This window comes from Kineococcus sp. G2, from assembly GCF_037154035.1.
GTDB lineage: Bacteria > Actinomycetota > Actinomycetes > Actinomycetales > Kineococcaceae > Kineococcus.
The window spans coordinates 1-57,671 of record NZ_JBBBEM010000068.1; the positions used below are offsets into that span (position 1 = coordinate 1).

Genomic DNA, 57,671 nt, shown 5'->3' on the forward strand with positions numbered 1-57,671 from the left:
GGCGTCGCGGACCTCCCCGACGAGCTCCTCGATGACGTCCTCGAGGAAGACCACGCCGGTGACCGTCCCGCTCGCGTCGACGACGCGGGCCAGGTGCGCTCCGGTGCGGCGCATGGACGCCAGGGCGTCCTCGACCTCCTCCTGCGTGCCGAGCGTGCCGAGCTGGCGGATGCGCTTGTCCGGCACCGGCTGGTGGTAGCGCTCGTCGTCGGCGTAGAGCAGGTCCTTCAGGTGCAGGTAGCCGTGCAGGTCCCCGGCGGCGTCCAGCACGGGGAACCGGCTGAACCCGGTGCGCGCCACCAGCGCCTCCACGTCGGCGGGCGTGGCGCCCACGGTGACGGTGCGCAGGTCCGCCAGCGGCACCGCGATCTCCCCGACGCTGCGGTCGGAGAACTCCAGCACCCCGGTGACGAGGCCGTTGGGGTCGCCCAGGGTCCCCTCCCGCTGGCTCTCGGCGACGATCGACTGCACCTCCTCGACGGTGAAGGCGCTGGCGACCTCGTCCTTGGGTTCGACGCCCGCCAGGCGCAGCACCGCGTTGGTCAGGCCGTTCAGGGCCCGGATGACGGGACCGATCGCCCGGCCGATCGCCACCAGCGGCGGCGCCAGCAGCAGCACCGCGCGGTCCGGGCCGGCGATGCTGAGGTTCTTGGGGATCATCTCGCCCGCCACGACGTGCAGGTACACCACGACGGTCAGGGCGATGACCACCGCGACCGGGTGCACGAGGCCGTGCGGGACGTGCAGGGCCTCGAAGAGGGGTTCCAGCAGGTGCGCCAGGGCCGGTTCGGCGACGGCGCCCAGCCCCAGGGAGCACAGCGTCACCCCGAGCTGGCAGGTGGCGAGCATGAGGGAGACGTGCTCCATGGCGGCCAGCGCGGACCGGGCGCGGGCGCTGGTGGCGGCCAGCGGCTCGATCTGGCTGCGCCGCGCCGAGAGGACCGCGAACTCGGCGCCGACGAAGAAGGCGTTGCCGAACAGCAGCAGCACGCCGACCAGCAGGGACAGACCGGTGCTCACGGGCGGCCCCCCGTCGCAGCGCGAGCGACGTGGGCGCCGGAACCCGCGGGGCTCTCGTCGGTCGCGGGGGCGGAGACGGAGGCGGCGTGCGCGCCGGACTGCGCGGCGGCGGCGACCGCCGCGGCGGCCTCCACCGTCGACAGGCGCGGGCGCAGGCGCAGGCGGTCCACGCGGCGGCCCTCCATGCGGGTCACGCGCAGCACGGCGCCGTCCACCTGCACCTCGTCGCCCACGAGCGGGATGCGGGCCAGGCGGCTCATGACGAAGCCGCCGAGGGTCTCGTACTCCGGGGCTTCGGGGACCTCCACGCCGGTGCGGTCGTGCACCTCGTCGGGGCGGGCCAGGCCCGGCACGGTCCAGGAGCCGTCGCGGTGCTGGCGCAGCCCGCCGCGGTCGCGGTCGTGCTCGTCGGAGACGTCGCCGACGATCTCCTCGACGAGGTCCTCCAGGGTGACGACGCCGGCGGTGCCGCCGTACTCGTCGAGGACGAGGGCGAACTGCAGGCCCTTCTGCCGCAGCTGCAGCATCAGCGGCTCCAGGCGCAGGGAGTCCGGCACGCGGCGCACGTCCTGCATGAGGGCCGCGGCGGGCACCTCGTGGCGGCGGTCGAGGGGCACGGCGACGGCGGCCTTGACGTGCACGACGCCGCGCACGTCGTCGTCGTCGTCACCGGTGACGGGGAAGCGGGAGTGCCCGGTGCTGCGCGCCAGGGCGATCACGTCGGCGGCGGTGTCGTCCAGGCGCACGGCCTCCATCCGCACCCGCGGGGTCATCACGTCGGCGGCGGTCTGGTCGCCGAAGACGAGGGTGCGGCTGAGCAGGTTGGCGGTGCCCTGGTCCAGGGTGCCCATGTCGGCGGAGCGGCGCACCAGCGAGGCCAGCTCGCGCGCGGAGCGGGCTCCGGACAGCTCCTCCTGCGGCTCGACCCCGATGGCGCGCAGGAACCGGTTGGCGCTGCCGTTCAGGACGGCGACCAGCGGGCCGGTGACCCAGGTGAAGCCGCGCTGCAGGGGCGCGGCCACGCCGGCGGTGGGCAGCGGCAGGCTCAGCGCGAGGTTCTTGGGGATCAGCTCGCCGACGACCATCGAGAAGGCCCCGGCGATGACGACGCTGGCGATGGCGGAGGTGGTCGCGGCCGCGCCCTCGGACAGTCCCGCGGCCGTCAGCGGCACGTCCAGCAGGGTCGCCAGCGAGGGCTCCATGAGGTAGCCCAGCAGCAGCGTGGTGAGGGTGATGCCGACCTGGGCGCCGGACAGCTGGGTGGACAGGGTCCGCAGCGCCGGCAGCACGGCGGCGGCGCGGCGGTCACCGCCCTCGGCGGCCCGCTCGACCGTCGAGCGGTCCAGGGTGACGAGGGAGAACTCGGCGGCGACGAACACGGCCGTGCCGAGGGTGAGCAGGACCCCGACGAGCAGGAGGAGCCACTCGGTCAGCACGGGGGCTCCCCGGGCGAGACCGGGCGGGGGTGGGGAGGGGGGCCGCTGCGCGGCCCGGGAGATGAGTCCATGGCGCTCGGATTCTAGGAGCACCGGCCCCCGGCGCGCCCGTCCGCACGGGGCGCCGGGGGCAGCGGTGCCGCCGCCGGTCAGCGGCGGCCGAAGTCGCCCTTGCGCAGCGTGGCGTGCACGCCGACGGTGCGGTCCACGACCTGCGAGACGTGGAAGTCGCCGGCGGCGCTGAGGTAGGCGTAGGCGACCGGGCCGGGCAGGCCGAGGTCCTCGGTGAGGAAGGACATCGCGTTGCGCACCGCGGTGCGCATCGCCACGTCGAGGTCGGTGCCGTTGCCGCCGCCGTCGGGACCGTCCGGGTCGGACAGGCCGACGGGGATCCAGTGCTCGGGGGTCTCGGCGAACGGGTACTCGCCCGCGATGCGCGGGGCGCCGTCGCCGGGGCGCACCACCGACAGGCGCACCGTGGCGCGCAGCGAGCCCTCCATCGCCGTCAGCGCCACCTCGCCGTGCCCCTGCGCCATGTGCGGGTCGCCGACGAAGAACATCGCCCCCGCCACCTGCACCGGCAGGTAGAGGGTCGAGCCGACGACGAGGTCCTTGACGTCCATGTTGCCGCCCGCGACGGTCGGCGGCACGGAGTCGACCAGCGCGGAGGTGTCGCGGGCCACGCCCATCATCCCGAGGAACGGCGCCAGCGGGAAGCGCGGCCCCGCGGTCCCCGGCATCACCCCGACGAGGTCGCCGCCGGAGGCGGCCACGGGGGTGAAGACGCTGACGTTGCCGCCGGCGTTGAAGTACTCCGCCAGGGCGGGGTCGTCCTGCCAGGCGCCGGGCAGCTCGTCGGGCAGCGCGCCCTTGCCGTGCCGGTTGGAGATCACGCCGTAGGGCACGCGCAGCGCGAGGTCGAGGACCTCGACCTTGAGGACGTCGCCCGGCTCCGCGCCGGCGACCGCGACGGGGCGGCTGACGACGTGCGGCCCGGGGCCGTCGTGCGGGACGCGGGCCGCGATCTGCACGGCGTCGTCGAGGACGTCTCGCTCGTCGACCCCGAAGGAGGTGAAGTAGCCCAGGGGGTCCTGGCCCTGGTCCTCCAGGACGCCCTCGTGGGAGACGGTGTCGAGGGTGACGACGGCCCCGGATCGCACCACGGCGACCGGCTCGGTGTCCCGGTTGGGCAGCCGCCCCCACAGGACGTTCCCGGCGGTGGAGGGCACGTACGCGCCGCGGCGGGGACCGCGGCCGGACTGCAGGGTGCGCAGCGCGGCGGTGCCGGGGTTCGCTGCGGCGGGGACGGCCGACAGGGCCGCGGGGACGGCGGACAGGCCGGCCGCGGCGGCCAGGAGGGAGCGGCGGCGGGGGTGCTGGGTGGTCACGGGCGCACTGCACCAGCGGCGTGTTCCGCGCGGGTTTCCCGCCCGTTTCGCGCCTGTGACGAGCCGTTTCGTCCCTGTGACGGTCCGTGCGGCCGGCAGGCGGCTCAGAAGAGGGTGTCCCCCGCGAGGAAGGTGACCAGCGGGTCGACGCACCGGCGCGCCGCCCGCAGCAGCGAGTCGTGCCCGCACCCGGCGGCCACGAGGGCCGTCGCCGACGGCACGGCGGCGGCGAACTCGGTCGCGGCCACGCGGAAGTACCCGGGGCTGCGCTCGCCCGCGAGCAGCAGGGCACGCGCGGGCAGGCCGGCGTAGGCGTCGACCGGGGAGTCCAGCTGCAGCCCCGCGCGGGTCTCCCGCAGCACCTGCGGCAGCCGCGCGGCGGTCGACCGCCCCCACCCGGTGCGGGCCAGCACCCCGCCGACGAGCCGCTGCACCCGCTCGGAGCGGCCGGCGGCGGTCAGGCCCAGGGAGCTGCTGCGCAGGTGCCGGTCCAGGTGGGCCAGCGCCAGGTCCGGCGAGCCCGTGGCCAGCGCCCGAGCGGCCTGCTCCAGCGCCTCCTCCGGCACCGCGCCGTCCAGCGGCAGCACCGCGTCGTAGACGGCCACCCGGTCGATGCGGCGCTCCAGCAGCCCACCGGTGGCGAGCAGCGCGACCAGGCCGCCGAGGCCGTGCCCGAGCACCCGGCGCGCGCCGGTGGCCGCCAGCACCGCCCCGAGCAGGGCGACGTCGTCGGCCACGGCGTAGCGCGCGCCGGGGCGCCCGACCGACTCCCGGTCGTAGCGGTGCACCGTGAAGCGGGTGCCGAGCCGCTCGGCCAGCCGGGCGTGGTCGGCCGCCGGGCGGGCGCCGTGCACGAGGACCAGCCCGGGCCCGGCGCCGCCGGTGAGGACCTCGACGGGCGAGCCGTCCGCGCGGCGGACCCCCTCGAGGATCACCGCACCACCCCCCGCCGGTCCCGCGCCGGGCCGCTCACCGGCCCGTCACCAGCCCGCGGGCAGCGGGCGGCCCTCCTCGTACCCCGCGGGGGACTGCAGGCCGACCACGGCGCGCTCGGCGAACTCCGCGACCGTGCGCGCGCCGACGTAGGTGAACGACGAGCGCACCCCGGAGGTGATCTGGTCGATGAGGTCCTCCACGCCGGGCCGGGCGGGGTCCAGGTGCATGCGCGAGGAGGAGATGCCCTCCTCGAACAGGCCCTTGCGGGCGCGCTGGAACGGGGAGTCGGCGCGGGTGCGGGCGGCCACCGCGCGGGCGGAGGCCATGCCGAAGCTCTCCTTGTAGGGGCGACCGTCGGCGTCCACGGCGAGGTCGCCCGGGCTCTCGTGGGTGCCGGCGAACCAGGAACCCACCATCACCTGGCTGGCGCCGGCGGCCAGGGCGAGCGCGACGTCGCGCGGGTGGCGCACCCCGCCGTCGGCCCACACGTGCGCGCCGAGCTCGCGGGCGGCGGCCGCGCACTCCAGCACCGCGGAGAACTGCGGGCGGCCCACGCCGGTCATCATCCGGGTGGTGCACATCGCGCCCGGGCCCACGCCGACCTTGACGATGTCGGCGCCGGCCGCCACGAGGTCGCGCACGCCCTCGGCGGTGACGACGTTGCCGGCCACGACGGGCACCTGCGGGTCCAGGCCGCGCACGGCGGCCAGCGCCTCCAGCGTCTTCTCCTGGTGGCCGTGGGCGGTGTCGACGACGAGGGTGTCCACGCCCGCGGCCAGCAGGGCCTTCGCGGTGCCGGCGACGTCGCCGTTGATGCCCACCGCGGCGGCGATCCGCAGCCGGCCCGCGTCGTCCAGCGCGGGGGCGTAGACGGTGGAGCGCAGCGCGCCCGTGCGGGTCAGCGCGCCGGCGAGCACCGGGCCGTCGCCGTGGTCGCGCACCACGGGGGCGAAGCGGCGCCGGGCGGTGTGCAGGGCGTCGAAGGCGGCCTGCAGCCCGTCGCGCTCGACGACGTCGGCGTCCAGCGTCACCGGCGAGGGGCTCATGACGGACCCCACCTGCGTGAAGCGGTCGACGTCGGCGCAGTCGGCGGGCGTGACCACGCCGAGCACGCGCCGCTCGTCGTCGACGACGACCGCGGCGCCGTGGGAGCGCTTGGGCAGCAGGTTCAGGGCGTCGTGCACGGTGTCCGAGGGGTGCAGCACCACGGGCGTCTCGAAGACCCGGTGGCGCGCCTTGACCCAGGAGACGACCTCGGCGACGACGTCCAGCGGGACGTCCTGCGGCAGGACGGCCATGCCGCCGCGGCGCGCGACCGTCTCGGCCATGCGGCGGCCGGAGACGGCCGTCATGTTCGCCACCACGAGGGGGACGGTGGTGCCGGTGCCGTCGGTGGTGGCGAGGTCCACGTCGAGGCGGGAGACGACCGAGGACCGGCCCGGCGCCAGGAAGACGTCGTTGTAGGTCAGGTCGTGGGCGGGCACCTGCCCGGTGGTGAAGCGCACCCCCCCAGGGTAGGTGCGCGACGGCCCCGGTCGGATCGGGTGGAGGGCTCGTGCACGCCGCCCGCACCCGGGCCGCGCCCCGGCGCCAGCGCCTACCCTCGGGGACCATGAGCACGGGCCCCTCCCCCGCCGGCGGCGCCGCGGGCGCACCCACCCCCTCCCGCACGGCCGTCGTCGTCGAGGACGAGCCGACCATCGCCGACGCCGTGGCCCGGCGCCTGCGCGCGGAGGGCTACACCGTGGAGACGGCCGGCGACGGCCCCGGCGGCGTGGAGCTGTGCGAGCGCCTGGACCCGGACGTGGTGGTGCTGGACGTCATGCTGCCCGGCTTCGACGGCCTGGAGGTGTGCCGGCGGGTGCAGGCCTCGCGCCCCGTGCCGGTCCTGATGCTCACCGCGCGCGACGACGAGACCGACAAGCTCGTCGGCCTGGGCGTCGGCGCCGACGACTACATGACCAAGCCGTTCTCCATGCGCGAGCTCGTGGCCCGCGTGAACGCCCTGGTGCGCCGGGTGGAGCGGGCCCGTCAGCTCGTGGGCACCCCCGCCGCGGCGGGCACGCTCACCTTCCCCGTCGACGGCGGCGAGCTGGTGGTGGACCGCGACCAGCGGCGGGTGCGCCGCTCGGGGGCGGAGGTGCACCTGACGCCCACCGAGTTCGACCTGCTGGTGTGCCTGGCGGCCTCCCCGCGCACCGTCCTGACGCGCGAGAAGCTGCTGGAGGAGGTGTGGGACTGGGCCGACGCCTCCGGCACCCGCACCGTGGACAGCCACGTGAAGGCGCTGCGGCGCAAGCTCGGCGCGGACCTGGTGCGCACCGTGCACGGCGTCGGCTACGCCTTCGAGCCGTCCGCGCCGGAGGGCTCGCCGTGAGCGGCGGCCGGGGGGCCGGGCCCCGCGAGCACGAGGAGCTGCCCGGGGCCACCGGCACGGGTCTGACCGGGCCGATCCCGCTGACCGGGGCGGCCCGCGACGCGCGGGTGCAGGCGCGGGCGAGCGTGCACGGCGAGCCGGTGCGGGCGGGCACGGCCGGCACGGGGGCCCGCACGGTCCGGCGCGGCTGGCCGGACGTGCGGCCGCTGGACCCGGTGCACTCGCTGAAGACGAAGCTGGCGCTGCTGGTGGCGGCGTCGGTGACGGTGGCCACGCTGCTGGTGTGGGCCGGGCTGCGGCTGGAGGCGCTGCGGCTGGGGCCCCGGTACACGCTGCCGGTCGCGATCGTGATCACCCTGGTGTTCACGCAGCTGCTGGCGCGCGGCATGACGTCCCCGCTGCGCGAGATGACCGCGGCGGCGCGCGCCATGGCCACCGGCGACTACTCCCGGCGGGTGCGCTCCACCAGCAGCGACGAGGTCGGCGAGCTCGCCGAGGCGTTCAACCGGATGGCGCAGGACCTGGAGGCCGTGGACCGCGAGCGCCGCGAGCTCGTCGCGAACGTCAGCCACGAGCTGCGCACGCCGGTCTCGGCGCTGCACGCGGTGATGGAGAACCTCGTCGACGGCGTCACCGAGCCGGACCACGAGACGCTGAGCACCGCGCTGGCGCAGACGGAGCGGCTGGGCCGGCTGGTCGAGCAGCTGCTGGACCTCTCGCGCCTGGACGCGGGTGCGGTGTCGCTGGACCGCGAGGAGCTGGCGCTGGAGCCGTTCCTGGCGCAGGCCACCCGGGCGATGTCGATGACGGGGCGCGACGTGCGGTTCGCTGTGGACGTGGACCCGGCCGGGCTCTCGCTGGAGGCGGACTCCGCGCGGCTGCACCAGGTGGTGGCGAACCTGCTGGACAACGCCTCCCGGCACTCCCCGCCGGGCGGCACGGTGCGGATCTCGGCGCACGCGGCCGGGGCGGTGGTGCGCATCAGCGTGCAGGACGAGGGGCCGGGCATCGCCGACGCGGACCGCGAGCGGGTGTTCGAGCGCTTCCAGCGCGGCAGCGCGCGCACCGACGGCGGCACGGGGCTGGGCCTGGCGATCGCCCGGTGGGCGGTGCAGCTGCACGGCGGCACGATCCGGGTGGGACCGACCCCGCCGCAGGGCGGCTGCCGCATCGACGTGCACCTGCCGCGGGAGGTCGCGCCCGCCCGCTGACGGCGCGGCGCGCCGGGCGTCGCGCCGTGCCGCGACGCTCCCGGGCGCGGGTAGGGTGGGAGTGCGCCCGCGTAGCCCGACCCGAGGAAGAAGGCGACAACGCCGTGCCTCAGCAGCCCTCGCCCCACGAGGACAAGCTCGCCACGTTCGGCCCGAACGAGTGGCTCGTCGACGAGCTGTACGAGCAGTACCTGCAGGACAAGCACTCGGTCGACGAAGCCTGGTGGGACTTCTTCGCCGACTACACCCCCGCGGACAACCCGGCCGGCTCCACCACCGCCGCCCCGGCGGGCGGCGCCTCGAACGGCTCGGCGAGCAGCTCGGCGAACGGCGCCTCGAACGGCGCCTCGAACGGGTCCGGGAACGGCTCGGCGAACGGCGCGCCCCGCGACGGCTCCGCCCCGCGCGGCGCCGCTCCCGCGCCCGCCGCCCCCGCGCCCGCCGCGCAGGCACCGTCGGCGGCACCGGCCCGGCGGTCCGACGTCGCCGCACCCGCCCCCGCGAAGGCCCCCGCACCCGCGAAGGGCGCAGCGCCCGCGCCCGCGAAGGCCCCCGCCCCGGCTCGCGCGGCCGGCGGCGCGCCGCCGCAGGCACCGGAGAGGGCCCCGGCGCAGCGGGCCTTCCCGGAGCAGGACACCGTGGAGAAGCTGCGCGGTCCCGCCGCGCGCGTGGTGACGAACATGGAGGAGTCGCTCGAGGTCCCCACGGCCACGAGCGTGCGGGCGGTCCCGGCGAAGCTGCTGGTGGACAACCGCATCGTCATCAACAACCACCTCAAGCGCGCCCGCGGCGGCAAGGTCTCCTTCACGCACCTCATCGGGTACGCGATCGTCGAGGCGCTGGGGCAGATGCCGTCGATGAACGCGGCGTACGCCCTGGACGAGAAGGGCAAGCCCGCCGTCCTGCACCCGGCGCACGTCAACCTGGGCATCGCCATCGACCTGCCCAAGCCCGACGGCTCCCGCCAGCTGATGGTGCCGGCGGTCAAGGAGTGCGAGTCCAAGGACTTCGCGGAGTTCTGGGCCTCCTACGAGGACGTCGTGCGCCGCGCGCGCGGCGGCAAGCTGACCACGGAGGACTTCGCGGGCACCACGATCAGCCTGACGAACCCCGGCACGATCGGCACGGTGCACTCGGTGCCGCGCCTGGTGAAGGGCCAGGGCGCGATCATCGGCGTCGGTGCGATGGAGTACCCGGCGGAGTACCAGGGCGCCAGCGAGGAGACCCTGACGCGCCTGGCGGTCAGCAAGGTCATCACGCTGACGTCCACGTACGACCACCGCATCATCCAGGGCGCCGGGTCCGGCGAGTTCCTGCGGATCGTGCACGCCAAGCTGCTGGGCGAGGACGGGTTCTACGACCGCGTCTTCCAGGCGCTGCACATCCCGTACCAGCCGATCCGCTGGACCGCGGACATCTCGGTCTCGCACGACGACCAGATCAACAAGACCGCGCGCGTGGTCGAGCTCATCCACGCCTACCGGGTGCGCGGGCACCTCATGGCCGACACCGACCCGCTGGAGTACCGCCAGCGCGTCCACCCCGACCTCGAGATCGAGTCGCACGGCCTGACCCTGTGGGACCTCGACCGCGAGTTCCCCACCGGCGGCTTCGGCGGCAAGGCGCACATGAAGCTGCGCGACGTCCTCGGCGTGCTGCGCGACTCGTACTGCCGCACCGTGGGCATCGAGTACATGCACATCCAGGACCCGGAGCAGCGCCGCTGGATCCAGGACCGCGTGGAGCGCCCGTACGCCAAGCCCAGCGCCGCCGAGCAGCTGCGCATCCTGCGCCGCCTGAACGCCGCGGAGGCGTTCGAGACGTTCCTGCAGACGAAGTACGTGGGGCAGAAGCGCTTCTCGCTGGAGGGCGGCGAGTCCGTCATCGCGCTGCTGGACGCGCTGCTCTCGCGGGCGGCCACCGCCGGGCTGGACGAGGTGTGCCTGGGCATGGCGCACCGCGGCCGCCTGAACGTGCTGACGAACATCGCCGGCAAGAGCTACAGCCAGGTGTTCCGCGAGTTCGAGGGCGTCCAGGACCCCCGCACCGTGCAGGGCTCCGGGGACGTGAAGTACCACCTGGGCACCGAGGGCACCTTCACCGGCGAGGACGGCGAGCGGACCAAGGTCTACGTCGCGGCCAACCCCTCGCACCTGGAGGCCGTCGACCCCGTCCTGGAGGGCGTGGCGCGCGCCAAGCAGGACCGCCTCAACATGGCGGGAGCGTCCTTCCCGGTGCTGCCGGTGCTGCTGCACGGCGACGCCGCGTTCGCCGGCCAGGGCGTGGTGGCCGAGACGCTGAACCTGTCGCAGCTGCGCGGGTACCGCACCGGCGGCACCGTGCACGTCGTCATCAACAACCAGGTCGGCTTCACCACCGCGCCCGCGTCGGCACGCTCGTCGGTGTACGCCACCGACGTCGGCCGGATGATCCAGGCGCCGATCTTCCACGTGAACGGCGACGACCCCGAGGCGTGCGTGCGGGTGGCCCAGCTGGCGTTCGAGTTCCGCCAGACGTTCGACAAGGACGTCATCATCGACATGGTCTGCTACCGCCGTCGCGGCCACAACGAGGGCGACGACCCGTCGATGACGCAGCCGCTGATGTACAACCTCATCGAGAAGAAGCGCAGCGTCCGCAAGAGCTACACCGAGCAGCTCATCGGCCGCGGCGACATCTCGGTGGAGGACGCGGAGGAGGCGCTGCGCGACTACTCCGCCCAGCTGGAGCGGGCGTTCGCCGAGACGCGCAACGGCGAGGCGAGCGGCGGCGACGGCGACAGCCGCGGCGGCCTGGAGCGCCCGAGCGCGCAGGAGGCCGACGACCAGGCCCCCGTGACCACCCGGCCCACCGCGGTGGACGCCTCGGTGCTGGAGCACATCGCGCAGGTGCAGGCCAACCCGCCGGAGGGCTTCACCGTCCACCCCAAGCTGCGTCAGCTGCTGGACAAGCGCCTGCAGATGACGCGCGAGGGCGGCGTCGACTGGGGCTGGGGCGAGCTGCTGGCCTTCGGCTCGCTGCTGATGGAAGGCACCCCGGTGCGGCTGGCGGGGCAGGACTCCCGCCGCGGCACGTTCGTCTCGCGCCACGCGGTGCTCACCGACCGGGTCACCGGCGAGGAGTGGACGCCGCTGCTGTACCTGGGCCGCGAGGGCGCCGAGCAGGCGAAGTTCTGGATCTACGACTCGCTGCTGAGCGAGTACGCGGCCATGGGCTTCGAGTACGGCTACTCCGTGGAGCGCCCCGACGCGCTGGTGCTGTGGGAGGCGCAGTTCGGCGACTTCTTCAACGGCGCGCAGACCGTCATCGACGAGTTCATCGCCGCCGGTGAGCAGAAGTGGGGCCAGCGCTCCTCGGTGGTGCTGCTGCTGCCGCACGGCTACGAGGGCCAGGGCCCGGACCACTCCTCCGGGCGCATCGAGCGGTTCCTGCAGCTGTGCGCCGAGGACAACATGACGGTCGCCGTGCCCTCGACGCCCGCCAGCTACTTCCACCTGCTGCGCCGGCAGGCGTACGCCCGCCCGCGGCGCCCGCTGGTCGTCTTCACCCCGAAGTCGATGCTGCGGCTGAAGGCGGCGCAGTCGGCGGTGGAGGACTTCACCACCGGCACCTTCCGCGAGGTCATCGGCGACGAGTCCGGCCTGGACCCGCAGCAGGTGGACCGCGTGCTGCTGTGCAGCGGCAAGGTGTACTGGGACCTCGTCGCCGAGCGCACCAAGCGCGGCGACGACCGCACCGCGATCGTGCGGGTGGAGCAGCTGGCGCCGCTGCCGGTGGACGCGCTGCTGGCGGCCGCCGGCGAGTTCCCGGGCGCGGAGCTGGTGTGGGTGCAGGAGGAGCCGGCCAACCAGGGCGGCTGGCAGCACGTGGCGATGAACCTGTTCGCCGCGGGCACCCGCCTGCGCCGCGTGTCGCGGCCCGCGTCGGCGTCCCCGGCCGCCGGCTCGGCCAAGCGCCACCAGGCCGAGCAGCAGCAGCTCGTCGCGGAGGCCTTCGACCGCTGAGCAGCGGCCGCTGAGCGCCGCTCGCACGACGCCCCCGTCGCCCACCCGGGCGGCGGGGGCGTCGTCGTACGCCGACCCCGACGCGGAGCAGACGCGCGGGAGGTGGACCACGTGGCGGTGACGACACCGGAGGGTGGTCGCCCGGTCTCCTGGGACGAGCACGACGCGCTGCCGGAGGACACCCACGAGGCCATCGCGGGCTGGGAGCGGCGCACCGGGACGGACGCCTCCATCCCCGACGTCGTGGTCCACGGCGCCGCCGCTGCGACCGACGACCGCCGCTTCACCGGCACCCCGGCGCTGTGCGTGGAGGTCCTGTCCACCGACCGCCGTGACGACCTGCCGCTGAAGACGACGAAGCACGCGACGGCGGGCCTGCCCCGGCACCGGATCGCCGACCCGCGAGAGCGCACCCCGACCACGTACGTCCTCGACGACGGGGCCTTCCGCCCCACCGCCGTCCTGCGCCCGGCCGACGGCGCGGTCGAGCTGGGCCTCGGCGTGGCGCGCCTGGAGCTGGACGTGGCGGCGCTGCCGGCCCCGTAGGGGCACTATCCTCGCCCGGGCACCCCCGACGAAGGACAGGAGCACCACACCCGTGCGCGAGGACCAGCTGTGAACGGCCGCTACGACGTGCGGGTGTGCCTGGTGGGCGACGAGTTCGTGACCGGCGTGGGCGACCCGCGCGCGCTGGGCTGGGTGGGTCGCGTCTCGGCCCGCACCCCCCGCGAGGACCGCGACATCACCCTGTACCCGCTGGGCGTGCCCGGCGAGACCACGACCGACCTGAACGCCCGCTGGCGCGACGAGACGGCCCGCCGCTTCGCCGGCGGGGACGAGCACCGCCTCGTCGTGGGCCTGGGGCACGCCGACCTCGACGCGGGCACCACGCTGGCGCGCAGCCGGCTGAACCTGGCGAACGTCCTCGACGAGTGCGAGGCGCGCGGTCTGCCGACGCTCGTGGTCGGTCCCACCCCGGTGGCCGACGAGGAGCGCAACGACCGCATCGCGGACCTCGCCGACGCCTTCGCGGACGTGTGCACCCGCCGCCGGGTCGTGTACGTGGACACCTTCGGGCCGCTGGCGAGCCACGAGGACTGGTACGCCGACCTCGCCGCCGGCGACGGGGTGCACCCCGGGCAGGCCGGTTACGGCCTGCTCGCGTGGCTGGTGCTGCACAGCGGCTGGTACGACTGGCTGGGCGTCCCGCAACCCTGACGGGCCGCACGGCACGCACCGGCCGGCACGCACCGGCGCGGTGTCACAGCAGGCGGCGCCAGTACCGCTCCGGGGCGTCCAGGAGGAAGCGCCAGTCGCGCACCAGGTCCAGCTCCTCCCACTGCACGGGCGTCAGGCCGCGCTCGTCGAGCTGGAGCACGTGCGCGCCGGGCAGCGACGTCAGCAGCGGCGAGTGCGTCGCGCACAGCACCTGCCGCCCCTCGGCGGCCGCCGCGGCGAGCGAGGCGCCCAGCAGCAGCTGGTTCTCGAACGACAGCGCCGACTCCGGCTCGTCGAGCAGCAGCACCGACGCCTCGCGCACCCACGGGCTGCGCAGCAGCACCTCGGTGAACCCCTCGCCGTGGCTGACGCGGTGCAGCGCGTGCGGGGGCGGTGGGCCGTCGCCGACGTGCGCCGCCTCCTCCAGGTAGGTGTAGAAGCGGTGCGCGGTCTCGGCGCGCAGGAAGAACACCGACCCGCGCCGCCCCGCGGAGCGCACCGCCCGCAACCGGCCGGCGAGGCCGGAGCGGTCGGTCCCGCGCCCGCGGTCCGCCCCGGCCATGTGCGCGGCCGAACCGCCCTCGGGGTGCACGCCCAGCACCTCCGCGACCGCCTCGACGAGCGTGGACTTGCCGGTGCCGTTCGCGCCGACGAGGAACGTCACCCCGGCCGGCAGGTCCAGCCCCTCGCGCAGCAGCTGCGCGACCGCCGGCACCGCGTCCGGCCAGGCGCCCGGGTCCACGGCGGCGCCGGGGACGCGCTCGACGCGCCGCACGGGACGTCCCTCGCTGCTCACGCGGCCCAGGGTGCCGCAGCCCCCCGACACCACGGCCCCCGACACCGCGGCTCCCGGAACCGCGGCCTCGCCGCAGCGGCGCGCGACCGGCCGGGCACGCGGCGGCACCGGCGTGTGACATCCGCGTAACGAACCCCCTGCGCACGCACCGCCGTGCGTTCGCACCCCGCGCGGTGGTCCACACTGTCCTGGCTCACCACGACTCCGGAGGTACGTCCCGTGCTCCTCAGCACCCCCCGCAGGTCCCTGCTCGGCGCGGCCGGCACGTTCGCGCTCGGTGCCCTGGCGCTGGCCGGGTGCGGGTCCGACTCCCTGTCCGGTGCCGAGCCCTCCTCCCCGGCGTCGACGTCCGCCGCGGCGGTCGAGGTCACCGCCGACCCCGCGCTGACCGCGATGCTGCCGCAGTCCGTGCAGGACTCCGGGGTCCTGCGCGTGGGCACCAACGCCGAGTACGCGCCCAACGAGTTCCTGCGCGACGGCGAGGTCGTCGGCATGGACATCGACCTCATGGACGCCGTGGCGGCCAAGCTGGGGGTCGAGGCGGAGTACCAGAACGCCGGGTTCGACACCCTCATCACCGGTGTGCAGGGCAACCGCTACGACGCCGCGATCTCCTCGTTCACCGTGAACCCCGAGCGGCTGCAGCAGGTGAACATGGTCCAGTACTTCAACGCCGGCACCCAGTGGGCGGTGCGCGAGGGCAACCCCGACGGGATCGACCCGCAGAACCCGTGCGGCGCGACCGTGGCCGTCCAGAACGGCACCGTGCAGGCCGACGTGGACCTGCCCGCGCGCCAGCAGGAGTGCGCCGACGCCGGGCAGCCCGCCATCGACGTGGTGCCCTTCGACTCGCAGCAGGACGCCACCGCGGCGCTCGTGCAGGGCCGCGTGCAGGCCGTGCTGGCCGACTCCCCCGTCGTGGGGTACGCCGTGCAGCAGAGCGAGGGGATCGAGCTGGTCGGCGACGTCTACGACGCCGCGCCCTACGGCGTCGTGGTGCCGAAGGAGCAGACGCAGACCGCCGAGGCGATCTCGCAGGCGCTGCGGGCGCTCGCCGAGGAGGGCGCCTACGACGCCGCGATCGAGGCGTGGGGCGCCCAGGAGGGCGCCGTGGACGAGTTCCCGGTGAACCCGGCGCAGTGAGCGGGCGCGGTCCCGTCGAGGACGCCCGGCCGGGGCGGATCGACGCGGTGGAGGTGCGCCACCCGTGGCGGTGGGTGGCGCTGGCGGTCATCGCGGTGCTCGTGGCGATGCTCGCGCACCTGCTGGTGACCAGCCCGGCGTTCGACTGGGCCTTCACCCTGGAGGTGATGAACCAGACGGCGGTCATCCGCGGCCTGCTGCTGGGCACCCTCCTGATGACGGTGCTGGCCATGGTCATCGCCGTCGTCGTCGGCGTCCTGCTGGCGATCGCGCGCCTGTCGGACAACCCGCTGCTGTCGGGCTCCGCGTGGGTCTACACGTGGTTCTTCCGCTCGGTGCCCCGGTACGTGCTGCTGTTCCTCACCGGCACCCTGGGGGCCCTGTTCGCGGACGGGCTCTCGCTGGGCGTGCCGTTCGACTTCCTGCTCACCGACGTCCTCGGCACGCCGGAGCTGCGGTTCTTCAGCGTGGACCAGGCGACGGTGTACGCCTGGCTCGGCGGGTACGCCGGCGGCGTGCTGGCGCTGGGGCTGTCCGAGGCCGCGTACATGGCGGAGATCGCGCGCGCCGGGCTGCTCAGCGTGGACCGCGGCCAGCACGAGGCGGCCGCCGCGCTGGGCATGACGCAGCGGCAGGTGATGCGCCGGATCGTCCTGCCGCAGGCGATGCGCGTCATCGTGCCGCCGACCGGCAACGAGGTCATCGCGATGGTGAAGGACACCTCGCTGCTGAGCGCCCTGCCGGTGACCGTGGAGCTCTTCTACCAGGTCACCCTCATCAGCGGCCGCACGTACCAGGTGCTGCCCGCGCTGGCCGCCGCGGTGATCTACTACCTGGTCCTGACCAGCGTGCTGATGGTCGGCCAGCACTTCCTGGAGCGGCGCTTCGGCCGCGGGTTCGGCCGGGGTCCCGGCGCGAGGACGGCGGCCGCGGGTGTCGCCGTCGGGCCGGGGGCGCAGAAGTGAGCGCCCGCGCGGCCGGCGAGCCGCTCGTGCGGGCGGTGAACGTCCACAAGTCCTTCGGGCACGTGGAGGTGCTGCGCGGCGTGGACCTCGACGTCCACGCCGGGGAGGTCGTGTGCCTGCTGGGGCCCTCCGGTTCGGGCAAGACGACGTTCCTGCGCTGCCTCAACGCCCTGGAGCGCATCGACGGCGGCCGCATCCGCGTCGACGGCGAGCTCATCGGCCTGGAGGAGCGCGGCGGCCGGCTGCACCGGCTGACGGACCGGCGCCTGGCCGAGCAGCGCCGCGACATCGGCATGGTGTTCCAGCGCTTCAACCTGTTCCCGCACATGACGGCCCTGGAGAACGTCGTCGAGGCGCCCGTGCGGGTGCGCGGGGTCGCGAAGGCGCAGGCGCGCGAGCGGGCGCTGGCGCTGCTGGAGCGCGTCGGCCTGGCCGACCGGGTGCACAGCTACCCGGCGCAGCTGTCCGGCGGGCAGCAGCAGCGCGTGGCGATCGCCCGGGCGCTGGCGATGCGGCCGAAGCTGATGCTGTTCGACGAGCCGACGTCCGCGCTGGACCCCGAGCTCGTCGGGGAGGTGCTGGCGGTGATGCGCGAGCTCGCCGCGGACGGCACCACGATGGTCGTGGTGACGCACGAGGTGGCGTTCGCCCGCGAGGTCGCCGACCAGGTGGTCTTCATGGACGGCGGTGTCGTCGTCGAGCGCGGGGCCCCCGCCGACGTCATCGGCAGCCCCCGCCACGAGCGCACCCGCACGTTCCTGGCGCGCGTGCGCGACGACGGCTGACGGCGGGTGCGGGGCGGCTCAGCGCGGGACCGGCCGCCCCGCGCCCGTCCCCGCCGGCGGCTCGCCCAGCTCACCGGTCTCCAGGACCTCGGCCGCCACGTCGCGCAGCTTGCGGTTGGCGTGCTGCGAGACCCGGCGCAGGTCGGCCATGGCCTCCTCGCGGGTGATCTTCCGCAGCGCCATGAGGACACCCACGGCGGCGCCGATGTCGCGGTTGGAGGCGACGGCCTCGGCGAGGTGGTCCGCCCGCTGCCGGTGCGCGAACGCCGAGACGGCTCCCGCCGCGACGGCCACCAGGACGTCGGCCCGGGCGCGGTGCGCGGCGGGCAGCCCTCCCGGGACGGCGTACACGTTCACGCCCGCCGCCCACTCCAGGTCCTGCGCCGGCACCAGCGGCGCCGACAGGACGCTGCCCACCCCCAGGTCCGCGAAGCGGCGCACCACGTGCGGCCAGCGCTCGTCCGCGCCCACGTCGGCCACGTGCACGGGGCGGCCGGAGGCGATGGCCTCCAGGCACGGGCCGGCACCGGCGGCGTACTGCAGCTCGTCGCCGCGCAGGGGCACGTCCCCCGAGCTGGCGACGGTGGTGGCGCGCGGGCCGCGGCGGACGGTCACGCTGGCGCCGCGCAGACCGGGCAGCACCGCCAGGAAGGTCCGCACGACGGCCTCGCCGACCTGCGCCACCTCGTGGGCGCGGCCGACCGCGGTGGAGAGCGCCTCCGCGGCGTCCGCGAGGGCGGCGACCTCCTGCTGCGGGGTCGTCGGGTCGGTCACCGACGTCAACGCTGGCCTCCCACCGATCGGGTACGAGGCTCTTGCTTGAACCGGTCGACCAGACCCTAGTGGAGGTCCCCGGCACCGGCGGCACCGGGCACCGCGCCACCGGGGCCGACCGGGTCCACGGGCCCCACCACGAGCTCCGGCGAGCGCGCCCGGGACACGCACGGCATCACGAACGCCGCCCGCTCGGCCTCGGTGAGGACCAGGTCGCGGTGCTCCGCCTCCCCGGCCAGCAGGCGCAGCCGGCACGTGCCGCAGGTCCCGGAGGCGCAGGAGGCGTCCACGGCGATCCCGGCGCGCCCCAGCGCGGTCAGCAGCGTGCTGTCCTCGCCGACGTCCACGCGCTCCCCCGTCGGCGCCCACACGGCGGTGAACGGCAGCCGGCGCCCGCCGAGCGGGTCGACGCCGGCGAAGTCCTCCACGTGCACGCGGCTGGGCCGCCAGTGCGCGGTCAGCGCCAGGACCTCCTCCACCAGCCCGGTGGGGCCGCAGCAGTACACGCGGGTGTCGTCGTCCGGCTCGGCCAGGTACGGCCACAGGTCCAGGCGGCCGTGCACGGCGCTGTGGTGCACCACGGAACCGTCGGCGCCGAACTCGTCGAGGAACACCGTCTCCGCCGGGCTGCGCGTCAGGTACAGCACGGTGACGTCCGCGCCGCCGCGCGCGCGCAGCTCGGCCACCATGGAGCGCACGGGCGTGATGCCGATGCCGCCGGCGATGAACAGGTAGCGCCGCGCCCGGCGCAGCGGGAAGGCGTTGGCGGGTTCGGACACGGCGAGCTCGTCACCGACGGCGACGTCGTCGTGCATGCTCACCGACCCGCCGCGCCCGGCGGTGTCGCGGCGCACGCACAGCACGTACCGCTGCGGGGCGCGCGAGCCGGGCTCGACGAGGCTGTAGCTGCGCCGGTGCCCGGCGGGGGTGGTGACGGCGACGTGCGCGCCGCTGCGGTAGCCGGGCAGCGCCGCACCGGCGGGGTCGGCGAGCACGAAGCGGCGCACCGACGCGGTGAGGTCCTCCGTCTCGACCACCCGCAGCCGCAGGTCCTCAGGCACGCACCCCACCGCCCACGGCCAGCGTGCCGCCGGTGACGACCTCGACGTACAGGCCCATGACCTGGTGGCCGTACGCGCGCTCCAGCAGCTGCGGCACGGGCAGGTCGCGGCGGCCGGTGGCGGGGTCGACCTCGGTGGCGGCGCAGCGCACCGTGGGCTTCTCCCCGCGCACCCGCACCCCGCCCAGGTCGAACTCGGCGCCCAGCAGGTCCTGCTCGGCGAAGGCGGGCAGGCCGTCGACGTGCACGTTGGCGCGGAAGCGCAGCGGGTCCACCGGCGCGCCGGTGCGCTGCTCCAGGTCGCGCACGGAGGCGAGGTTGAGGACGGAGACGAGCTCCATCGCGCGGTCGCCGCCGGGGGCGGTGTCGGTGAAGCGGCGCCCCTCCTCGTGCGCCCACACCGGCAGCTCGCCCGGCGGCAGGTCCAGCACGCGGGCGAACAGCTCCAGGACGCGCTGCACGCCCTCGCCGGTGCGCAGGTCCGCGCGCAGCACCTCGTGCCCGCGCACGGCGACGGTGAACGCGCCCGTGGCGGCCTCCAGCCGGGTGGTCAGGCCGGCGAGGCGCGCCTCGTCGACGAGGACGAAGAACTGCCGCTTGGAGATGCCGCGGCGCGCACCGGGCGCGTACTCGCCACCGGGCCGGGCCAGCGCGAACCACCGGTCGAAGGGGAACGCGCGCCCGGCGCTCAGCTCCACCTCGCGCAGCGGTTGCGGGCTCAGGCCCTTGACCGGGTAGACGTGCAGCGCCTCCACCCGGCCCCTCGAGCTCCCCCGCGTCGTCACGGCGCCACGGTAGCGACCGGGCCCGCTCGCCCCGCCCGCCGGCTCCCGGCTCCCCGCGCCCCGGCCGCGCGCGGCGCCCCACCACTACCCTGCTGACCGTGACGAGCCTCGCGAGCACGACGGGTGAGATGACGGCCGGCGAGAAGCGGGTCCTGGTCGCCGCCCTGGAGCGGCAGCGCCAAGCCGTGCTGTGGAAGCTGGAGGACCTCGACGACGAGCGGCTGCGCCGGTCCCTGGTGCCGTCGGGCACGTCGCTGCTCGGCATCGCCAAGCACCTGGCCTCCGTCGAGCACGGCTGGTTCGGGCGCACGTTCGGGCGGGCGAACGAGGAGGTGCCCGACGAGGCCCTGGCCGAGGACCCGCACGCGGAGTGGCGCATCCACCCGTGGGAGACCACCGAGGGCGTGCTCGCGTACTACGCGCGGGCCCGCGCCGCCTCCGACGCCGTGGTCTCCGAGCTGAAGCTCACCGACCGCGGCACCACCCGCGGCGGCGAGGCGGTCTCGCTGCGCTGGGTGCTGGTGCACATGGTCGAGGAGACCGCCCGCCACGCCGGGCACGCCGACGTGCTGCGCGAGCTGCTCGACGGCCGCACCGGGGACCGCCCCGGCGCGTGAGCACCCCCCGGCGGTGACCCGGGCGAACTTCCGGGCGCGCGGGACGAAGGTCCCGCTCGCGCCCGCCGATGGGGGGCCGTGCGATCCCTCCGTCCCCGCTCCCTGCGCTCGCAGATCCTGATCCCCGGCGTGGGGGCCGTCGTGGTCACCGCCGGCCTGCTCAGCGCCTTGACCGCCCGGCAGGTCGGCGACCTCGCCGACGCCACCTCCGGCGACGTGCGCGCCATGTCCGAGCAGTCCCTGCGCGACGCCGGCGGGCAGGTGCTGGCGACCGTCGCCACCCAGTCCGCGGCCGTGCAGGACATGCTCGACGGCGACCTGCGCGCCACCGACGAGCGGCTGCTGGCGCTGGGCGCACCGCGCCTGGAGGGCAGCACCACCTGGACGGCCACGAACCAGGTCACCAAGGAGTCCGTGCAGGTAACCGTGCCGCAGCTGCTGTTCGGCAGCACCTCGCTGGGCCAGGTGACCGACCCGGGCCAGACCGTGCCGGCGGTGGACGCCGTGGCCGCCCTGACCGGCGCCCCGGTCACCGTGTTCCAGCGCGTCAACGAGGCCGGCGACATGCTGCGGGTGGCCACGACCGTGGTCGGCGCGAACGGCAAGCGCAACATCGGCACGTACATCCCCGCGGTGAAGGAGGACGGCAGCGCCACCCCGGTCGTGGCCTCGCTGCTGGCCGGGGAGACGTACCACGGCACCGCCGTCGTCGCCGACCAGCCGTACGTGACCGTGTACGAGCCGCTGCTCATCGACGGCGAGGTCGCCGGCGCGGTGTTCGTCGGGCTGCCCCAGGCCGACGTCACCGAGGACCTGCGCACGCGGCTGGCCGAGGCCACCGTGGGCCGCACCGGCCAGTACGCCGTCTTCTCCAGCGCCGCCGCCGTGCGCGGCACCGCCGTGGTCGCCCCCGACGGGGCCGCCGACGGCGACGCGATGCTCGACGCGCGCGACGCCGACGGCGAGCCGTACGTGGAGCGCCTGCTGGCGCTGGCCGCGGACCTGCCCGACGGCGGGTTCACCACGACGACCGTCGAGCTGCCCTCCGGCCCGCAGACCGTGGGCGTCTCCCGCTACGCCGCCTACGACTGGGTGGTCACCAGCTGGCTGCCGGAGGCGGACACCGCGGCCGTCACCGACCGCATCGCCGCCGAGCGCACCGCGCTGGTGCGCGACAACGTCCTGGCCGGCCTGGCGCTCGCCGCCGTCCTGGGGGTGCTGGTGGCCGTGCTGGTGCGCCGCATCGTCGGGCGCATCACCCGCCTGACCGCGGTGCTGCGCCGGGTGGCCGACCGGGACCTGTCCGCGGCCGGCACCGCGCACGACGACGGCGCCGACGAGATCGGCGAGATGGGCCGCGCGCTGGACGCCGCGGTGGCCGGCATGCGCGAGGCGCTGACGGCCATGAGCCGGGGCGCGGGCCGCCTGTCCGGCACGGCCGCGGGCCTGGAGAGCGCCAGCGCTCAGCTGGCCGGCACCGCCGACAGCACCTCCGCGGAGATCGCGCAGGTCGCCGGGGACGCCGGTGGCGTCTCCGAGGGCGTGCGGGACGTCGCCGAGGCCGTCGAGCAGCTGCGCGCGGCCGCCGACGAGGTCTCCGCCACCACCAGCGGCGTGACGGTCGTGGCCGGCGAGGCCGTGCAGCTGGCGCAGGCCGCCACGGGCACCGTCGAGCGCCTCGGCGGCTCCTCGCAGCAGATCGCCGACGTGCTGCGCACGATCACCGCGATCGCGGGGCAGACGAACCTGCTGGCCCTGAACGCCACCATCGAGGCCGCGCGCGCCGGGGAGGCCGGCTCCGGGTTCGCCGTCGTCGCCGAGGAGGTCAAGGAGCTGGCGCGCCAGACGGCGCAGGCCACCGAGGAGATCGCCCCGACCCTGACGGCCGTGCAGACGGAGGCGGCGGCGGTGCGCGCCGACATCGACTCCATCTCCCGCACGATCGCGCACATCGACGCGCAGCAGGCCACCATCGCCTCCGCGGTCGCCGAGCAGCTGGCCACGACCACCTCCATCGGCGAGACGCTGCGCGCGGCGGCCGCCGGCTCGGGCGGCATCGCCGGGGCCCTGTCCACGGCGGCGGGCTCGGTGGCCGGCACCACCGAGCAGGCCGCCTCGGTGCGCACGGCGGTCTGCGAGCTGACGCAGGTGGCCTCGGACCTGGACGCGGTCACGCGGCAGTTCACCCTCTGAGCGCCCTCCGAGCGCGAGCGGCGCTCCCGCGCGCACCCGCCGGGCGGTTCAGCCCGGCAGGTGCGCCCGGCGCGCCGCGGGGCGGGACGCCTGCCCCGGCACGGACGAGCGGCGCCGGTCCAGCTCCAGCGTGAGCGCGTAGCCGTACACGGTCAGCGCGGTCAGCACCCACAGCCACAGGCACACCGCGACGGCACCGCCCACCTGCGCGTAGCCGCCGAACGGGGCCCCCAGGTCCACCGGGATGGCCAGGAAGAGCACGAAGCCCTGCAGGAAGCCGGAGACGAACGCCCCCGTGCCGTAGGCGCCCCACAGCGTCGCCCACCAGCCGGGCCGCACCGGGCCCAGCACCCGGTAGACGTACACCAGCACCGGGGAGACCACGAGCCAGTCCACGTTGAGGGCGACGTACACCGCCACCGCGGTGCGGGGGCCGCCGTCGCCGAACCACCCGTCCAGGAACGGGGCCACCTCCAGCACCGCGAGGAAGCCCACCGGCGCCAGCAGCACCAGCGGCGCGGCGCGCAACCGCACCCGCCACCCCCCGGCCCGCCCGCGCACCGGCGCCGGCGGCGGCTCCGGGTGGCGGACGCTGACGCGCGCGAAGCCGCGGCGCAGCCCCTCCCCGTACACGGTCGCCGGCACCAGCGCCACCAGCACCGCCAGCCAGCCGACGTCCACGGCCGTGCGCACCAGGTCGCCGACGACCCGCCCGGCGCCCTGCGCGTCGGGCAGGGCGCGCCCGACGGCGTCGCCGAGCTCGACGACGCGCTCGGGCCCCAGGAGCACGGCCAGCAGCCGCACCGCCACGACGAGCGAGGGCACCAGGGCGATCGCGGCGTAGAACGTGACACCGGCCGAGACGAGGAACAGGTCGTGGCCGTGCAGGCGGGTGCGGACGTCGGCGAACAGCGAGCGCAGCCGCACCCACCGGCCCCGTCCCGCGCCGGGGGCGCTCACGCGCCGGCCGGGACGGGCCGCGCGAGCGCCCGGCGGGGCGTCGGGGTCCTGGCCGGCGCGGCCGCGGGCACGCTCAGCGGCGCGGCGCGCGGCTCGCGCGCCCCCCGGTAGGCGCGGCGGTAGGCGGTGGGGGTGGTGCCCACCAGGCGCAGGAAGTGCTGGCGCAGCATCGCCGCGGAGGAGAAGCCGCACCGGCGGGCGACCTCGTCGACGCCCTCGTCGCCGTCCTCCAGCAGCAGCCGAGCGGCGGCGACGCGCTGCTCCAGCAGCCAGCGGTGCGGGGTGACGCCGGTCTCGGCGCGGAAGCGGCGCGCGAAGGTGCGCGGCGACATGGCGGCCGAGCGCGCCCAGCGGGCGATGTCGAGCTCCTCGTCCAGGTGGGCCGCCGCCCACGTCAGGGCGCGCTGCAGGGACTCGTCCGCGCACGGGCGCACCGGCGCCTCCACGTACTGCGCCTGCCCGCCGTCGCGGTGCGGGGGCACCACCATGCGCCGGGCGATCGCGGTGGCGACGGCGGTGCCGTGGGCCTCGCGCACCAGGTGCAGGCACAGGTCGATGCCGGCGGCGGTGCCGGCGCTGGTGGCGATCGGCCCGTCCTGCACGTAGAGGACGTCGGGCACCACCTGGACGGCGGGGAACTCCCGGGCCAGCTGCGCGGCGTAGCGGTGGTGCGTGGTGGCCCGCCGGCCGTCGAGGTAGCCGCCGCGGGCCAGGGTGAAGGCGCCGCTGCACAGGCTGGCGACGGTCGCGCCGCGCGCCAGGGCCGCGTCCAGGTGCGGGGTGAGGACGGCGGCGTCCGGCCCGCGCAGCCCCACCGAGGGGCCGACGAGGACGAGGTCGGCCTCGTCCACCGGGTCCAGGCCGTGGTCGGGGGTCAGGGTGAAGCCCTGCGCGGAGCGCACCGGCTCCCCGCCGGGGGCGCACACCGAGAACTCGAAGGCGGGCACGCCGTCGCCGGTGCGGTCGATGCCGAACACCTCGCAGCCGATGGCGAACTCGAAGGTGGAGAAGTCCTCGCCGACGACCGCGGCGACCGAGCGCAGGGAGTCCACGCGGGGAGTCTGCCAGTGCCCGGCGGAGTTGGCAGGATGACGACGAACGTCGGCAGAGCTGCCACTCGGCGGCCCGGGCGCGCGCGGGCACGCTCACACCGTGACGTTCTCCGACTGGTTCTGGCTCACCGTCCTCGTCGTCCCGCCCGCGCTGGGCCCGCTGCACTGGCACCTCACCGCCCTCGGCCGCGCCGGCGACCCCTCCACCGGACCGGACGGCCCGCAGGGTCCCAGCGGCCCGGGCGGCACCGAGCGCCCCCGGGTGCCCGCACCGCGCGGCGGCTCCGGCGCGCTGGTGCGGCGCTGACGGCGCGACGCCCCGGCGCGTGCGCGGGCGCGGCAGCGCACCGGTGGGGCGGCGGCGTCAGGTCACCAGACCCAGGCGCCGCAGCTCCACCCCCAGGTCGTGCGGGCTGCTCGCCGCCTGCTGCGCGTCCTCCAGCGTGACGACCCCGTCGCGCACCAGCTCCACCAGGTGCTGGTCGAAGGTCTGCATCCGGTAGTACCCGCCCTCGCGGATCAGGTCGGTGATCAGGTGGGTCTTGTCCGGGTCGGCGATCGCGTCCGCGATGCGCCCGGTGTTCACGCACACCTCCATGACCACGCACCGGCCGCGCCCGTCCGCGCGCGGCACCAGGCGCTGGCACACGATGCCGCGCAGCGACCCCGCCAGCGCCAGGCGCACCTGCTTCTGCTCGTGCGGGGGGAAGAAGTCGATGATGCGCGAGACCGTCTCCGCCGCGTCGATGGTGTGCAGCGTGGACATGACGAGGTGACCGGTCTCCGCCGCCGACAGCGCCGCCTTCACCGTCTCCGTGTCGCGCATCTCCCCCACCAGGATCACGTCCGGGTCCTGGCGCATCGCGGCGCGCAGCGCGCTGCCGAAGTCCGCCGTGTCCAGGCGCACCTCGCGCTGGCTGACGATCGAGCGGTTGTCCTCGTGCAGGATCTCGATGGGGTCCTCGATCGTCACGATGTGGCTCTCGCGCACCGCGTTGACGTGGTCGATCATCCCGGCCAGCGTCGTGGTCTTGCCCGAGCCCGTGGGTCCGGTCACCAGCAGCAGGCCGCGGTGCTCCAGGGCCAGCTGCTCCAGCACCGCCGGCACCCCCAGCCCCGACAGCGGCACCGCCTTCGCCGCCACCCGGCGCAGCACCAGGCCCACCGCGCCGCGCTGGCGGAACGCGTTGACGCGGAAGCGGCCACCACCGCCGGGCAGGCTGTGCGCGAAGTCCGCCTCGTTCGTGCGCGCGAACTCCTCCACCAGGTCCGGCCGCAGGATCTGCCGCAGCATCTCCTCGGTGTCGTCGGCCGTCAGCGCCGGCGCCTGCAGCTGGCGCAGCCTGCCGTCGATGCGCACCCGCGGCGGCGAGCCCGCCTTGCAGTGCAGGTCGGAGCCGCGCAGCTCCACCAGGGCCCGCAGGTAGGGCGTGATGAGCGGTTCGGCACCGTCCAGGGCCGCTCCGCGCGCGCCGGCTGCCGGGGTGCTCTCCACGATCGTCACCCAGCCCGCATCGGGCGGGCCGCGCCCGACCTTGAGCACCCGTCACCCCGTGGGACGATGGGCACCGGAGATCTCGACAGGGAGGAGCAGCTCATGAGCAAGCGAGGCCGCAAGCGCCGCTCGCGCAAGGGCAACGCCGCGAACCACGGCAAGCGCCCCAACGCCTGAGCGGGCGCGCGAACGACGAGGGGCCCCGGACCGCACGGTCCGGGGCCCCTCGTCACGTCCGGGCGCTCAGCGCGCCACGGCGCTCACCTCGGTGATGTGCACGAGGATGCGCGCCCGCAGCTGCGTCGGCGCCGTCTCGCACGGGCACCCCTCCCGGATGGCCCGCTTGAGCTTCTCGTCCTCGGCCAGCTGCGCCACGCAGCTGGCGCACTCGGCCAGGTGGACCTTCAGGCGCTCGCAGTCCAGGTCGGCCATCTCGCCGTCCAGGTACTCGAACGCCCGCTCGAGGACCTCCCGGCACTCCTGCGTCAGCGGGACGGCGGCGCGCCCCGGCTCCTCCAGCCCGCTCACGACGCCCCCTCGGTCTCCCGCACGGCACCGGACACGCCCCGGTCCACGGCGTAGTCGCGCAGCAGTTCGCGCAGCTGGCGCCGGCCCCGGTGCAAGCGCGACATCACGGTCCCGATGGGGGTGCCCATGATCTCGGCGATCTGCTTGTAGGCGAAGCCCTCCACGTCGGCGAGGTACACCGCCATGCGGAAGTCCTCCGGCACCTGCTGCAGCGCGCGCTTGACGTCGGTGTCCGGCAGGTGGTCGAGCGCCTCGGTCTCCGCCGAGCGCAGCCCGGAGGAGGTGTGCGACTCCGCCCGCGCCAGCTGCCAGTCCTCGATCTCGTCCGAGTGCGACTGCTGCGGCTCGCGCTGCTTCTTGCGGTACGTGTTGATGTACGTGTTCGTCAGGATCCGGTACAGCCAGGCCTTCAGGTTCGTGCCCGGCGCGTACTGGTGGAACGCCGCGTATGCCTTGGCGAAGGCGTCCTGGACGAGGTCCTCGGCGTCGGAGGGGTTGCGCGTCATGCGCAGCGCCGCGGAGTAGAGCTGGTCGAGGAAGGGCAGCGCGTCGCGCTCGAAGCGCGCGGCCCGCTCGTCCGCGGTCTCCTCCGAGGGTGCCCTCGAGGTCTGTTCGGTCATCGGGTTCGAGCCTAGGCCCTCACCGCGCCGGGCGCTCAGCACGCCCGTCGGACGCCGCTCGTCCCGGCGGCCCGGGGGGCCCGCCGAGCGGCGGGGCCCGGTGCGGGCACCGGCCGTCTCTACCACCAGCATGCCCGCCACAACGCCCCCCGCGACGGGCCCATTCCGCCGACGGCGCGCGGACCGGGCCGCCCGCCATCCGCCGCGCGCCGCGGTTCACGCCCCGGTGAGCTGCCCGGTGCGCAGGTCCACGACCCCCTCGAGCTCGGTCTCGGGCACCTCCTCGAGCAGGTGCGGGCCGTCCTGGCGCACGTCGCCCACCGCGCGCGGCACCGGGTGCGCGGTCAGGGAGGTGGCGAACCCGTCGCGCGGCACCGCGGCCAGCAGGGCGGTGACGTCGTCGGCGTCGTCGAGGGTGGGGTCCAGCCAGGCGTCGCGCAGGTCCCGCGGGACGAGCAGCGGCATCCGCTCGTGCAGCCGGTCCAGGCCGGGCTCGGCGGCGGCGGTGACCACCGCGAAGGTCACCAGCCAGCGGGCGGGGTCGCCGGGCGCCTTCGCCGGGTCCTGCCAGAACTCGTAGACGCCCGCGAGCGACAGCACCGAGCCGTCCGCGGCCCGCACCGCGAAGGGCTGCTTGCGCGGCTTCCCCGCCTCGTCCCGCGCCACGGGGCTGACCTGCCACTCGTACCAGGCGTCGGCCGGCACCAGGCAGCGGCGGGCCAGCGCGGCCTGCGCGAAGGACGGCTTCTCCAGCAGCGTCTCGGCGCGGGCGTTCAGCGCCCGCGGGCCGCCGGAGGCGTCCTTCGCCCAGGACGGGACCAGCCCCCAGCGCAGCGAGCGCAGCGAACGGGCCGGCGGGGCGTCGGGCTCCCCCTTGCGGAAGCGCTCCAGGACCACCGGCGGGCTGCTGGTCGGCGCCACGTTCGAGGACGGGACGAACCCGCCGGGGCCCAGGGCCACCTCCTCGACCTCGAACTCCGCCACCAGCTCGTCCACGTCCCGCCGCAGGGCGTACCGACCGCACACGGGTGCCACCCTGGCACGCGGCCCCGACACGGCCCCGGCGCGGCCCCGGCACGGTCCGGAGCACCACCCCGGCGGGTGCGCCCGCGCCGCGGGTGCGGTAGGCAACTCCCATGACTCTGGTGCGACGTGTGGCCCGACCGATGCTCGCCGCGGTCTTCATCAAGACCGGCATCGACCAGGTGCGCGGCGCCGCCGACCTCGCCCCGGCCGCCGAGCCGGTCGCCGAGCGGGTCGCCGGGCCGCTGCACCTGCCGCAGGACCCGGTGCAGCTGGTGCGCCTGAACGGGGCCGCCATGGCCGCCGCCGGCGTGCTCTTCGGCCTGGGCCGCGCCCCGCGGCTGTCGGCCGCCGTGCTGGCGGCGACCACCGCGCCCACCGCGTACGTCGCGCACCCGTTCTGGACGGAGAAGGACCGCGCGGTGCGCCAGGAGGTCCTGGGCGACTTCCTCAAGGACGTCGGCCTGCTGGGCGCGGCGCTGCTCGGGTCGGTCGACACCGCCGGCAAGCCGGGCCTGGCCTGGCGCGCGGGCCGCGCCGGCCGCGACGCGAAGCGCCTGGCGGCCGCGAAGGTCGCCTGAGCGCCGCAGCTGCCCGCCCCCGGCGGTCCCGGCCCGCGGGTCGAGGACCGTCGGGGGTTGCTGCGAGGATGCCCGCGTGAGCCCGACGACAGCCGACGCCGTCCCCCCGTCACGACCGAACCGGCCCTCGCCCGAGCTGTGGCCCGCGCCCCGCGCGGCCGGCCCGCTGGACGCCGTGGTCGCCGTGCCCGGCTCGAAGTCGCTGACGAACCGCTACCTCGTGGTGGCCGCGCTCGCCGAACGCCCCTCCCTGCTGCGCGCCCCGCTGATCTCGCGCGACACGACCCTCATGGTGGCCGGTCTGCGCGCGCTGGGCGCCCGGATCACCGAGGGCGGCGCCGAGGACGACCCGGAGGGCCTGGCGGCCGGCGACTGGCTGGTGCACCCCGGGCCGGTCACCGGGGGCGGCCGGGTGGACTGCGGCCTGGCCGGCACCGTCATGCGCTTCCTGCCGCCGGTGGCCGCGCTGGCCGCCGAGCCGGTGGCGTTCGACGGCGACCCGCGCGCCCGCGAGCGCCCCATGGGCGCGGTGCTGGACGGCCTGCGCCAGCTGGGCGCCGTCGTCGACGACGGCGGGCGGGGCCTGCTGCCGTTCAGCGTGCGCGGGCCCGCCGGCGGCCTGCGCGGCGGCTCGGTGCGCATCGACGCCTCCGGCTCCAGCCAGTTCGTCTCCGCGCTGCTGCTGGTGGGGGCGCGCTGCGCCGAGGGGCTGGAGGTCGTGCACGACGGCCCGCCGCTGCCCAGCGCGCCGCACGTGCGGATGACGGTGGAGGTGCTGCGGGACGCGGGCGTCGTCGTCGACGACGCCACCCCGGGCCGCTGGGCCGTCGAGGCGGGCGAGGTCAACGCGCTGGACGTGCAGGTGGAGCCGGACCTGTCCAACGCCGGCCCGTTCCTGGCCGCGGCGGCCGTCGCCGGTGGGCGGGTGCGGGTGCCGGGCTGGCCGCAGTCGACCACCCAGGCCGGCGACCTGCTGCGCGACGTGCTGGACCAGATGGGCGCCGAGGTGTCCCTGGACCGCGACGGCCTCGTGGTGGAGGGCAGCGGCGAGCTGTACGGCCTGGACCTGGACCTGAGCGAGGCCGGTGAGCTCGCGCCCGTGATCGCGGCGCTGGCGGCGCTGGCGTCCACCCCGACGCGGCTGCGCGGCATCGCGCACCTGCGCGGGCACGAGACCGACCGCCTCGCCGCCCTGGCCACCGAGCTGAACTCCCTGGGCGGGGACGCGGAGGAGACCGCCGACGGGCTGCTCATCCGGCCCCGCCCGCTGCACGGCGGGGTGTTCCGCACCTACGCCGACCACCGGATGGCCACCGCCGGGGCCGTGATCGGGCTGGCCGTGGAGGGCGTGCTCGTGGAGGACGTCGCCACCACCGGCAAGACGCTGCCGGACTTCCCCGGCATGTGGACGGCCATGCTCCGGGGCGAGTGAGGACGGGTGCGCAGGTGAGGCTGACGTGAGCGACCGCCGCCGCCGCTGGGACGAGGACGACGTCCGCGTCCGGCCCAACCCGCGCGGCTCGCGCCCGCGCACCAAGGAGCGCCCCGCCCACGCGGACGCGGTGCCCGCGCTGGTGGTGGCGGTGGACCGCGGCCGCTCCACCTGCCTGGCCGAGCCTGGCACGCCCGCGGAGCGCGCGGTGACGGCGATGCGCGCGCGCGAGCTGGGCCGCACCGGTGTCGTCGTCGGCGACCGGGTGGGCCTGGTGGGCGACACGTCCGGGCGCACCGACACCCTGGCGCGGATCGTGCGCATCGAGGAGCGCCGCACGGTGCTGCGGCGCACCGCCGACGACACCGACCCGGTGGAGCGCGTCGTCGTCGCCAACGCCGACCAGCTGGTGGTGGTCACGGCGGTGGCGGACCCGGAGCCGCGCGCGCGGATGGTGGACCGCTGCCTGGTGGCGGCGTACGTGGCGGGCATGCGCCCGCTGCTGTGCCTGACGAAGGGCGACCTGCGCCCGGCGCAGGAGGTGCTGAGCACGTGGGCGCCGCTGGGCCTGGACGCGGTGGTGACCTCCCGCGGCCCCGGCGGGGAGCTGACGGGCCTGGAGCAGGTGCTCGAGCGGCTGCGCGGGCGCACCAGCGTGCTCGTGGGGCACTCGGGGGTGGGCAAGTCCACGCTCGTCAACGCGCTCGTGCCGGACGCCGGGCGCGCCACGGGGCACGTCAACGCCGTCACCGGCCGCGGCCGGCACACCTCCACCTCGATGGCGGCGCTGCGCCTGCCCGGTGGTGACGGCTGGGTGGTCGACACCCCGGGGGTGCGCTCGTTCGGGCTGGCGCACGTGGACCCGGAGGCGGTGCTGAACGCCTTCCCGGACCTGCTGCCGGGCGAGCGGGAGTGCCCGCGCGGGTGCACGCACGACGAGGCGGAGTGCGCGCTGGACGCGTGGGTGGCCGCCGGTCACGCCGGCAGCGCGGGCCCCGTGCGGCTGGCCTCGTTCCGGCGGTTGCTGGCCGCCCGGCGCGGCGAGGAGCGCGAGGACGAGCGGCCGCGCGCCCGCGACCGCGAGGACGTCTAGGTGCACTGCCCGGGGACGGACGTTGGTCGGGTGAGTGCGACCTGCGCGCCTGAGCCGGGCTGCTGACGCCTGGAGCACGCCTGGAGCCGGGCCGGCTGATCGTCGAACGGGACCGGCCGATCGCCCGGGCCGCTGAGCACTCCCACGTCTCCTGAACCCACCGTCGAGCGCTGCGCCCAGCGCGACCGCGCACCGCTGGGCCCGGCCACGGCGAGCACGCGCCCGGGCGGCTGGTCCTCGACGGTGCCGCGACTGCGGAGGTGCCACCCGCTGGGCGGTCGGCCTCCCGCGAGCGCCCGATGACGATGTCGTGACGATCGGGCAGGAGGGGAGGTCCTCGCTGGTCCGGGTCGCCCGTGCGGGAGACGGTGTCGGCACCCGCACGCACGACGGAGGGCCGCAGCATGAGCAGGACCAGCAGGGGGCGCGCCGCCGCCGCGGGCGTCCTCGCCGCCGCGGCGGCCCTGAGGGTCGCCGAGCTGGCGGCCGGGCTGCTGCCCGGCAGCCGCTCCCTGGTGCTGGCCGTGGGTGATGCCGTCGTCGACAGCGCCCCCGGCTGGCTGGAGCGCTCGGCGATCGCGGCCCTCGGGACGGCGGACAAGCCCGTCCTGGTCACGACCGTCCTGGTCCTCGTGGCGCTCATCGGCGCCGGGCTCGGGCTGCTGGCCCGGCGTCGCCCGGCACCGGCCGCCGCCGGCGTCGTGCTGCTCGTCGGGCTGGGCGTCGCCGCCGCCCTGGGCGACCCGCGCGCGGGTGTGCTCGGCCCGGTCGTGGTCGGCGTGCTGGGGGCGGCGACCGGCGTCACCGCCCTCCTGCTGCTCGTGCGCGCGGGCGCGCGCGTGGACGGGCCCGCGGCCGGCGGCGTGACCCGCGGGCGGTTCCTCTCCCTCGCGGCGGGCTCCGCCGCGCTGGCGCTGGTCGGGGCGGTGAGCGGCCGCCTGCTGGTGGGCCGCGAACAGGTCGACCGGCTCCGGCGCGCGATCCGCCTCCCCGCCCCCGCGGTACCGGCCCCGCCCGTACCGCCGGACGCGGACCTCGAGATCGCCGGCCTCACCCCGCTGTTCGTGCCGAACGAGGACTTCTACCGGATCGACACGGCGCTCACCGTGCCGCAGGTCGACGCCTCCGCGTGGACGCTGAGCATCACCGGCCTCGTGGACGAGCCGTTCACGCTCACCTACGCCGAGCTCCTGGAGATGCCCCAGCTCGAGGCGGACGTCACCCTCTCCTGCGTCTCGAACGAGGTCGGCGGCGGGCTCGTCGGCAACGCCCGGTGGCAGGGCGTGCCGCTGCGCGCCCTGCTCGAGCGCGCCGGTCTCCAGGAGGGGGCGACGCAGCTCGTCGGCCGGTCGGTGGACGGCTTCTCCGCCGGCTTCCCGACGCTGACCGCCCTGGACGTCGCCGAGTCGATGGTCGCGGTCGCCATGAACGGCGAGCCGTTGCCGGCCGAGCACGGCTTCCCCGCGCGCCTGGTGGTGCCCGGTCTCTACGGGTACGTCTCGGCCACGAAGTGGCTCTCGGAGATCGAGCTCACCGGCTGGGACGACGTCGACGGGTACTGGATCCCGAGGGGGTGGGCGAAGGACGGGCCGGTGAAGACGCAGTCGCGGATCGACGTCCCCCGCCGGGGCGCCGCCGTCGCCGCCGGCCGCACGCCGGTGGCGGGCGTCGCCTGGGCGCCGACGCGCGGGATCGAGCGCGTCGAGGTGCGCGTGGACGACGGGCCGTGGCAGGAGGCGGAGCTGGCGGCGCGCCTGGACGTGGACTGCTGGCGGCAGTGGGTGCTGCCCTGGGACGCGACCCCGGGAACGCACGTCCTCGCCGTGCGCGCCACCGACGGCGCGGGTGAGGTGCAGACCGACGAGCGCACGCCGGTGGCGCCCGACGGCGCGTCCGGGCGGCACACGATCACCGTCGAGGTCGTCTGACCGCCGCTGCCGCGCGCGGGACACCGCCGGGCGCGTGTGGCGTTCCCGTGACGAAACCGCCGCGGGAGCGCCTCCGGGGTGAGAGCACCGGGGTCGGTGGGCAGGGTCCTGTCGGGCCGTGCCGAGCGGCCCCGCCGCCGCCCGGCCCACCCCGCCGGCCCGGCAGCACCCCCCACCCGGTCAGGAGCTCCCGTGACACCTCCGTCTGCTCGCCGTCCCGCACCGGCGACCCCTCCCGCACGCGTCCCCCTGCCCACCTGGGCCTCCCGCACGCTCCTGTGGGGCGTGACCGCGCTCGTCGTCGTCGCGCTCGCGTGGCTGGTGACCACTGCGCTGATGAGCCTGTCGCTGGTCGCCTTCACGCTCGCGATCGCGCTGCTCCTCACCGCCCTCCTGCGGCCGCTGGTGACGCGCCTGCGCGGCTGGGGGGTGCGCCCGGGGGGCGCGGCGGCCATCGCCCTCCTGCTGCTCGTGTCCGTCCTCGTCGGGGTCGGCGTCCTGATCGGGACCCGCGTGCGCAGCCTCAGCTTCGAGCTGGTGCCCACCCTGACCTCGGGGATCGACCAGGTCCGCGCGTGGCTCACCTCACCGCCGCTGTCGCTGGACCCCGCGCAGGTGGGCCGTCTGCGCGACCGGGTCGTCGGCGTCGTGTCCAGCGCCGTCCCGAGCCCGGTCGCCGCCGCGCAGATCCTCCTCGACGTGCTGACCGCGGTCGCCCTCGCGCTGTTCACGGTGTTCTTCCTCCTCAAGGACGGCCCGGCGATGTGGCGCTGGCTGCTCGACCGGGTCCCCGAGCGGCACCGCGGCCGCACGGACGGCGCCGGCCGCACCGCGTTCACCACCCTGGAGGGCTGGGTCGTGGGAGCGGCCGCGGTCGCCCTGGTCGACGCCGTGCTGATCGGCGGGGGCCTCCTCGTGCTCGGTGTCCCGCTCTGGCTGTCGCTGACGGTGCTGACCTTCGTCGGCGCGTTCATCCCCGTGCTGGGTGCCACCGTGAGCGGCGTGGTCGCGGTCCTGGTCACCCTCGTCACGAACGGCTGGACGGACGCGCTGATCGCCCTCGGCATCGTCCTCGTGGTGCAGCAGGTGGAGGGCAACCTGCTGCAACCGCTGCTGATGGGTCGCGCGGTCCACCTGCACCCGGTGGTCACCCTGCTCGCCGTCACCTGCGGCTACCTCCTGCTGGGCATCCCCGGCGCCGTCGTCGCCGTCCCCCTGGTCGCGGTGCTGCACCAGGTGTTCGAGTTCCTGCGGCCGCCGGAGTCGGGCGAGCTGCGGGACGGGGACGAGGGCCGGGGCGTCGCGCCGGACGACGGTGGCTCGCACGCCGAGGAGCCCGCTGCCGGGCCGGGTGCGGGTCCGGCGACGACGTAGCGGGTCCCCGCCCACCGCTCGAGCCGACGAGCGGCCGGTGACGTCCGACCTGCCGGCGCTGGGCGCCCCTCAGGACCTGCTGGTGGACCAGGAGCCCGGCCAGCGCGACGAGGAAGGCGTGCCGCTGCAGCACCAGGAGCACCCCGCCGGTCGCCGTCTCGGTGACGGCCGCGGGGTCCGGCTACGGCCACCGCCAGTCGGTGGTGGGTGCCGGCAGCGGACGGGGCGTCAGAGCAGCGTGGCCCAGTAGTCCCAGAAGGCGACGCCGACCAGCACGGCGATCGCGGCGAGGCTCAGCACGATCAGCAGCACCCGGTAGTCCACGACCGCGCGCGCCACGGGCCGCGCCCGCGCGGGCACGGGGAGCAGCCCGCGGTCCAGGGCGTCGGCCAGCGAGACCCAGAACGTGGCGGTCACCACCACCCACACGACCATGCAGTACGGGCACAGGGCGTGGATGGTGAACAGGGCCGCGGCGACCAGCCAGCCGACGAACACCATCCCCAGCGCCAGGCCCGCCAGCAGACCGCGCTCCACCCACCGCGGCAGCGCGGTGCCCGACAGCAGCAGCACCCCCAGCGTCGCGCACACCGCGAAGGCCGCGACGCCGAGCAGCGGGTTGGGGAAGCCGAACAGCTCCGCCTGGGGGCTGGTCATCACCGTCCCGCAGGAGATGAACGGGTTGACGTCGCAGCTGGGCCGGTAGCCGGGGTCGGCGGCCAGCCGGAAGCGGTCGACGGTGAGGACCGTGGAGGCCAGGAGGCCGATCGCGCCGCCCAGGGCGAGCAGCAGGCCCCGCGCGCGGGGGGAGACCGGCAGGTGCGACAGGTGCCGCTCATCGCCGTGCTCGTACTGGTCGTCGGGCTCGCCCCGGCGCTGCTGCGCCGCCGCGGTGCTGCCGGCCATCGCTCCTCCGTGCTCGTCGCTGCTCATCGGTGGTCGTGGGTGCTCGTCCGGTCGGCGCCCGGCCGGTGCCGGGCGTCCTCACAGCATCCTCGGCGCACCTGGGAGCGCGCTGGACGGGCCGGAGGTCCCGGCCCGTCGTCCCGGGGCGGGGACGGGCACGGCGGTAGGTTCGGCCCGTGCCCCCCACCTCCTCCTCCCCCGCGCCGACCCCGGCGACCCGGCCCCGCTACGACGACGACCTGCGCCTGGCGCACGTGATCGCCGACCAGGTGGACGGCGTGACGATGGACCGCTTCCGGGCGCAGGACCTCGCGGTGGAGACGAAGCCGGACCTGACGCCGGTGACGGACGCCGACCGCTCGGCGGAGGAGCTGATCCGCTCCCAGCTCAAGCGCACCCGCCCGCGCGACGCGGTGCTCGGCGAGGAGTTCGGCCTGGTGGGGCGCGGCTCCCGGCAGTGGGTGGTGGACCCGATCGACGGCACGAAGAACTTCGTGCGGGGGGTGCCGGTGTGGGCGACGCTCATCGCCCTGCTGGACGACGGCGAGCCGGTGGTGGGTCTGGTGTCCGCGCCGGCGCTGCAGCGGCGGTGGTGGGCGGCGACGGGCTCGGGGGCGTGGACGGGCCGCAGCCTGTCCTCGGCGACCCGCATCTCCGTCAGCGGCGTCACCGACCTGGCGGACGCGTCGCTCTCCTACTCCTCGCTGGGCGGCTGGGAGGAGCGCGGCGGCCTGGACGGCTTCCTGGCGCTGACCCGGCAGGTGTGGCGCACCCGCGCCTTCGGCGACTTCTGGTCCTACATGCTGCTCGCGGAGGGGGCGGTCGACGTGGCCGCCGAGCCGGAGCTGGCGCTGCACGACATGGCCGCGCTGGTGCCGATCGTCACCGAGGCGGGCGGGCGCTTCACCTCCCGCGCCGGGGTGGACGGCCCGCACGGCGGCGACGCCGTCGCCAGCAACGGGCACCTGCACGCCGCCGCGCTGGCGCACCTGGGCGTGCCGGCCCCGGAGCAGCCCGCGCCCGAGCAGCCGACCACCGCCTGAGGAGCCGCTGGTGAGGACACGTCCGGCCGGCACGCGCGCCGCGGTGCCCGCGGTCGTCACCGACCCGCGCGAGCGGCGGCTGATCGTCTGGGAGGTCGTCGCCGTCTTCGCCGTCTCGCTCGGCATGAGCGGGGTGCGGGCCCTGGTGCGCTTCATCGGGCTGGTGACGGCACCGGAGGCGCTGAACGCGCAGACGTCGACGGTGCTGGGCAGCTACGCCCCGGACCGGCCGTGGCTGGACCTGGCGCTGCAGCTCGTCTCGGTCGCCTCCGGCCTGGCGCCGGTGCTGCTGGTGGCGTACCTGCTGGCGCGCGGGCGGGAGTCGCTGCGCACGCTGGGCGTGGACGGGCGCAGGCCGGGCGCGGACCTGCTGGGCGGGGTGGGCCTGGCGGCGCTGATCGGCGGGTGCGGGCTGGTGCTGTACGTGAGCGCCCGCACCGCGGGGTTCAACACCAACGTCGCGGCGTCGACGTTGCCGGACGTGTGGTGGGCGGTGCCGATCTCGGTGCTGGCGGCCGCGGAGAACGGGATCCTGGAGGAGGTGCTGGTCGCCGGGTACCTGCTGCACCGGCTGGCGCAGCTGGGGGTGCGGTGGCTGCCGGCGCTGGTGGTCAGCGCGGTGCTGCGCGGCTCGTACCACCTGTACCAGGGGCTGGGCGGGTTCGTCGGCAACGTGGCGATGGGGCTGGTGTTCGGCTGGGTGTACCAGCGCTGGGGGCGGGCGATGCCCCTGGTGGTGGCGCACACCCTGATCGACGTGGCGGCCTTCGTCGGGTACGCGCTGCTGGTGGGGCGGGTGAGCTGGCTGCCCGGGTGAGCCCCACCCCGTGAGCGCCACCGCACGCTGCGCGGCCGGTGCTGGTCCGGACGGGTGAGGGGATGTGAGGGGTCGGTGCGGATGGGCGCCCGACGCGCCCCGGCGCTGCCGCCGGTGGCGGACTGACCTAGCGTGGAGGGGGTCCGACGGACGCCGACGTCCCCGCACCCCATCCGCAGGAGCCGCCCGCAGTGCCCTCGTCGCTCAGCTCAGCCCTCCCCTCGATCAGCCACTCCGTGTGGCTGACGCTCGCCGTGGCCGCCGCCTCCGCCGCCGTCGCCGTCGTGCTCGGCGAGCTGGCCGCGTTCGCGGTGCGCCGGCTGGGCCGCCGCCGCCCCATCCTCGTCACGCTCGGCCGCCGGGTGCGCAGACCGCTGGCCGGGCTGCTGGCCATCATCGCCGTACAGGTCTCGCTGGACATCTACACCGGGGCCGCGGACTGGCAACGGCCCACCTTCTTCGTGCTGAAGCTGTTCACGGTGGCGTTCGTGGCGTGGCTGACGATCGTCGCCGCGAACGCCGTGCAGGACGTGGTGCTGCGCCGGTACCCCATCGACGTGGAGGACAACCGGCGCGCGCGCCAGCGCCGCACGCAGGTCACGCTGCTGAAGCGGGTCGTCGTCGCGCTCATCATCGTGATCGCGGCCGCGTCCATGCTGCTGACGATCCCCGGGGCGCGGGCGGCGGGCGCGAGCGTGCTGGCCTCGGCCGGTCTGCTGTCGGTGGTGGCGGGCCTGGCGGCGCAGACGTCGCTGGCGAACGTGTTCGCGGGCCTGCAGATCGCCTTCACCGACGGCCTGCGCGTCGACGACGTCGTCGTCATCGAGGGCGAGTGGGGCAACATCGAGGACATCACGCTGACGTACGTGGTGGTGCGGGTGTGGGACCAGCGCCGGCTGATCCTGCCCTCGACGTACTTCACGACCACCCCGTTCGAGAACTGGACGCGCAGCTCCGCCGACGTCCTCGGCACCGTGGAGCTCGACGTGGACTGGCGCGTGCCGGTGGACCGGTTGCGTGCGCACGCGGAGCGGTTCGTGCACGAGCACCCGCTGTGGAACGGCAAGGCCTTCGGCCTGCAGGTGCTGGACGCGACGAACTCGTTCGTGAGGGTCAGGGCGCTGGTGAGCGCGAACTCCGGCGGGCAGCTGTTCGACCTGCGGTGCGCGGTGCGCGAGGAGCTGGTGGCGTTCCTGCAGCGCGAGCACCCCGAGGCGCTGCCCAGGGTGCGCGTCGAGCCCGGCGGCGGCGCCGAGCTGCCGCGGCAAGCCGCCCGCGCGGGGGCCCGGGAGGGCGTGCAGGGCCAGCCGCAGAGGTCCACCGGCGAGTGGATGGACGGCGTGGCCGTGGAGCGGGACCGCTCGCAGCGTTGACCGGCTCCGGGACCGCTCGTGAACCGTTCGTGAACCGCTGCGCGACCGCCTACCAGACGAGTGCAACGAGTCGATGACACTGTGACGCAACACACATCAGCGCGAGGGGGGTCTTCGGTCAAGGGGAACGGTGTCCCGGGCGAAGAACAGGCACGTGCCCCTCGACGCCCTCGTCTCCTCGCTCGGCCTGCTCGCCGCCGCCGTCGGCATCGTCACCGGTGTCCCCCAGCTCGTCCGCCTCCTGCGCTCCCCCGACGCCAGCGGGCTGTCCTTCTCCTCCTCGGTCCTCGGCGTGCTCGGCGCGGGCACCTGGCTGACCTACGGCCTGCTGCTGCTGGACGCCGCGCAGATCGTCGCGAACGTGCCCGGCCTGACCTGCGCCGCCGCCACCGCCGTGCTGGCCGCCCGCCGCCTGGGCGTGCCGCTGTCCCGGGGCCTGGCCGCGGTGGCCGCCTGGACGCCCCTGGTCGTCGCGGCCCACCTGGCCGGCGGCGCCACCCTCGTCGGGGCTCTGGCCACGGCCGTCTCCCTGGTGCGGATGGTCCCGCAGGTGCGCACCGCCTTCGGCAGCGGCTCGCTGGCCGGCCTGGCACCGGGCACCTACGTGCTCACCCAGGTGTCGGGCGCCCTGTGGACCGTGTACGGCGCGGCGACCGGGCAGCCCTCCGTCGTCGTGTGCTCGCTGGTCTCGGCCCTGCTCGCCGGCGTGGTCCTCTCCCGCCGCCTGCCCCCGCGCCACGTGGTGCGGGCCCTGCACGCGGGCCGCTTCGGCCTGCCGGGTCAGCTGCTGGTGCGTCCGCTCGTCGCGCTGGCGCGACCGGGGGTGGCGCTGGCCGCCTGAGGGGCGACCACCAGCTCCGACGCCACGGCCGCCGCCGACGGGCGCACCCCGTCGAGCAGCGCGGCACCGGTGGCGGTGGGGTGCAGCACCACCCTGCGGCGGTCGGCGGGATCGGTCGCCCGGTACACCGCACCGGTCTCCACGAGGGCGTCGGCGGCGCGGGTCGCGGTGGCCGGGGCCATCACCAGCGCGTCGGCGACGTCCGACATCGAGGCCCCCGGGTTCGCCACCACGTGCTCCAGCACCCGCCAGCGGTCCACCGTCAGGCCGTGCTCGCGCAGGGCCCCGGCGAGGCGGTCCTCCGCCAGCGCGGCCAGCCGCAGGGTCCTCAGCAGGTCCGATGCGCTCACGCGGGGCTCCGTCCGCAGGGGCACCCGCGCGCGGCGGGTGTGGGATCGTGCCCAGCATGGCAGAGGGCCCGCGCCCCGCACCGGGCGCGTTCCGGGTGGCGCTGCTGCTGCCCCGGCGCGGGCCGTCGGGGATGTTCGGGCCGGCCTGCCGCGCCGCCGCGGAGCTGGCCGCCGCCGAGGTCGAGCGCGACGGCGGGGTCGGCGGACGGCGGGTGGAGCTCGTCGACGTCGACGCGGGCGCGGACCCGGCGGCGGTCGCCCGCGAGGTGGCCGCCCTGGTGGGCACCGGCGCGGTCGACGCGGTGACCGGCTGGCACCTGTCGACCGTCCGCCGGGCCGTGGCGCCCGTCGTGGCCGGGCGCGTGCCGTACGTCTACGCCACCGCCTACGAGGGCGGCGAGCAGCACGACGGGGTCCTGTGCAGCGGGGAGCTGCCCGGCGAGCAGGTGGTCGCCGCCCTGCGCTGGCTGGGCGAGCAGGCCGGGCTGCGCCGCTGGTTCGTCGTCGGCGACGACTACGTCTGGCCCCGCACCACCGCCCGCCGGGTGGCCCGGGCGCTGGCTGCGAGCGGCACGGCCCTGACCGGCAGCCGCTTCGTGCCCCTGGGCTGCGACGACGAGACGACCTGGCGGGCCGCCGTCCAGGCGTGCGCGCGCAGCGGCGCCGACGGGGTCCTCATGCTGCTCGTCGGCACCGACGGGGTGCGCTTCAACCGGGCCTTCGCCGCCGCCGGCCTGGACGCGGCGATGTTCCGGTTCAGCCCCTTCATGGACGAGACGATGCTGCTGGCCAGCGGCCCGGACGCCACCCGGGGCCTGTTCGCGTCCGCGGGGTGGTTCGCCGGGCTGCCCGGCGCCTCGGCCGCGGAGTTCTCCCGGGGCTTCGCCACCGCCTTCGACCTGCTGGCGGGCACCGGCCCCGCCGGCACCTCCGCCGCACCCGCGCCCGGGACGATGGCCGAGGCCACGTACTCCGCGCTGCGGCTGCTGGCCGGCCTGGGCGGCGGGGAGCACCCGGGCGTGGAGCACGTGCGGCGCGCGCTGGCCGGGGCGGCGTGGGACTCCCCGCACGGGACGGTGCGGCTTCGCCGGGGGGTCGCCGGCCACCCGGTGCACGTCGCGGTCGCGGACGGGGCGGTCTTCGACGTGCTCGCCCGGGTGAACGGCGGGAGGGGCCGGCCGGGCACCTCCGGCTGACCGCGGGCCGCGATCCTGCGCTCCGTGTTTCCGGCGTGTTTCACGTCCGTAAAAAGCTGTCGCGAACCCCCGCGGAGGTTTGCCGGGCCGATCGGCGCACCCCTAGCGTCGCAGTCCTTCCAGTTGGAAGGTTCCCCGTCGAGAGGCCCCGCGATGAGCCAGCACGCCCCCGGCGCCACGCCGCCCACCGGCACGAGCACCTCCACCGTCCCCGGCACCACCGCGGCGACGTCGGAGACGCTGGAGGACTACACCCTCCGGTTCGCCCCGCGCAGCTACCGCCGCTGGACCCCGGGCGTCGTCGCGACCTCCGCCCTCGGCGGCATCGCCTACCTGGCCGACTTCTCCATCGGCGCGAACATCGGCATCGCCCACGGGACGGTCAACGCGCTGCTGGGCATCGCCGTGGCGGCGGTCGTCATCTTCGTGAGCGGTTTCCCGCTGGCGTACTACGCCGCCCGCTACAACATCGACCTGGACCTCATCACCCGCGGATCGGGTTTCGGGTACTACGGGTCCGTCCTGACGAACGTCATCTTCGCGACGTTCACGTTCATCTTCTTCGCCCTCGAGGGTTCCATCATGGCGCAGGGCCTGCACCTGGGCCTGGGCGTCCCGCTGTGGGCGGGGTACGCGGTCTCCACCATCATCGTCATCCCGCTGGTGGTGTACGGCATGAAGGTGCTGTCCACGCTGCAGGTGTGGACCACGCCGTTGTGGCTGGTGCTCATGGTGATCCCCTTCGCGTACCTGGTCATCGCGAACCCCGACTCGGTGGGCGAGTTCTTCTCCTACACCGGCGCGGACGGCAGCGGCTCGTCGGTGAGCGTGGCGTCCGTGCTGCTGGCCGCCGGCGTCTGCCTCTCGCTCATGGCGCAGATCGCCGAGCAGATCGACTACCTGCGGTTCATGCCGCCGCGCACCGCCGAGAACAGCCGGCGCTGGTGGACGGCCGTGGTGATGGCCGGTCCCGGCTGGGTCGTCTTCGGTGCGATCAAGCAGGCCGTCGGGCTGTTCATCGCCGTGTACCTCATCGCCACGCTGGACCCGCAGGCCTCCGCCACCGCGAACGAGCCGGTGCACCAGTTCCTCGGCGTGTACGAGGAGATGATGCCGGGCTGGCTGGCGATGACCCTGGCCGTCGTCCTCGTCGTCATCAGCCAGATCAAGATCAACGTGACGAACGCCTACTCCGGGTCGCTGGCGTGGACGAACTCCTTCACGCGCGTGACCAAGCGCTACCCGGGCCGGATGGTGTTCGTCGTGGTGAACCTCGTCATCGCGCTGACGCTGATGGAGGCGAACATGTTCGACTTCCTCAACACCATCCTGGGTTTCTACGCCAACTGCGCGATGGCGTGGGTCATCACGGTGGCCACCGACATCGTCGTCAACAAGCACCTGCTGGGGATCTCGCCGAAGGTTCCGGAGTTCCGCCGCGGCATGCTGTACGCGGTGAACCCGGTCGGGTTCGTCTCGGTGCTGCTGTCCGCCGGGCTGTCGATCGCCGTGTTCTTCGGTGCGTTCGGCGAGAGCGTCCAGCCGTACTCCCCCGTCGTCGCGGTCGTCCTGGCGGTGATCTGCCCGCCGGTCCTGGCGATCGCCACGCGCGGGCGGTACTACCTGCGCCGCGACGACGACGGCCTGGCGCTGCCGATGTTCGACGCGGACGGCAACCCCTCCGGCGAGGTCCTCACCTGCCACGTGTGCCGGCAGGACTACGAGCGCCCCGACCTGGCCGCCTGCGCCACGCACGACGACGTCGTCTGCTCGCTGTGCCTGAGCACCGACAAGGTCGCCGACCACGTGCTGCCCGCGCGTCCGTGAGGAACGTGCCCGTGGGAGGGTTCGCCCCGTGCACCTGAGCCCTGCCGACACCGAGAAGCTGCTGATGGCGGTCGCGGGCATGGTGGCCCGCGACCGCCTGTCGCGCGGCGTGAAGCTGAACCACCCGGAGGCGGTGGCCCTGCTGAGCTGCTGGGTCGTGGAGCGGGCCCGCGAGGGCGCGCTGGTGAGCGAGCTGATGGAGTCCGGCCGGCGGGTGCTCACCCGCTCGCAGGTGATGCCGGGGGTGGCGGAGGTGCTGCACGACGTGCAGGTCGAGGCGACCTTCCCCGACGGCCGCAAGCTCGTCACCCTGCACGACCCGATCGGCGAGGACGACGGGGCCGCCCCCACCGGGGAGGGCGAGGCGCCCGGGGCGATCCGGGTGCGCCCGGGGACGATCGCGCTGAACGCCGACCGCGGCGAGCACGAGCGGCTGGAGCTCGTGGTGGAGAACACCGGCGACCGCCCCGTGCAGATCGGCTCGCACCTGCACCTGCCCGACGCGAACCCCGCGCTGCGCTTCGACCGCGCCGCCGCCCGGGGTTTCCGCCTCGACGTCCCCTCGGGCACGTCGGTGCGCTTCGAGCCGGGCGTCTCGCGCACCGTCGCCGCCGTGGCGCTGCGCGGTGCGCGCCGCGTCCCCGGCGTGCAGGTCGACCGTTCCCACCTCGGACAGGCAGGTTCCCTCGATGGCTGAGCCGGACGTGACCAGGATCGACCGGGGCGCCTACGCGGCCCTGTACGGGCCCACCACGGGCGACCAGGTGCGCCTGGGCGACACCGACCTGTGGATCGAGGTGGAGGCCGACCTCACCGCGGGCGGGGAGGAGGCGGTGTTCGGCGGCGGCAAGTCGATCCGCGAGTCGATGGCGCAGGGCACCACCACGCGCGCCGAGGGCGCACCGGACACCGTCATCACGAACGTCGTGGTCCTGGACCACACCGGCGTGTTCCGCGCCGACGTCGGGATCCGCGACGGGCGCATCAGCGGCATCGGCCGCGCGGGGAACCCCGACGTCGCCGACGGCGTGCACCCGGCGCTGCGGATCGGCCCGTCCACCGACGTGATCTCCGGCGAGCGGAAGATCCTCACCGCCGGCGGCATCGACACCCACGTGCACCTCATCTCCCCCTCGCAGCTGCACGAGGCGCTGGCCGCGGGCCTGACGACCATCGCCGGCGGGGGCACCGGCCCCAGCGAGGGGTCCAAGGCCACCACCGTCACCCCGGGCGCCTGGCACCTCGCGCACGCGCACCGGGCGCTGGACGCGGTTCCGCTGAACGTCCTGCTGCTGGGCAAGGGGAACACCGTCAGCGCGGCCGGGTTGGCCGAGCAGGCCCTGGCCGGCGCCGGCGGTTACAAGGTCCACGAGGACTGGGGCTCGAGCCCCGCCGCGATCGACGCGGCCCTGCGCGCGGCGGAGGAGTTCGGGTTGCAGGTCGCCCTGCACTCGGACTCCCTCAACGAGGCCGGGTACGTCGACTCCACGATCGCCGCGATCGGCGGCCGCTCGATCCACGCGTTCCACACCGAGGGCGCGGGCGGCGGGCACGCCCCGGACATCATCACGGTGGCGGGGCTGCCGAACGTGGTCCCCGGCTCGACGAACCCCACCCTGCCGCACACGGTGAACACCGTCCCCGAGCACCTCGACATGCTGCTCGTGTGCCACCACCTGAACCCCCGGGTGCCCGAGGACCTGGCGTTCGCGGAGTCGCGCATCCGCGCCACGACGATCGCCGCCGAGGACGTCCTGCACGACCTCGGGGCCCTGTCCATCACCAGCTCCGACGCGCAGGCGATGGGCCGCATCGGCGAGGTGATCACCCGCACCTGGCAGGTCGCGCACGTCATGAAGCACCGGCGCGGCCGGCTGAGCGAGAACTCCCCCGCGGACAACGAGCGCGCCCGCCGCTACGTCGCCAAGTACACGATCAACCCGGCGGTCGCGCACGGCGTCGACCACCTCGTCGGCTCCGTGGAGGTCGGCAAGATGGCCGACCTGGTGCTGTGGGACCCGGCGTTCTTCGGGGTGCGTCCCTCGGTGGTGCTCAAGGGCGGTGCGCTGGTGCTGGGCGCCCTGGGCGACCCGAACGCCTCCATCCCCACCCCGCAGCCGGTGCTGCTGCGCCCGGCGCTGATGCACCCGAACGGCGCGGACGTGTCCGTCTCGTTCGTCTCCCCCGCCGCCCTGGACGACGGCCTCGCCGGCCGCCTGGGCCTGCGCAGGCGCCTGGAGGCCGTCCGGGACACCCGCGCGGTCGGCAAGGCGCAGATGGTCCACAACGACGCGCTGCCGGACATCCGGGTGGACCCCGAGACGTTCGCCATCACGATCGACGGGGACCTCGTCGAACCCTCTCCCGCCGCGGAACTTCCGCTGGCGCAGCGGTACCAGCTGTTCTGATGGCCACCCCGCCCCCCGCCCCCTCCCCCGACCTGGTGCTGGCGCTGCTGGCCGACGCCCGCCTGCCCGTCGGCGGCCACACCCAGTCCGGCGGCCTCGAACCGGCGCTGGTGCACGGCGGCCTCACCTCCGCCGACGTGCCGGCGTTCCTGCGCGGGCGGCTGGCCACCGTCGTCGCCGTCGAGGCCGGCACCGCGGTCGTGGCGCGCCACCGCGCGCTGACCGCCGGAGCCTTGGGCTCGGCACCCGGCGAGGAGGCGTCCGGCGAGGCGGTGTTCGGTGACGTGGAGGAGGCGTGGGCCGCCCGCACGGCGAGCGCCCCGCTGCGCGAGGCGTCCCGCACGCTGGGCCGCGGCTACCTGCGCCTGGCGCAGCGGTTGTGGCCGGGTTCCGCGGTCCTGGACGCGCTGGGCCGCCGGCCGCCTCGCCCGCTGGTCCTGGGCGCGGTCGCCGCCCTCGCCGGGCTGGACGCGGCCCGCCTGGTGCGGCTGTGCGGGCACGAGGACGCCGCCACCCTGGGTGCGGCCGCCCTCAAGCTGGACCCGCTGGACCCGGCCGAGACCGTGGTGTGGACCCTGGCGGCGCACCCGCTCGTGGAGGAGCTCGTGCCGCGCCTGGTGGGGCTCACCGACCCCGCCGAGATCCCCGCCGGCAGCGCTCCCCTCGTGGAGGAGCACTCCCTGCGCCACGCCCGCACCACCCACCGCCTGTTCCAGGCGTGACCCCCGGACCCCGAACCCCTCAGCGCCGCACCACCACCGCACCACCACCGCACCACCACCGCACCGACCCGGAGGAACCCCGTGTCCCAGCCCACCCGCTCGTTCCGCCTCGGCGTCGCCGGGCCCGTCGGCACCGGCAAGAGCTCGCTCATCGCGCTGCTGTGCCGGGAGCTGTCCGCCGAGCTGCGCATCGGCGTCGTCACCAACGACATCTACACCGACGAGGACGCGAGGTTCCTGCGCTCGGCGGGCGTGCTCGAGCCCGAGCGCATCCGGGCGGTGGAGACCGGCGCCTGCCCGCACACCGCCATCCGCGACGACGTCACCGCGAACCTGCTGGCGGTGGAGGACCTGGAGGCGGACTTCGCCCCCCTGGACCTGGTGCTCGTGGAGTCCGGCGGCGACAACCTCACCGCCACGTTCTCCCCCGCCCTCGTCGACGCGCAGGTGTTCGTCCTGGACGTCGCCGGCGGCGGGGACGTGGCCCGCAAGGGCGGGCCCGGCATCGCCCGCGCCGACCTGCTGGTGCTGAACAAGACCGACCTGGCCCCGCACGTGGGCGTGGACGTGCCGCGGATGCTCGCCGACGCGCTGGCGGCCCGCGGGCACCGCGACGACCGGCCCGTCGTGGCGCTCTCGCGCACCGACCGCCCTTCGGTGGAGCAGCTCACGGCGTGGCTGCGCGGTGTCCTGGCGGAGTTCCGCGCCGGCCGGCACGAACCGCGCGACCCGGGCCCGATGGCGCCGCACTCGCACGCCGACGGCACCACCCACGAGCACGACCACACCCCTGAGCACGACCACCCGCACGAGCACCTGCCGGCGTGACCCGCGTCCACCTCCACCCCGGCGGACGGCTCGACCTGGCCACCGGCGCCCTGGTCCCCCGGCTGCTGTCCCGCTCCCGGGACGGGGCGCGGGTGGCGCTGGTGGGGGCCCGGGCGCTGCTGCTGGCCGGCGACGACGTCCACCTCGACGTGGCCGTGGGCGCGGGCTGTGCGCTGGAGCTGGTGGAGGTGGCCGGCACGGTCGCCTTCGACCAGCGCGGCGGGCCACCCGCGTCCTGGCGGGTGCGGGTGCGGCTGGGTGCGGGAGCCCGGCTGAGCTGGCACGGCGAGCCGTTCGTGGTGGCGACCGGGGCAGCCGTCGAGCGCTCCACCGACGTGGAGCTGGCGGAGGGGGCCGTGGCGCTGCTGCGCGAGACGCTCGTGCTCGGCCGCACCGGCGAGCGCGGCGGGGCGCTGCTGGCCCGCACCCGCGCGCACCTGGCCGGCCGGCCCCTGCTGGCGGAGGACCTGGACCTGCGTGAGCCGGCCCTGCGCTCCTCGCCCGCCGTCCTCGGCGCCGCCCGCTGCGTGGACAGCGTCGCGCTGCTGGGCACCCGGCCACCGGGCGAGGAACCGGACGCGCTGCACCTGCAGGGCCCGGGAGCCCTGGCGCGCACCCTCACCGCCGACGCGCACACCAGCGCTCTGGGGGCGGTGTGGAGGCGCTGGCTGCCGCGGGTGGCACCGGCCGCACCACCCCGTCCGTGATCCCGCGCGGAGCACGAACGCGCGTGCGAGGCTGCCGCGGTGGCCGGGCACGCGGACGCCGAGCGGCAGCTCGCCCGCGCCGACCGCCTGGAGCGGGCGGTGGCGCGCGACGGCCCCGCGTGCGTGTGGTGCGGGCGGGAGCTGAGCGGCCTGGTCCGCCCCACCACCGACCACCTGGTGCCGCGGGTCAAGGGCGGGCCGTCGTGGCTGGAGAACGAGGTGGCGGCGTGCCGGCGCTGCAACGGCGAGCGCGGGCACGCCTCCCCGGTGGACTGGCTGCTGGAGTGCCGCCGGCGCGGGTGGCCGGCGGACCCGGTGTGGCTGCGACGGCGGCTGGAGGAGCTGGACGCGGCCGTCGCCGCCCGCGGTGGTCAGCGCCGCGCGCGCCCCTACGTGCAGGCGCAGCTGCGCCGGGCGCGCCGCCTGGCCGGGACGGCCTGAGCGGCGCACCCGGTGCGGCTCAGCGCAGGAACCACTCCCCGGGCTCGGCGAGGCGCTCGACGTCGTCCGGGCCCCAGGTGCCCTCGGCGTACGGCAGCACCTGCGGACGCTCGTTCGAGAACCGCTCGATCGCCCGCCACGCGGCGCGCAGGCCGTCCACGCCGGTGAACAGGGAGCGGTCGCCGGTCAGGACGTGGTCGATGAGGTGCGCGTACGGCAGCGCCGGCTCGGTCCCCTCGAAGCGGTCCAGCGGCAGGCTCGCCGTGCCGCGCACGGTGCCGCCGGCGACGCCCGGCCGGCGCACCGCGACGCCGACGTCCAGCGAACCGCCCTCGAGCAGCGAGAAGCTGACCACCGCGGGCTCGCCTCCCGGCTCACCACCCGCGTACGGCCCCTCGGCGGGCGGCTTCAGGACCAGGGTGATGCGCTGCTCGTCGGCCGCCATCTTCTTGCCGCTGCGCAGCAGGAACGGCACGCCCTCCCAGCGCTCGTCGTCGACCCACAGCCGCGCGGCGGCCAGGGTGTCGGTCGTCGAGCCGTCGGCGACGCCGTCGATGTCCGTGTAGCCCTCGAACTGCCCGAGCACCACCTCAGCCGGGTCGAGCTCGCGGAAGCGCTGCAGCGCAGCGTCCCTGGCGGCCTGCACGGTCTCCGGGCGCAGGTCGGCGGGCGGCTCCATCGCCACGGTCGCGGCCAGCTGGAACAGGTGGGTGACGATCATGTCGAGGAAGGCGCCGGTGGCGTCGTAGAAGTCGGCGCGCTGGGCGACGTCCAGGGTCTCGGCGATGTCGATCTGCACCTGGGCGACGTGCTCGCGGTTCCAGATCCCCGCCAGCCACGGGTTCGCCAGGCGCGCGTGGATGAGGTCCTGGGCGGCCTCGAACGCCAGGAAGTGGTCGATGCGGAAGACCTGCTCCTCGGCGAAGACGCGCTGCACCTCCGCGTCCAGCTCCTCGAAGCTCGCCAGCGACGTGCCGTACGGCTTCTCGTAGACGATGCGGGCGCCGGCGGCCAGGCCGTGCGCGTCGAACGCCTTCGTGACGTCGAGGAAGGCGCCCGGCGGGATCGCCAGGTAGTGCACGAGCTGCACGTCGTCCTCACCTGCGCCGAGCTGCTCGCGGGCCTCGGCCAGCACGTCGAGCAGGGCGCCGGGGTCGTCGGCGCTGAACCCGCCGCTGGCGAAGAGCAGGTGCTCGGCGAAGTCGTCCCAGGGGCCCTCGGACGGCTGCGGGCCGAACTCCTCCAGCGCCTGCCTGATGTACTGCCGGAACTCGTCGTGGGTCATCTCGCCGCGGCTGCTGCCCACGATCCGCCACCGCTCGGGCAGTCGCCCCAGGGCGGCGAGCTGGAAGAACGCGGGCATCACCAGCCGGCGCGACAGGTCGCCCGTCGCCCCGAACATGACGAACACCGTGGGCTTCTCGTCCCGCTGAGCCTGCTGCTGGGGCTGCTGCTGGGACTGCGCTGTCTCGGTCACGGGGCGAACGCTATTGCCCGCGGCGCCGGCGCGCAGAGTAGGGTGCGGATCGTGACCACCACGACGACCTCCGTGCGCCCGGGCCGCCGCCCGCGCGCGCTGAGCGGTGCGTGGTGGTGGGTGTCGGCGGTCGCCTGACGCTCCCACGTCCCGGTGGCCGCCTCGTCGAGGAGGCCCACCACCCGGGACGACCCCCTCGACGGCCGGCCGCGCCAGCCCCACCGAGGAGGAACCCCCCGTGCCGCACCCCGACCCCGCCGCGCTCGTCGATCAGCTGCTGCGCGGCGACGCGCCGTTCGCGCTGCTGCGCCGCCTGGACCCCCGCACCGGCGAGCCCGGTCCCGTGGAGGTGCTGCGCGGGCCCGTGAGCACCGTCGAGCACCTCGCGGACGTGCCGCTGCCCACCGGGGCGCCAGGAGCGGCGAGCCTGGACGCGCTGGCGCTGGTGCCGTTCCGGCAGCTGCGCGAGCGCGGGTTCGACGTCCACGACGACGGCACGCCCCTGCGGGTGCTGCGCGTCGAGCAGGCCGAGGAGCTGGGCCTGGAGGACGCGCTGCGCGTGCTGCCCGACGCGGAGGTGCCGCTGCGCGACGTCGCGCCCGACCTGTCCGACGACGACTACGCCGCCGTGGTGCGCCGCATCATCGACGACGAGATCTCCCAGGGCTCGGGCGCGAACTTCGTCATCCGCCGCGACGTCGACGGCGTGATCGACGGCTTCACCGCGACCACCGCGCTGAGCCTGTTCCGCCGCCTGCTGGTGGCCGAGCAGGGCGCCTACTGGACGTTCGTGGTGCACGTGCCCGGCGAGGACGGGACCAGCCGGACCCTCGTGGGCGCGAGCCCGGAGGTGCACGTGCGGATGGCCCGCGGCGAGGTCGTCATGAACCCCATCTCCGGCACCTACCGCTACCCGGCGACCGGCCCCGACGCCGACGGCCTGGTGGAGTTCCTCGCCGACCCCAAGGAGGTCGAGGAGCTGTTCATGGTGGTCGACGAGGAGCTGAAGATGATGTGCTCCGTCGGCGACCTGGGCGGCACCGTGCACGGGCCGTACCTGCGGGAGATGGCGAACCTCGCGCACACCGAGTTCGAGCTGCGCGGGCGCTCCACCCTGGACGCGCGGGAGGTGCTGCGGCAGACCATGTTCGCCGCCACCGTCACGGGCAGCCCGCTGCAGAGCGCCTGCCGGGTCATCAAGCGGTTCGAGCCGTCCGGGCGCGCCTACTACGCCGGGGCGCTGGCGCTGCTGGGCCGCGACGGCGACGGCGCGCAGACGCTGGACTCCCCCATCCTCATCCGCACCGCCGACGTGCGCACCGACGCGACCGGAACGGGCCGGGTGCGCGTGTCGGTGGGCGCGACCCTGGTGCGCGGCTCCACCCCGGAGGGCGAGGTCGCCGAGACGCACGCGAAGTCCGCGGGCGTGCTGCGCGCCCTGGGCGCCCTGCCGCCGCTGCCGCGCCGCGAGGACGCCGGGGCGGGGACGCCGGCGCGGCGGGTGCCGCTGCTGGCCGACCCGCGGGTGGCGACCCTGCTGGCCTCGCGCCGCGACCGGCTGGCGCGGTTCTGGCTGGAGCCGCAGCGGCAGCCGGAGGGCGCACCGCTGGGCGAGGCGCTCGTGGTGGACGCCGAGGACACGTTCACGGCGATGCTGGTGCACCTGCTGGCCTCGGCCGGGCTGCGCGCGCGCGTCCTGCGCTACGACGACCCGGGCCTGGCCGCGGCGCTGGCCGCGCACCGCGGCCTGGTGGTGCTCGGTCCCGGCCCCGGCGACCCCGAGGACCCCGCCGACCCGCGCATCCGCCGGTTGCGGGAGCTGGCCCGCGACCTGGGGGCGGCCGCGCGCGAGGGCGGGAACCCGCTGCTGGGCGTGTGCCTGGGCCACCAGCTGCTCGCCGGCACGCTGGGCCTGCCGCTGCGCCGCAAGGACGCCCCGCACCAGGGCACCCAGCTGGAGGTGGACCTCTTCGGCCGGCGCGCGACCGTGGGGTTCTACAACTCCTTCACCGCGCGCGTCGACGCCGGGGCCGTGGACCGCCTGGCCGCGCAGGGCACCGAGGTGGCGACCGGGCCGGCCGACGAGGTGGTGGCGCTGCGCGGCCGCGGGTTCGCCGGCATCCAGTTCCACCCCGAGTCCGTGCTGACGCTGGAGGGTCCGGACCTGCTGCGCTCGGTGGTGCAGCCGCTCGTGGGCCGCTGACCCGGCCCCGCGGTCCCGGCCCGTCGCTCCCGGCGCGCCTCCTCGCCCCCGGCCCCGCCCCCTGGGCACCGTGGTCGTGCCCCGGGACGGTCCCGGGGCCGGAGCGCGACGGGAGCGACGTGGACGACTGCTGGCACACCTTCAGCCCCCACGACCGGCGGCGGGCCGCCTCCGCGGACGGCACCCGCCCCGACGCGCGGGTGCTCTCCCCCTGCCTGGACTGCGGCCGCGTCGTGGACCTGCTGTCCCCGCTGCCCAGCCCGCAGGGCACCGCCCTGTTCGACCTGGGCCGCCCGCCCCGCTGACACCCCGCGAGCCGCAGCGGGGCGGGACGCGCCGCTACAGGCGCGGGTCGACCGGTTCGGACTCCAGCGCCAGGACCGCGAACACGCACTCGTGGACCCGCCACAGCGGTTCCGCGCGCGCTGCGCGAGCCAGCCCCTCCAGGCCGAGGGCGTGCTCGCGCAGCGCGGCCGAGCGCTTGCGGCCCAGCGAGCGCTGCCGCAGCCGCAGCAGGTTCTCCTCGCGCAGGTAGTCCGGGCCGTAGACCAGCCGCAGGTACTCGCGCCCGCGCACCTTCAGCCCCGGCTGCACGAGGCCGCGCGGCCCGCGCACCCGGTTCGCGGCGGGTTTGACGACCATCCCCTCCCCGCCGCCCGCGGTCAGCTCCTCCCACCACGCGGTGGCCGCGGCGGTGGAGCCGTCGTCGGTGGTGTCCACGTCGAGGCGGCGGGTGCCGGCCAGGCGGTCCGGGCCGGACGCCACGAGGCGGTCGGCGACGTCCAGGTGCCAGGCGTGCGGACGCTCCTCGAAGGTGGCGCCCTGCGCGGCGAGCAGCGCGAACGGCGCGAACCGCACGCCGTCGAGCCCGTCCGTGGGCCAGCAGTAGCGGCGGTACGCCTCGCGGAACGCCTCGGCGCCGGCGGCGCGCTCGGTGGTGCGCGTCAGCAGGGCCGCCACGTCCGCGCCGCGGGAGGCGGCGCGCTCGAGCACGTCCACCGCGAACGGCAGGGCGGCGTGGGCGGCCGCGCCCACGGCGGCGTACTGCCCGCGCAGCAGCGCCTCCGCCTTCGCGTTCCACGGCAGCAGCTCACCGTCCAGCAGCAGCCAGCCGGTGCCCAGCTCCTCGAACAGCCCCGCCCGCTCGCACGCCGTGCGCAGCTCACCCACGAGCTGCTCGGTGGCCGCGGGGGCGAAGAAGCTGCGGCCGGTGCGCGTCCACACCGCGCCGGTGGCGCCGCCGGGCGCGCCGAAGCGGGTGCGGGCCGCGTCGGCGTCGCGGCACACCAGCGCCACCGCGCGCGAGCCCATGTGCTTCTCCTGGCAGACGACGTGCTGCACACCGTCCGCCCGGTAGGCGGAGAACGCCTCGTCGGGGTGCTCCAGGTACCCCTCGCGCGCGCTCGTCGCGACCGGCGCCATCGTCGCCGGCAGGTGCAGCAGCCAGCGCGGGTCCACCGCGAAGCGGCTGACGACCTCCAGGGCCGCGGCGGCGTTCTCCTCCCGCACGCTCACCCGGCCGTGCTCGGCGGTCTCCACGACGCGCCGCCCCAGGACGTCGTCGACGTCCAGCAGGTCCGGGTCGCGCACCGCCGCGACCGGCGCCACCGCCCCGTCGCCGCTGCCCCCACCGGGCCCGGCCGCGGCGGGGAACGGACGGGCGGGCTGGTGGTGCACGGCGGAGGCCGGCACGGACACCAGGTCCTTCTCCGGCCACCGCAGCGCCGTCAGGTGGCCGCCGAACACGCAGCCGGTGTCCACGCAGATCGTGCCGTTGACCCACTCCGGTTCCGGCACCGGCGTGTGCCCGTACACGACGGTGGCGCGGCCGCGGTAGTCGCCCGCCCAGGCGTAGCGCACCGGCAGGCCGAACTCGTCGGTCTCCCCCGTCGTCTGCCCGTACAGGCAGAAGTCGCGCACCCGCGCGGAGGCGCGGCCGTGGAAGCGCTCCGGCAGGCCGGCGTGCGCGACGACGAGGCGGCCGCCGTCCAGGACGTGGTGGGAGACCAGGGAGTCCAGGAACTCCCGCACCCGTTCCCGGAACGCCTCGTCCTCGCGGTCCAGCTGCTCCAGCGACTCCGCCAGGCCGTGGGTGACCTGCACCGGGCGCCCGCGCAGCGCCTTCAGCAGCTTGACCTCGTGGTTGCCCGGCACGCAGAACGCCGCCCCGGAGGCCACCATGCCCATCACCAGCCGCAGCACGCCCGGGGTGTCGGGACCGCGGTCGACGAGGTCGCCGACGAACACCGCGCGCCGCCCGGCGGGGGGCACCGCGTCCACCGGGCGGCCGGTCTCGTCGCGCACCAGCTCGTACCCCAGCCGGCCCAGCAGGGACTCCAGCTCGCCGCGGCAGCCGTGCACGTCGCCGACGACGTCGAACGGGCCGGTCTCGTGCCGCAGGTCGCTGTACAGCCGGGTGCGGGTGATCGTGGCGGCCGCGACCTCCTCCTCGCTGCGCAGCACGTGCACGGTGCGGAAACCCTCGCGGGCCAGGCCCTTCAGGCTGCGCCGCAGGTCCGTGCGCTGGCGGCGCAGCACGTGCGGGCCGAACGCGCGGTCCGGGCGGGCGGCGTTGCGCGCCGCGCACACCGCCTCGGGCAGGTCCAGCACGATCGCCACCGGCAGCACGTCGTGCTCGCGGGCCAGCGCCACCAGGGAGCGGCGGGCGGACTGCTGCACGTTCGTGGCGTCCACGACCGTCAGGCGGCCGGCGGCCAGCCGCTTGGCGGCGATGAGGTTCAGCACGTCGAACGCGTCGGACGTGGCGGACTGGTCGTTCTCGTCGTCGGAGACCAGGCCGCGGCAGACGTCGCTGGAGAGCACCTCGGTGGGCGCGAACCTCTCGCGGGCGAACGTCGACTTCCCCGAACCGGTCGCGCCCACGAGCACGACGAGGCTCAGCGCCGGCACCGCCAGCTCCCGGCCCGCCGCGACGGGCGTCCCCTGCACCGCGGCGTTCACGCCGCCCCCTCCCCGCTCGTCGCGACCCGCGTGAACTCGGCCAGCTGGCTCGGCGCACCCACCTCGGGGTCCTGCGCGCCCACGCCGCTGATCCGCACCGCGTAGCCGTACCGGCGCCCCACCTCCTCGGCCCACTCGCGGAACTGCGCACGGGTGAGCTCGAACCGGTGGTCGCGGTGGCGGAACCCCTCCGCGGTCAGGTGGGGGTAGCGCACGTTGTGCTCCACGTTCGGGGTGGTCACCAGCACCGTGCGCGGGGCGGCCTCGCCGAACACCGCCCGTTCCAGGGCCGGCAGCCGGGGCGGGTCGACGTGCTCGACGACCTCCACGAGCACCGCCGCGTCCAACCCCGCCAGCCGCGCGTCGCGGTAGGTCAGCGACGACTGGAACAGCCGCAGCCGCGAGCGCGGGTCGAAGGGGTTCGCGCCGTCGGCGCGGTCCAGGCGCAGGCGGCGCGCGGCCGCCTGCAGCGCGCGCACCGAGACGTCGGTGCCGACGACCTCGGTGAAGGTGCCGTCGGCCAGCAGGGCCGTCAGCAGTTCGCCCTGGCCGCACCCCAGGTCCGCGACCCGCCGCGCCCCGGCGGCGCGCAGGGCGGCCAGGACCGCCTCGCGGCGCTGCCGGGCCAGCGGCACGGGTCCCTCGGCCGCCGCGCCCGCCCCCGTGCCCGGTGCCGGGGTTTCCGGGTCGTCGCCCTGCGGCTCGGCGGCGAGCTGCTGCGCGGCGATCTCCTCGGCCAGGGTCCCGCCGTCCAGCTCGGCGAGGCGGTCGAGGGCGTCGTCGGTGAGGGCGCGCCGGTGCGCCAGGTAGCGGCGGGCGATGAGCTCGCGCTCGGGGTGGGTGGCCAGCCAGCCGCCGCCGGTGCGCACGAGCTTGTCCACCTCGTCGGGGCCGACCCAGTAGTGCTTCGCGTCGTCCAGCACGGGCAGCAGCACGTACAGGTGCCGCAGCGCGTCGGCCAGCCGCACCCGCCCGGTGAGCGTGGCGTCCACGTACGGGGACGCGCCCCAGGCCGGCACCGTCTCGTCCAGCGGCAGCGGCCGGGCGTCGACGGCCCAGCCGAGCGGCTCGGCCAGCCGCCGCAGGAGGTCCGCGCCGCCCCGGCACGGCAGCGCGGGCACCCGCACCGTCAGCGGCAGCGCGGCGGCGGCCAGCCCCGGGCGCTGATCGCACCGCCCGGTCAGCGCGGTGCGGAACACCCGCCCCAGGGCGACGGCCAGCAGGCTGGAGGCGGCGTACGGGCGGTCGTTGACGTGCTGCGCCAGGGAGGACGCCTCACCGCGCGGGCCGGACGCGGAGCGCGAGCGCACCAGCTCCACCGGGTCGACCTCGAGCAGCAGGGCGGCGGTGCACCGCTGCGGGCCGGCTTCCGGGTAGACGACGTGCGCGGTGCCCACGGCCAGGTCGAACGTCTGCACGCGACCGGGGTGCTTGTGCAGCAGGAACCCCAGGTCGTCCGCGAGAGCGCCGCCGGGCAGGTCCTGGGCACCGGCGTCCAGGGTGAGGGTGACGATCACTCCCCCACTGCACCACGTCGCCCGCGGTCCGCGCAGCCGACTTCCGGCCCCCGCCGACTCCGACGAGCGGGGACACGACGAAGGCCCCGGACCAGGTGGCCCGGGGCCTTCGCCTACTCACGAGTAGCGGGGACAGGATTTGAACCTGCGACCTCTGGGTTATGCACCCAGCGAGCTACCGAGCTGCTCCACCCCGCGTCGGGGAGACCAGCTTACGTCACCGTGGACGCCGGGCCAAATCGGGGTGACGCGGCTGGCCCGGGGCCTTCGCCTCCTCACGAGTAGCGGGGACAGGATTTGAACCTGCGACCTCTGGGTTATGAGCCCAGCGAGCTACCGAGCTGCTCCACCCCGCGTCGGTGAGACCAGCTTACGTCACCGTGGACGCCGGGCCAAATCGAGGTGACACCCCACCCCTCCCGGCGGTGGTCCTGCACGGTCGAGGGCTCACTCGTGCGAGACCACCGCCGAGGAGGGGCGGTCGGGCAGCTGCCCGGACACGACGAAGGCCCCGGACCATTCGGTCCGGGGCCTTCGCCTTCTCACGAGTAGCGGGGACAGGATTTGAACCTGCGACCTCTGGGTTATGAGCCCAGCGAGCTACCGAGCTGCTCCACCCCGCGTCGGTGAGACCAGCTTACGTCACCGTGGACGCCGGGCCAAATCGGGGGGACGCGGCGGGCCCGGGGCCTTCACCCCGGGCCCGCCGGCGGATCAGGAGGTGGTCTCCCCGCCGGACGCGGCCGCCGGGTCCGGCGCGGCACCGGAAGCGCTCCGCCCGAGCGCCTCCTGCGCGGCCGTGGCCGCCTCCACCGCCGCCCGCAGGCGCTCCTGCGCCTCGCCGTACGCCGCGAAGTCCTGCTGCGCCAGCGCCGCCGCCGACGCCTCGATCGCCTCGCGCGCCTGGGTCAGCGCCGCCTGCAGCTGCGCCTGCGGGTCGCCGTCCACCGGCGCCGGGGCGTCCGGGGACGGGGTCGCCGGCGCCGGGGACTCCGTCGGTGCCGTCGTGCCGTCGGTGGGCGGGGCGCCCTCGTCGCCGGCCGCGGCCCCGGAGTCCCCGCCGAACAGGTCGTCCAGCGCGGTGTCCAGGGTGTCGGCGATGGCGACCCGGTCGCCGAAGACGGCGACCACCTTGCGCAACTGCGGGAAGGAGTTCTCCCCGGTGCTGCGCGCGTAGATCGGCTCCACGTACAGCAGCCCACCGCCCACGGGCAGCGTCAGCAGGTTGCCGTAGATGACCTCCGAGCCCTGCCCCAGGCT

The 57,671-nt window shown here is 75.9% G+C and carries 52 protein-coding genes and 3 tRNA genes (1 of these 55 running past the window's edge); 31 read left to right on the forward strand and 24 right to left on the reverse strand.

Annotated elements, in window-relative coordinates; all coding sequences use genetic code 11:
- From V9U69_RS10900 to V9U69_RS10920, 5 genes are all read right to left on the reverse strand, one after another.
- Window positions 1–1,020: hemolysin family protein (locus V9U69_RS10900; RefSeq protein WP_337061829.1), on the reverse strand; the 1,020-nt coding region annotated here is incomplete at its 3' end.
- Window positions 1,017–2,453: a hemolysin family protein gene (locus tag V9U69_RS10905; protein WP_442907729.1), complete on the reverse strand. Its 1,437-nt coding sequence runs from the start codon at window positions 2,451–2,453 to the stop codon at window positions 1,017–1,019. The genes V9U69_RS10905 and V9U69_RS10900, both read right to left, overlap by 4 nt.
- Before the next feature lie 152 nt (window positions 2,454–2,605).
- Complete coding sequence (locus V9U69_RS10910; protein WP_337061832.1) at window positions 2,606–3,844, reverse strand: acetamidase/formamidase family protein; 1,239 nt, start codon at window positions 3,842–3,844, stop codon at window positions 2,606–2,608.
- A gap of 104 nt (window positions 3,845–3,948) precedes the next feature.
- Entirely contained in the window at window positions 3,949–4,779 is an 831-nt protein-coding gene (locus tag V9U69_RS10915; protein ID WP_337061834.1) for an alpha/beta fold hydrolase, read from the reverse strand.
- A 45-nt stretch (window positions 4,780–4,824) separates the two neighbouring features.
- Window positions 4,825–6,285 (reverse strand): GuaB1 family IMP dehydrogenase-related protein, encoded by a 1,461-nt coding sequence (locus V9U69_RS10920; protein WP_337061835.1) that lies wholly within the window; start codon window positions 6,283–6,285, stop codon window positions 4,825–4,827.
- 107 nt (window positions 6,286–6,392) lie between these two features.
- On the opposite strand from V9U69_RS10920, the gene V9U69_RS10925 reads away from it, so the two are divergent.
- The 5 genes from V9U69_RS10925 (at window position 6,393) to V9U69_RS10945 (ending at window position 13,590) form a co-directional block, all read left to right on the forward strand.
- Window positions 6,393–7,157, forward strand: coding sequence for a response regulator transcription factor (locus tag V9U69_RS10925; RefSeq protein ID WP_337061837.1), 765 nt, complete (start codon window positions 6,393–6,395; stop codon window positions 7,155–7,157).
- A gap of 140 nt (window positions 7,158–7,297) precedes the next feature.
- Window positions 7,298–8,368, forward strand: coding sequence for an ATP-binding protein (locus tag V9U69_RS10930; protein WP_442907730.1), 1,071 nt, complete (start codon window positions 7,298–7,300; stop codon window positions 8,366–8,368).
- A 104-nt stretch (window positions 8,369–8,472) separates the two neighbouring features.
- Entirely contained in the window at window positions 8,473–12,372 is a 3,900-nt protein-coding gene (locus tag V9U69_RS10935) for a multifunctional oxoglutarate decarboxylase/oxoglutarate dehydrogenase thiamine pyrophosphate-binding subunit/dihydrolipoyllysine-residue succinyltransferase subunit (RefSeq protein ID WP_337061841.1), read from the forward strand.
- A gap of 111 nt (window positions 12,373–12,483) precedes the next feature.
- Window positions 12,484–12,918, forward strand: a complete 435-nt coding sequence (locus tag V9U69_RS10940; protein WP_337061843.1) for a Uma2 family endonuclease — start codon at window positions 12,484–12,486, stop codon at window positions 12,916–12,918.
- Between the two features lie 69 nt (window positions 12,919–12,987).
- Window positions 12,988–13,590, forward strand: coding sequence for a GDSL-type esterase/lipase family protein (locus V9U69_RS10945; protein ID WP_337061845.1), 603 nt, complete (start codon window positions 12,988–12,990; stop codon window positions 13,588–13,590).
- A gap of 43 nt (window positions 13,591–13,633) precedes the next feature.
- Here V9U69_RS10945 and V9U69_RS10950 read toward each other — a convergent pair whose 3' ends face one another.
- Window positions 13,634–14,386: an AAA family ATPase gene (locus V9U69_RS10950; protein WP_337061847.1), complete on the reverse strand. Its 753-nt coding sequence runs from the start codon at window positions 14,384–14,386 to the stop codon at window positions 13,634–13,636.
- Window positions 14,387–14,605: 219 nt separating this feature from the next.
- Here V9U69_RS10950 and V9U69_RS10955 point away from each other — a divergent pair, with 219 nt between their 5' ends.
- The 3 genes from V9U69_RS10955 to V9U69_RS10965 are packed head-to-tail and all read left to right on the forward strand — an operon-like array spanning window position 14,606 to window position 17,279.
- A complete protein-coding gene (locus tag V9U69_RS10955) occupies window positions 14,606–15,529 on the forward strand; it encodes an ABC transporter substrate-binding protein (RefSeq protein WP_337061848.1) in 924 nt (307 codons plus the stop codon).
- Window positions 15,526–16,494 (forward strand): amino acid ABC transporter permease, encoded by a 969-nt coding sequence (locus V9U69_RS10960; protein WP_337061850.1) that lies wholly within the window; start codon window positions 15,526–15,528, stop codon window positions 16,492–16,494. The genes V9U69_RS10955 and V9U69_RS10960 overlap by 4 nt, the downstream gene beginning before the upstream one ends.
- Window positions 16,491–17,279 carry an amino acid ABC transporter ATP-binding protein gene (locus V9U69_RS10965; protein WP_337061852.1) on the forward strand — a complete coding sequence of 263 codons (789 nt, stop codon included), beginning with the start codon at window positions 16,491–16,493 and terminating at the stop codon, window positions 17,277–17,279. The genes V9U69_RS10960 and V9U69_RS10965 overlap by 4 nt, the downstream gene beginning before the upstream one ends.
- A gap of 18 nt (window positions 17,280–17,297) precedes the next feature.
- Here the strand turns inward: V9U69_RS10965 and V9U69_RS10970 are convergent, their stop codons facing one another.
- From V9U69_RS10970 to V9U69_RS10980, 3 genes are all read right to left on the reverse strand, one after another.
- Window positions 17,298–18,053: a GAF and ANTAR domain-containing protein gene (locus V9U69_RS10970; RefSeq protein ID WP_337061853.1), complete on the reverse strand. Its 756-nt coding sequence runs from the start codon at window positions 18,051–18,053 to the stop codon at window positions 17,298–17,300.
- Between the two features lie 65 nt (window positions 18,054–18,118).
- A complete protein-coding gene (locus V9U69_RS10975; RefSeq protein ID WP_337061854.1) occupies window positions 18,119–19,114 on the reverse strand; it encodes a PDR/VanB family oxidoreductase in 996 nt (331 codons plus the stop codon).
- Window positions 19,107–19,898, reverse strand: a complete 792-nt coding sequence (locus tag V9U69_RS10980; RefSeq protein WP_337061855.1) for an MOSC domain-containing protein — start codon at window positions 19,896–19,898, stop codon at window positions 19,107–19,109. The genes V9U69_RS10975 and V9U69_RS10980 overlap by 8 nt, the downstream gene beginning before the upstream one ends.
- Before the next feature lie 98 nt (window positions 19,899–19,996).
- On the opposite strand from V9U69_RS10980, the gene V9U69_RS10985 reads away from it, so the two are divergent.
- The gene (locus tag V9U69_RS10985; RefSeq protein ID WP_337061856.1) at window positions 19,997–20,515 is read left to right on the forward strand and encodes a DinB family protein; all 519 of its coding nucleotides are present in this window, start codon (window positions 19,997–19,999) and stop codon (window positions 20,513–20,515) included.
- A gap of 78 nt (window positions 20,516–20,593) precedes the next feature.
- Entirely contained in the window at window positions 20,594–22,708 is a 2,115-nt protein-coding gene (locus tag V9U69_RS10990; RefSeq protein ID WP_337061857.1) for a methyl-accepting chemotaxis protein, read from the forward strand.
- A 48-nt stretch (window positions 22,709–22,756) separates the two neighbouring features.
- On the opposite strand, the gene V9U69_RS10995 is transcribed toward V9U69_RS10990, so the two are convergent.
- Window positions 22,757–23,668, reverse strand: a complete 912-nt coding sequence (locus tag V9U69_RS10995) for a YihY/virulence factor BrkB family protein (RefSeq protein WP_337061858.1) — start codon at window positions 23,666–23,668, stop codon at window positions 22,757–22,759.
- A complete protein-coding gene (locus V9U69_RS11000) occupies window positions 23,665–24,720 on the reverse strand; it encodes a GlxA family transcriptional regulator (RefSeq protein ID WP_337061859.1) in 1,056 nt (351 codons plus the stop codon). Before V9U69_RS11000 ends, V9U69_RS10995 begins: the two co-directional genes overlap by 4 nt.
- Before the next feature lie 100 nt (window positions 24,721–24,820).
- On the opposite strand from V9U69_RS11000, the gene V9U69_RS11005 reads away from it, so the two are divergent.
- Window positions 24,821–25,027, forward strand: coding sequence for a hypothetical protein (locus tag V9U69_RS11005; RefSeq protein WP_337061860.1), 207 nt, complete (start codon window positions 24,821–24,823; stop codon window positions 25,025–25,027).
- A 57-nt stretch (window positions 25,028–25,084) separates the two neighbouring features.
- Here the strand turns inward: V9U69_RS11005 and V9U69_RS11010 are convergent, their stop codons facing one another.
- A complete protein-coding gene (locus V9U69_RS11010; protein ID WP_442907731.1) occupies window positions 25,085–26,215 on the reverse strand; it encodes a type IV pilus twitching motility protein PilT in 1,131 nt (376 codons plus the stop codon).
- A gap of 102 nt (window positions 26,216–26,317) precedes the next feature.
- Here V9U69_RS11010 and V9U69_RS19325 point away from each other — a divergent pair, with 102 nt between their 5' ends.
- A complete protein-coding gene (locus V9U69_RS19325) occupies window positions 26,318–26,392 on the forward strand; it encodes a 50S ribosomal protein bL37 (protein ID WP_099052597.1) in 75 nt (24 codons plus the stop codon).
- A 66-nt stretch (window positions 26,393–26,458) separates the two neighbouring features.
- On the opposite strand, the gene rsrA is transcribed toward V9U69_RS19325, so the two are convergent.
- The 3 genes from rsrA to V9U69_RS11025 all read right to left on the reverse strand — a co-directional run bounded on the left by rsrA (window position 26,459) and on the right by V9U69_RS11025 (window position 28,389).
- Complete coding sequence (gene rsrA / locus V9U69_RS11015; protein WP_337061862.1) at window positions 26,459–26,743, reverse strand: mycothiol system anti-sigma-R factor; 285 nt, start codon at window positions 26,741–26,743, stop codon at window positions 26,459–26,461.
- Window positions 26,740–27,495, reverse strand: a complete 756-nt coding sequence (locus V9U69_RS11020; RefSeq protein ID WP_442907727.1) for a sigma-70 family RNA polymerase sigma factor — start codon at window positions 27,493–27,495, stop codon at window positions 26,740–26,742. Before V9U69_RS11020 ends, rsrA begins: the two co-directional genes overlap by 4 nt.
- 84 nt (window positions 27,496–27,579) lie before the next feature.
- Window positions 27,580–28,389: an SOS response-associated peptidase gene (locus tag V9U69_RS11025; RefSeq protein WP_337061864.1), complete on the reverse strand. Its 810-nt coding sequence runs from the start codon at window positions 28,387–28,389 to the stop codon at window positions 27,580–27,582.
- A gap of 110 nt (window positions 28,390–28,499) precedes the next feature.
- Here V9U69_RS11025 and V9U69_RS11030 point away from each other — a divergent pair, with 110 nt between their 5' ends.
- The 5 genes from V9U69_RS11030 (at window position 28,500) to V9U69_RS11050 (ending at window position 34,794) form a co-directional block, all read left to right on the forward strand.
- Window positions 28,500–28,967 carry a DoxX family protein gene (locus V9U69_RS11030; protein WP_337061865.1) on the forward strand — a complete coding sequence of 156 codons (468 nt, stop codon included), beginning with the start codon at window positions 28,500–28,502 and terminating at the stop codon, window positions 28,965–28,967.
- A 136-nt stretch (window positions 28,968–29,103) separates the two neighbouring features.
- Window positions 29,104–30,399, forward strand: coding sequence for a 3-phosphoshikimate 1-carboxyvinyltransferase (gene aroA / locus V9U69_RS11035; protein ID WP_442907732.1), 1,296 nt, complete (start codon window positions 29,104–29,106; stop codon window positions 30,397–30,399).
- 25 nt (window positions 30,400–30,424) lie between these two features.
- On the forward strand, window positions 30,425–31,492 hold the full coding sequence (gene rsgA, locus V9U69_RS11040; protein ID WP_337061867.1) for a ribosome small subunit-dependent GTPase A: 1,068 nt from the start codon (window positions 30,425–30,427) through the stop codon (window positions 31,490–31,492).
- Between the two features lie 404 nt (window positions 31,493–31,896).
- Window positions 31,897–33,420, forward strand: a complete 1,524-nt coding sequence (locus V9U69_RS11045) for a molybdopterin-dependent oxidoreductase (protein WP_337061868.1) — start codon at window positions 31,897–31,899, stop codon at window positions 33,418–33,420.
- A 285-nt stretch (window positions 33,421–33,705) separates the two neighbouring features.
- Window positions 33,706–34,794, forward strand: coding sequence for an AI-2E family transporter (locus tag V9U69_RS11050; protein WP_337061869.1), 1,089 nt, complete (start codon window positions 33,706–33,708; stop codon window positions 34,792–34,794).
- A gap of 228 nt (window positions 34,795–35,022) precedes the next feature.
- On the opposite strand, the gene V9U69_RS11055 is transcribed toward V9U69_RS11050, so the two are convergent.
- Window positions 35,023–35,727: a vitamin K epoxide reductase family protein gene (locus V9U69_RS11055; RefSeq protein ID WP_337061870.1), complete on the reverse strand. Its 705-nt coding sequence runs from the start codon at window positions 35,725–35,727 to the stop codon at window positions 35,023–35,025.
- A gap of 149 nt (window positions 35,728–35,876) precedes the next feature.
- Here V9U69_RS11055 and hisN point away from each other — a divergent pair, with 149 nt between their 5' ends.
- The 4 genes from hisN (at window position 35,877) to V9U69_RS11075 (ending at window position 39,774) form a co-directional block, all read left to right on the forward strand.
- The gene (gene hisN / locus V9U69_RS11060; protein WP_337061871.1) at window positions 35,877–36,743 is read left to right on the forward strand and encodes a histidinol-phosphatase; all 867 of its coding nucleotides are present in this window, start codon (window positions 35,877–35,879) and stop codon (window positions 36,741–36,743) included.
- A 10-nt stretch (window positions 36,744–36,753) separates the two neighbouring features.
- Complete coding sequence (locus V9U69_RS11065; protein WP_337061872.1) at window positions 36,754–37,560, forward strand: CPBP family intramembrane glutamic endopeptidase; 807 nt, start codon at window positions 36,754–36,756, stop codon at window positions 37,558–37,560.
- Window positions 37,561–37,751: 191 nt separating this feature from the next.
- Window positions 37,752–38,933, forward strand: a complete 1,182-nt coding sequence (locus tag V9U69_RS11070) for a mechanosensitive ion channel family protein (protein ID WP_337061873.1) — start codon at window positions 37,752–37,754, stop codon at window positions 38,931–38,933.
- A 154-nt stretch (window positions 38,934–39,087) separates the two neighbouring features.
- On the forward strand, window positions 39,088–39,774 hold the full coding sequence (locus tag V9U69_RS11075) for a SemiSWEET family transporter (protein WP_337061874.1): 687 nt from the start codon (window positions 39,088–39,090) through the stop codon (window positions 39,772–39,774).
- Here V9U69_RS11075 and V9U69_RS11080 read toward each other — a convergent pair.
- Entirely contained in the window at window positions 39,714–40,124 is a 411-nt protein-coding gene (locus V9U69_RS11080; RefSeq protein ID WP_337061875.1) for a MarR family winged helix-turn-helix transcriptional regulator, read from the reverse strand. The genes V9U69_RS11075 and V9U69_RS11080 overlap by 61 nt on opposite strands.
- A gap of 56 nt (window positions 40,125–40,180) precedes the next feature.
- Here V9U69_RS11080 and V9U69_RS11085 point away from each other — a divergent pair, with 56 nt between their 5' ends.
- The 8 genes from V9U69_RS11085 (at window position 40,181) to V9U69_RS11120 (ending at window position 48,253) form a co-directional block, all read left to right on the forward strand.
- Complete coding sequence (locus tag V9U69_RS11085) at window positions 40,181–41,320, forward strand: ABC transporter substrate-binding protein (RefSeq protein WP_337061876.1); 1,140 nt, start codon at window positions 40,181–40,183, stop codon at window positions 41,318–41,320.
- Between the two features lie 153 nt (window positions 41,321–41,473).
- Window positions 41,474–43,147 (forward strand): purine-cytosine permease family protein, encoded by a 1,674-nt coding sequence (locus V9U69_RS11090; RefSeq protein ID WP_337061877.1) that lies wholly within the window; start codon window positions 41,474–41,476, stop codon window positions 43,145–43,147.
- Window positions 43,148–43,175: 28 nt separating this feature from the next.
- Window positions 43,176–43,844, forward strand: a complete 669-nt coding sequence (locus tag V9U69_RS11095) for an urease subunit gamma (protein WP_337061878.1) — start codon at window positions 43,176–43,178, stop codon at window positions 43,842–43,844.
- Window positions 43,837–45,555, forward strand: coding sequence for an urease subunit alpha (locus tag V9U69_RS11100; protein WP_337061879.1), 1,719 nt, complete (start codon window positions 43,837–43,839; stop codon window positions 45,553–45,555). The genes V9U69_RS11095 and V9U69_RS11100 overlap by 8 nt, the downstream gene beginning before the upstream one ends.
- Window positions 45,555–46,277, forward strand: coding sequence for an urease accessory protein UreF (locus V9U69_RS11105; protein ID WP_337061880.1), 723 nt, complete (start codon window positions 45,555–45,557; stop codon window positions 46,275–46,277). Before V9U69_RS11100 ends, V9U69_RS11105 begins: the two co-directional genes overlap by 1 nt.
- An 81-nt stretch (window positions 46,278–46,358) precedes the next feature.
- Window positions 46,359–47,105 (forward strand): urease accessory protein UreG, encoded by a 747-nt coding sequence (gene ureG, locus V9U69_RS11110; protein WP_337061881.1) that lies wholly within the window; start codon window positions 46,359–46,361, stop codon window positions 47,103–47,105.
- Window positions 47,102–47,812 (forward strand): urease accessory protein UreD, encoded by a 711-nt coding sequence (locus V9U69_RS11115; protein WP_337061882.1) that lies wholly within the window; start codon window positions 47,102–47,104, stop codon window positions 47,810–47,812. The genes ureG and V9U69_RS11115 overlap by 4 nt, the downstream gene beginning before the upstream one ends.
- Window positions 47,813–47,851: 39 nt before the next feature.
- A complete protein-coding gene (locus V9U69_RS11120) occupies window positions 47,852–48,253 on the forward strand; it encodes an HNH endonuclease (RefSeq protein ID WP_337061883.1) in 402 nt (133 codons plus the stop codon).
- Between the two features lie 19 nt (window positions 48,254–48,272).
- Here V9U69_RS11120 and V9U69_RS11125 read toward each other — a convergent pair whose 3' ends face one another.
- Window positions 48,273–49,730: a glucose-6-phosphate dehydrogenase gene (locus tag V9U69_RS11125; RefSeq protein ID WP_337061884.1), complete on the reverse strand. Its 1,458-nt coding sequence runs from the start codon at window positions 49,728–49,730 to the stop codon at window positions 48,273–48,275.
- A 238-nt stretch (window positions 49,731–49,968) separates the two neighbouring features.
- Between V9U69_RS11125 and V9U69_RS11130 the strand changes: the two genes are divergently transcribed.
- Together V9U69_RS11130 and V9U69_RS11135 are read left to right on the forward strand one after the other, a co-directional pair.
- Window positions 49,969–51,933: an anthranilate synthase family protein gene (locus V9U69_RS11130; RefSeq protein ID WP_337061885.1), complete on the forward strand. Its 1,965-nt coding sequence runs from the start codon at window positions 49,969–49,971 to the stop codon at window positions 51,931–51,933.
- A 119-nt stretch (window positions 51,934–52,052) separates the two neighbouring features.
- Window positions 52,053–52,238, forward strand: coding sequence for a hypothetical protein (locus tag V9U69_RS11135; RefSeq protein WP_337061886.1), 186 nt, complete (start codon window positions 52,053–52,055; stop codon window positions 52,236–52,238).
- A 34-nt stretch (window positions 52,239–52,272) separates the two neighbouring features.
- Here the strand turns inward: V9U69_RS11135 and V9U69_RS11140 are convergent, their stop codons facing one another.
- From V9U69_RS11140 to V9U69_RS11165, 6 genes are all read right to left on the reverse strand, one after another.
- Window positions 52,273–54,894: a polynucleotide kinase-phosphatase gene (locus V9U69_RS11140; RefSeq protein WP_337061887.1), complete on the reverse strand. Its 2,622-nt coding sequence runs from the start codon at window positions 54,892–54,894 to the stop codon at window positions 52,273–52,275.
- The gene (locus V9U69_RS11145; protein ID WP_337061888.1) at window positions 54,891–56,411 is read right to left on the reverse strand and encodes a 3' terminal RNA ribose 2'-O-methyltransferase Hen1; all 1,521 of its coding nucleotides are present in this window, start codon (window positions 56,409–56,411) and stop codon (window positions 54,891–54,893) included. The genes V9U69_RS11140 and V9U69_RS11145 overlap by 4 nt, the downstream gene beginning before the upstream one ends.
- Before the next feature lie 124 nt (window positions 56,412–56,535).
- A tRNA-Met gene (locus V9U69_RS11150) sits at window positions 56,536–56,609 on the reverse strand.
- A gap of 84 nt (window positions 56,610–56,693) precedes the next feature.
- Window positions 56,694–56,767, reverse strand: a tRNA-Met gene (locus V9U69_RS11155).
- Window positions 56,768–56,960: 193 nt separating this feature from the next.
- Window positions 56,961–57,034 (reverse strand) — tRNA-Met (locus tag V9U69_RS11160).
- A gap of 91 nt (window positions 57,035–57,125) precedes the next feature.
- Window positions 57,126–57,671, reverse strand: the 3' portion of a protein-coding gene (locus tag V9U69_RS11165; protein WP_337061889.1) for a UPF0182 family membrane protein. The gene runs 2,487 nt beyond the window's last position; only the last 546 of its 3,033 coding nucleotides appear in the window; its start codon lies off the right edge, out of view — the gene reads right to left on this strand; its stop codon occupies window positions 57,126–57,128.

Bases quoted from the DNA above. Each gene is read 5' to 3' on its own strand.
- V9U69_RS11085 (WP_337061876.1), top strand. From the start codon at position 40,181: ATGGCAGAGGGCCCGCGCCCCGCACCGGGCGCGTTCCGGGTGGCGCTG.
- V9U69_RS11055 (WP_337061870.1), bottom strand. From the start codon at position 35,727: ATGAGCAGCGACGAGCACGGAGGAGCGATGGCCGGCAGCACCGCGGCG.
- V9U69_RS11105 (WP_337061880.1), top strand. From the start codon at position 45,555: ATGGCCACCCCGCCCCCCGCCCCCTCCCCCGACCTGGTGCTGGCGCTG.
- V9U69_RS11030 (WP_337061865.1), top strand. From the start codon at position 28,500: ATGACTCTGGTGCGACGTGTGGCCCGACCGATGCTCGCCGCGGTCTTC.
- V9U69_RS11020 (WP_442907727.1), bottom strand. From the start codon at position 27,495: ATGCTGGTGGTAGAGACGGCCGGTGCCCGCACCGGGCCCCGCCGCTCG.
- V9U69_RS11090 (WP_337061877.1), top strand. From the start codon at position 41,474: ATGAGCCAGCACGCCCCCGGCGCCACGCCGCCCACCGGCACGAGCACC.
- V9U69_RS11045 (WP_337061868.1), top strand. From the start codon at position 31,897: ATGAGCAGGACCAGCAGGGGGCGCGCCGCCGCCGCGGGCGTCCTCGCC.
- V9U69_RS11100 (WP_337061879.1), top strand. From the start codon at position 43,837: ATGGCTGAGCCGGACGTGACCAGGATCGACCGGGGCGCCTACGCGGCC.
- V9U69_RS10925 (WP_337061837.1), top strand. From the start codon at position 6,393: ATGAGCACGGGCCCCTCCCCCGCCGGCGGCGCCGCGGGCGCACCCACC.